This is a genomic window from Burkholderia sp. MR1-5-21, from assembly GCF_053427715.1.
Genome location: NZ_JBSAXD010000004.1, coordinates 398249 through 442970, shown reverse-complemented (window position 1 = coordinate 442970; position 44722 = coordinate 398249). Strand labels below are relative to the sequence as shown.

The window sequence follows — 44722 nt, the reverse complement described above, 5'->3', positions numbered from 1 at the left end:
GGGTTCATCTTCCTCGGCGATGCCAGCGTCCGAAACCAGACACCCACACCGCTTCGCTTCCCCCTTCCGCGCCGCGTTGCCGTTAGCGCGAAAGAGGCGTGATTCTAGGCGCCTCATTCGAGATGCGCAAGGGGTTTCTCGAAAAAATTCATGGCCCCGCACGCTGCCGCGTGCGGGGCCATGAATAGAAGCCGCGGAGCCGTCAGGCCGCGTGCACCTGGCGCGCGACGATCTCCATATAGTGATCGAGATCCGGCGTCGGCTTGCCTTCCACCTTCGCCGTATCGTCCCAGCGGCGCAGACGCAACGCGTCCTCCGCGTACGGCCGCTGCAGGAACGCGTCGGCCTCCGCGTCGCTGAAGATCCCGCCCTGCAGCGCCAGGCTGCGCACCGAATCCGGCGACAGGCTATCGTAGTAGCCGGCATCGATCCGGCACAGGCAGCGTTTCGCGTCCACGTGCAGCCGGATCGGCTCGAGCACCACGTCGGGCAGGATCGGCCGCAGGAACGGCAATACGTAATATTGATGGAGATCGTCGATCCCCCGCGCGCTCGGCGTCTCCCCCTGGCGATTCAGCAGGTGCCCGAGGTCATGCAGGAACGCCGCCGCAACCAGTGCGTCACCGGCTCCCGCCTCCTCCGCCAGCAAGCCGCTCTGCAGCGCATGCTCGAGCTGCGTGACCGGCTCCCCGCTATAGGCCATGTGACCGTGCTCGCGATACAGACCGTGAATCTCTTCCAGCGTCAATGCCATTCCATCACTCCCAAGGCAGCGAGAAGGTCTTCAGGTTCGTGAAGCTCTTCATCGCTTCCTGCACGCCTTCCTTGTATCCCAGCCCCGAATCCTTGATGCCGCCGAACGGCGTCAGCTCGATCCGGTAGCCCGGCACCTCCCACACGTTCACGGTGCCGACGTTCAGTTCGTTCACGAAGCGCACGACCGCCGCGGTGCTGTCGGTGCAGACGCCCGACGACAGCCCGAACGCCGTGTCGTTGCTGATCCGGATCGCGTCGTCGATCGTATCGAACGCGATGACCGGCGACACGGGACCGAAGGTCTCCTCGCGCACCAGCGTCATCGCCGGATCGACGCCGTCGAGCACGGTCGGCGCATACAGCGCGCCGCGGCGCACGTTCCCGGTCAACAGGCGCGCGCCCTGCGCGACCGCCTCGTTGACCCGCGCCTCGAACAGCCGCGCGGCCGCCTCGTCGATCACGGTGCCCATCTCGTTCGCCGGATCGAACGGATCGCCATACGACCACGCACGCGTCTTCTCCACGAGCCGTTCGGTGAACGCCGGCGCAATCGACCGCTGCACCAGGATGCGCTTGACTGCCGTGCAGCGCTGTCCGGAGTTCCGGTACGAGCCCTGCGCCGCCAGCGACGCGGCGCGCTCCAGGTCGGCATCCTCGAGGACGATCAGCGGATCGTTGCCGCCCAGCTCCAGCACGACACGACGGTAGCCGGCCTTCGCGGCAATGTATTTGCCGATCGCCACGCCGCCGGTAAACGTAATCAGCGAAGCATGCGGATGAGTCAGCAGTTCGTCCGCGATCTCGCGCGGATCACCGGTCAGCACCTGAAGCATCGGCTCGGGCAGGCCGGCTTCATAAAGCAGGTCGGCCAGATAGAACGCCGACAGCGGCACCTTCTCCGACGGCTTCACGATCACCCGGTTGTTCGTCGCGATCGCCGGCGCAACCTTGTGCGCGACCTGGTTCATCGGATGATTGAACGGCGTGATCGCGACGATCACCCCGTCGAGCGGCTGGCGCTGCGAGAACACGCGCCTCGCCTTGCCGTGAGGCGTCAGGTCGCACGAGAAGCTCTGCGCGTCGTCGCGCAGCGCCTCGATCGACGCGAACTTCAGCACGTCCGCCACGCGACCGATCTCGTAGCGCGAATCCTGTTTCGACAGCCCCGATTCGAGCGTGATCAGGTCCGACGCCTCCTCGGCGCGCTCGCGCAGCAGCATCGCCGCCCGCTCGAGGATCTGCGAACGCTCGTAGCGCGTGAGGCGCGGCCGGTACGCCATCGCGTAATCGAACGCCGCGCGCACGTCGTCGACGCTCGCGAGCGGCGCCGTGCCGACGCGCTGCGCGGTATACGGATCGACGACGTCGAAGGTCCGCTCGCGCACCGCGCGCTCGCCGCACCAGCGCAGCGCCTCGGCACGAAACGCCCGGTGGTCTTGCCGGTTGCTCGACGTCATGATGCGATCCGGTTCAGCGCGAAATCGAAGACGTCGAAATTGCGCGGGCGTCGCGCAGGATCGTCCCGCTCGATGCGGCGATTGAACAGCAGCGGCACCTCCTGCTCCGACACGCCGCCGTGCGAACGCAGCGGCACGGTCAGGCCCGACAGGTCGTGCTCGCGCTCGCGCGTGCCGAGCGTCATGTCGCGACGGGCAATCACGACGAGATCGCCGATCCGGTCGGCCGGCAGCTCGAAGCGCGCCGCCGCCTCGGCGTTGTCGAGCACGAGCTCGACACCGTCGAGTCCGCCGATACGCCACATCGCGTCCGTCCGGTCGACGTCCGGTGCCAGGTAGACGGTCGCGAACGAGCCGAGCGCGCCATGATGCACGACGTACGGATCGGTGATCGGCAGGATCACACGGGCCGCCTGCGCGCCGAACCAGCCGTCGATCGCGTCCTGCAGATAGACGACGTTCGGCCGCCCCGTCACCGGATCGTGCTTCGCGTTCATCCCGTGATCGGCGGTCAGCCCGATCACCCAGCCGAGCGCATCGAGCTGCGCGAGGTAGCGGTCCATCATCGCGTAGAACGCATTCGCGCCGGCGCTGCCGGGCGCGCACTTGTGCTGCACATAGTCGGTCGTCGACAGATACATCAGGTCGACCTGGCGCGTCTGCGCGAGCCGCACGCCCGCCGCGAACACGAATTCCGACAGCGCTGCGCTATAGACGTCCGGCGACGGCATGCCGACCCAGTCGAGCACGTCGACGATGCCGTTTTCGGCGAGATTCGCCTGCGCGGCCTTCTCCGCCGAGAAGCAGATCCCGCGCATCCGCCAGCCGAGCAGGCGGCGCAGCTTGTCCTTCGCCGTCACGACCGCCACGCGCGCACCCGCGTCGGACGCCGCCGCGAGCAGCGTGTTGGCCCGCAGGTATGCGGGATCGTTCATCATCACCTCGGCGCCGCGGCCGCCGTTCGCGTCCGGGTCCCAGAAGTAGTTGCCGCAGATCCCGTGGACCGACGGCGGCGCGCCACAGACGATCGACAGGTTGTTCGGGTTGGTGAACGTCGGCACGACGCAATCGGCACGCCATGCGGTGCCTTCGGCAATCATCCGCCCGATGAACGGCGCGACGCCGGCTTCCACCGCCCGTTCGAGATAGTCGTATTCGCAGCCGTCGACGCATACGACGACGGTCGGCTCGGTCGGCAGCCGGTAGCGGCGGCCGTTGACGTCGACGAACTTGCCCGTCAGGTCGGCGGACACGCCGGCCGGCGCGGGCGCGCCGGGCAGCCGCATTGCAAACGCGGCGTTCATGGCGTCACCCGCTTGCCGCGCGGCACGCGCGCGGCGATCAGCAGCAGCGCCGCGAGCGACGCGCCGAGCATCAGCAGCGACAGCGCCGAAGCCGGCAGGTAATAGCCGCGCTCCACCTGGCCGATCACGACGATCGGCACGGTCGCGAAGCCGGGCGGATAAACCGTCAGCGTTGCGCCGAGCTCGCCGAGCGACAGCGCGAAGCCGAGCGCGAGGCTCGCGCGCAGCGCCGGCACGAGCTGGGGCACCAGCACACGGCGCAGCACCATCGCCGGCGGTGCGCCGAGGCTCGCCGCGGCTTCGCGCAGCACCGTCAGTTCCGGGCGCAATGCCGCCGCTGCGCAGCGATAGCAGAACGGCAGAATCAGCGCGAGCTGCACGAGCACGACGATCGCCGCCGAACTCGACAGGTCGACCGGCTTCTGGTGATACGCGATCAGCACCGCCAGCCCGAGCACGACGCTCGGCACGCCGTTGGGCACCATCACGAGCGCGTCGACGACCGCGCCGATCCCGCGCCGGTCGCGCCCTTCGAGCGCCAGTGCGAGCCACAAGCCGAGGATCGTGCCGATCACGGCGACGCCGAAACCGATCTCGAGGCTCGTCACGAGCGCGCCGTATTCCTGCGAACCGAGCTGTTCGAACCAGCGCAAGCTGTAGCCGGCCGGCAGGATGGTGCCGGACCACCGGGTCGACACGCTCGACAGCGCGACGACGACCACCGGCAGCACGAACAGCCAGAAGCATGCGAACGCGGCGAGCGCCAGCGCGACACGCGACGCATGCTTGAGCAGCGTATCGGTCCAGCCGATTTCATGTCGGGGCACTGAAGGCCCGATCCGGTATTCAACGGACATCGTTCGTCCCTCCCGTCGCACGCCGGTTCACCCGGCGGTAGACCGAATACAGCGCCAGCGACAGCGCGAGCATCGCGACCGCGCCGGCCGACGCGGTCGGCAGGTCGAGATCGACGGTCGCGCTGCTGTAGATCGCGACCGGCAGCGTGACGAGCCTCGCACTGCCGAGCACGAGCAGGATCCCGAATTCGTTCAGCGTCAGCAGGAAGCACAGCACGGTGCCGGCTGCGATCCCGGGCCACGCGATCGGCAGCACGACGCGCCGCGCGAGCATCCCGCCGGACGCGCCGAGGCTGCGCGCCGCTTCGATCAGCCGCAGGTCGAGCGTCGCGAACGACGCGAGCGTCGGCCGCACGACGAACGGCGTATAGAACACGGTCTGCGCGAGGATCACGCCGCCGAAGCCGAACAGGAAGTCGAGCGGCGGCTGATCGAGATGGAACACCTGCTGCAGCGCGATGCTGACCGAACCTTGCGAGCCGTACAGGAAGATCAGCGTGAAAGCGACCAGAAACGACGGGAACGCGACGTACAGCTCCAGGAAGCGCGTGACGAGCGACGCGCCCGGGAACGGCTTGAAGAACAGCAGCGCGGCCAGCAGCACGCCGAGCACCGACGCGGTGCCGGCGCTCGCGAACAATACGCCGAGCGTCGTCAGCAGCACGCTGCGCGTGTCGGGGTTGCCGAAGAAGTTCCGGTACGCGGCGAGGCTCAGCCCGTGATCGCCGGTCAGGCTCAGCAGCACGAGCCGCACGAGCGGATAGACGACGAGCGGGCCGAGCACGACGGCCGCGAGCAGGATCAGGTGCAAGTCGCCGGCACGCTTGCGGCGCCGCGCGGCGGCGGCATGCGCGGCGGCCGACGCGAGCGCGCGCGGCGACAGCGCGGCGTCAGGGCTCGATAAGGACGACATCGTCTGCCTCGCAATGCAGGGAAACTCGCGCGCCACGCTCGGGCGCCGCACCGCGGCCGCGTTGCATCGTCACGCGCACCGGCTCGTCCGGCGCCGCGTCGATCACGACCGCGATCGACAGCTCGGCGCCTTGCCATTCGACCGACGCAACCGTGCCGTGCAGCCCGCCCGCCGCAAGCGGCTTGACGGTCAGCTGCTCGGGCCGCACGCACGCGACCTTGTCGCGCACTTCGTAGCGCGGATCGCCGAGCGGGAAGACCACGCGCGGCGGCAGCAGGTTCGCCGGGCCCAGGTAGCGCGCGACGTAGCCGTTGCTCGGCGTGTCGTACAGCTGCTGCGGCGTGCCAAGTTGCGCGACGTGGCCGTCGCGCATCAGCAGCGCGCGATCGGACAGCACCAGCGCGTCGTCGCGGTCGTGCGTCACGCACACGACGGTCAGGTTCGGCAGGCGCTCGTGCAGCGCCTTCAGTTCGCTGCGCACCGACGCACGCAGGTTCGCGTCGAGCGCGGACAGCGGCTCGTCGAGCAGCAGCACGTCGGGCTCGATCACGAGCGCGCGCGCGAGCGCGACACGCTGCTGCATCCCGCCCGACAACTGCGCCGGCATGTGGTGACCGGCGTCGCCGAGCTGGACGAGCTTCAGCGCGTCGGCGACGCGGCGCGTCACCTCCGCCGATGGCATCCGCCGCGCACGCAGGCCGAATGCGACGTTCTCGAACACCGACAGGTGCGGGAACAGCGCGTAGTTCTGGAACAGCAGACCGAGATTGCGCTTGTGCGGCGGCGCATAGGTCCGGTCACGCCCGGCAACGGTCAGCGTGCCGGTCAGGCCGTCGGCCTTCACGAACCCGGCGATGAAGCGCAGCAGCGTGGTCTTGCCGCAGCCGCTCTTGCCGAGCACGGTCAAAAATTCGCCGGCGCCGATCGACAGCGTCAGATCGTCCAGCACCTTACGTGCGCCGTAGCGCACGCTCAGGTGCTCGATCTGCACGCCGCCGGGCGCGCCGGACCGCTGCGTGGCATGCGGTCCGGCGGCGCCGAATGCGCCGGGATGGGTCATGGCGGTATCCACCGGTTTCATCCTTTCAATTGCAGGCGGAATTCAGGCGGCGTGCGCCGATCACTTCGGCTTGACGACTTCGAGCTGCTTGCCCGAACTGCCGATCACATCCTTCTTCCAGCGCTCGATCCACACCGGCTTCTTCGCCATCACCTGGTTCCAGTCGACCGGGATCAGCTTGACGCCCGCGATCGCTTTCTTGACCGCTTCGCCGTTCTTGCCGTTCAGCGGCACGTCGGTGCGGCCCGGGATGCCGAACATGTCCGGCACCTTCGATTGCACGTCCGTCGACATCAGGTAGTCGATCAGCTTCTTGCCCACTTCCTGGTTCGGGCCGCCCTTGATCAGGCCGATGCCGTACGGGAGCTGGAACGTCGTCGGCTGGTCGCCGTCCTTCGCCGCGAGGAAGATCGGCTTGACCGACAGCGCGCCGTGTTCGGCGTCGTCGAGATCCATCTGCAGGTCGCCGTTCGCGACGCTGATCTCGTTACGCGACAGCAGCACGTTCAGGTAGCCGGTGCCCTTCGTGTGAAACTTCACGCTCTGCGACAGTTTCGCGAGGTAGTCGAACGCCTTGTCCTCGCCCATCAGCGTGGTCGTCAGGATCAGCACGGCCATCCCGTCGCCGGCCGTGGCCGGGTTCGAGTACGCGACCTTGCCCGCATAGTTCGGCGACAGCAGGTCGGCGAACGTCTTCGGCTGCTGCTTCACGACTTCCGGGTTGATCGCGAACGAGAAATAGTTGTTCACGAACGTCGCCCACATGCCGTCTTCCGCCTTCGCGATCGCCGGCACGTTCTTGTAGTTGACGCTCTGGTACGGCTGCAGCAGGCCCATCTGGCCGGCTTGCTGGATGAACGGCGGCAGCGTGACGATCACGTCGGCCTTCGGCGAATTCTTCTCGACGTTCGCGCGGTTCACGACTTCGCCGCTGCCCGCCGTGACGATGTTGACCTTGACGCCTTCCTTCTTCTCGAACGCCGGCAGCACGTCGCGGTAGAGATTCTCGAGACCGTCCGCCGTATACAGCACGACCGCGTTCGCCGCGTGCGCCGGCAGCGCGGCGCCTTGCAGCAGACCGGCGGCACAGGCGGCCAGCGCGAGCTTGCGGAACGCGCCGGCACCGGCGCGCGAGGAATTCTGCAGTGTCATCTCACTTCTCCGTAGACGGAACACCAAACGGCCGGGGCACGCCGGCTCCTGTTATGCGGGCGAACCGCCAGCCGGCTCGCCTCTTTGCCGCCCGACCGATCCGGTTCCGTGCGGCAACCGAAGGATCACAGCGTTCGATGACAAACCCGTGACGAATGCCACAATTTCCAAAAAATGACACATTTTGCCAATATCATACACATCAATCCGGAGACGTCGACCTGCGTCCCGCCCCATTTCTGTTGGAGAAAACCCGATGTCCACCCCCGATCCGATCCTGCTCACCCCCGGCCCGCTGACCACCTCCGCGGCGACGCGCCACGCGATGCAACACGACTGGGGATCGTGGGATACCGCGTTCAATCATCTGACCGAAAGCGTCTGCGCCGATCTCGTCGGCATCGCGCGCGGCGGCAATGAATATGTGTGCGTGCCGATGCAGGGCAGCGGCACGTTCGCGGTCGAAGCCGCGCTCGGCACGCTGGTGCCGCGCGACGGCGTCGTGCTCGTGCCGGACAACGGCGCGTATTGCACGCGCATCCTGAAGATCCTCGACCGGCTCGGCATCGACGCGATCGCGCTGCCGTTCGGCGAGGACGCGGCCGTCGATCCGGCCGCGATCGAAGCGGCCTTCGCGCGCGACGCGCGCATCACGCACGTCGCGCTCGTGCATCTCGAGACGAGCGCCGGGATCCTGAATCCGCTCGACGAAATCGCCGCACTGTGCGGCCGCCACGGCAAGCGGCTGATCGTCGACGCGATGAGCTCGTTCGGCGCATTGCCGATCACGCTCGACGGCAGCGGCATCGACGCGCTGATCTCCGCGAGCGGCAAATGCCTCGAAGGCGTGCCGGGCATGGGATTCGTGATCGCGCGGCGCGACGCGCTCGAAGCCAGTGAAGGCCGTTCGCCGTCGCTCGCGCTGGATCTGTACGACCAGTACGCGTACCTGCGCAAGACCGGCCAGTGGCGCTTCACGCCGCCGACGCACGTGGTCGCCGCGCTGCGCGCCGCGCTCGACCAGTTCCTCGCCGAAGGCGGCCAGCCCGTGCGCGGTGCGCGATACGCGGCGAACTGCCGGACGCTGATCGACTCGATGCGCGCGCTCGGCTTCGCGCCGTTCCTCGATGCGCGCGTGCAGGCGCCCGTGATCGTGACCTTCCACGCGCCGGCCGATCCTGCTTACGACTTCCGGCGCTTCTACGATGCGGTGCGCGACGCCGGCTTCATCCTGTACCCCGGCAAGCTCACGCAGCTCGAGACGTTCCGGGTCGGGTGCATCGGCGCGATCGATGCCGACGACGTCAGCCGCGCGGTCGCCGCGATCGCGCAAGCGATCGAATCGCTCGGCATTTCGCTGCGCCGCGAGTAAGGGGAAACGAACCGGCGAAAAAAAGCCCGGCGGTTCGATCCGCCGGGCCCAGCTCACTGCACCTGCATGGAATGCGTTACAGCTCGATCCGCTTGATGTCGCCGACGACGAAGATGTAGGACGCCGCGCCGATCAGCGCGATCAAGCCGATGAACACCAGCGCGCCGACGAACGAGCCGGTCGCCGCGACGATGAAGCCGACGACGAGCGGCGTGATGATCCCGGCGAGGTTCGCCGCGAAGTTGAAGATGCCGCCCGTCACGCCGAGCAGGCCCTCCGGCGCGATGTCCGACACGAGCGTCCAGCCGAGCGCAGCCATCCCTTGCGCGAAGAATGCAACGGACATGATCGCGATCACCGCCTCGTTGCTCTTCACGTAGTTCGCGAGAATGATCGTCGACGCGAGCAGCAGGCCGGCGATGATCGGCAGCTTGCGCGCGATGTTCGCGGACTTGCCGCGGCGCAGCAGCCAGTCGGAGAAGATCCCGCCGAACATCACGCCGACCGACGCGGCGATGAACGGCATCACCGCGAAGAAGCCGATCTTCAGCCAGCCCATGTGGCGTTCGGTTGCGAGGTAGGTCGGGAACCAGGTCAGGAAGAACACGAGCGTCGAGTTGCCGGCGAACTGGCCGAGGCAGATGCCCGCGAGCTGGCGCTTCTTCAGCAGCCGGCCGGCCATGCTCCAGCTGAATTTCGCCTGGTCGGGCCGATCGTTCTTCTTCGCGCCGTGCGCGAGGCCGCCGCCCGCCTCGATGTACTCGATCTCCTCCTTGTTCGCGCCCGGATGGTTGTGCGGCTCGTGGTAGAGCTTCCACCAGACGAGACCGAACACGATGCCGACGACGCCGACGACCCAAAACAGCGAACGCCAGCCGAACGCGCCCATCAGCGCGAACAGCACGGGGCTGAAGAACGCGAGGCCGATGTACTCGCCGACCGTGTAGGTGCCGGTCGCCATCGCGCGCTCGTTCTGCGGGAACCACGTCGCGACCACGCGGCTGTTGGTCGGGAAGCACGGCGCTTCCGCGATGCCGAGGCCGAGGCGGCACGCGAGCAGCGATGCGATGCCGGGCACGAAACCCTGTAGCAGCGTGCACAGCGACCACAGCGTCATCGACCAGTAATAGGTGATCTTGCTGCCGAAGCGGTCGAGGAACAGGCCGCCGGGCACCTGCATCGCGACGTACGTCCACGAGAACGCGGAGAACATGATGCCCATCACCGCCGCGTTGATGCCGAGCTCCTTGGTGAGTTGCGGCGCAGCCACCCCCAGCACCGTACGGTCGAGATAGTTGATCATCGTGCCGATCGCGAGCAGCGCGAGGATCTTGTAGCGCGCCGACGTACGTCGGACGGCGCCGGCTGCCTGCACCGGCCGGGCCGGCGCGGTGTTCGTGTGGGTGGTGTGCTGCATGTCGTCTCCTGGTCTCGTCTTTCTCTGAATCTGCAGAGGATCAGCGCGCAACGAGCGATTGAAAGTGGTCGAACATCCGCTCGGCGTCGGGCGTGCGTCCGGTGAAGATCTCGAACGCGTCGACGGCCTGGTAGACGGCCATCCCGCCGCCCGGCAGCGTCGCGCAGCCTGCTGCGCGCGCCGCCCGGATCAGCTCGGTTTCGAGCGGGAAGTACACGATGTCGGCGACCCACATCCCCGGATGCAGCAGCTCGGCCGGCAGCGGCAGGCCCGGGTGCTTCGCCATGCCGGTCGGCGTCGCGTGGATCAGGCCGGTCGCCGCACGCACCGTCGCCGCGAGGTCGTCACCCTGCGTGACCCTTGCGGCCGGGAAGCGCTGCTGCAGCTCGTCGGCGAGCGCGCGGGCGCGCGTCGCGTCGACGTCGAAGATCGCCAGCTCGGCCGCGCCCATCTGCAGCGCCGCATGTGCGACGGCAGCGCCCGCGCCGCCCGCGCCGAGCTGGACGACGCGTTCGAGCGACACGCCCGGCAGCCCGCGCCGGAACGACTTCGCGAACCCCGACCAGTCGGTGTTGTGGCCGATCCGCTTGCCGTCCTTGAGCAGCACGGTGTTGACCGCGCCGAGCGCGCGCGCGTCGTCGGACAGCGCGTCGAGGTGCTCGATCACGCGCTGCTTGCACGGATGCGTGATGTTCAGGCCGTTGAAGCCCATCTGTTCGGCCGCCGCGAGCAATTGCGGCAGTGCTTCGGCAGTCGCGCCGAGCATGTCGAGATCGATGCGCCGGTAGACATAGCCGAATCCCTGCCGGAATCCCTCTTCTTCATGCATCGCGGGCGACAGCGAACCGCCGATGCCCTGGCCGATCAGCCCGATCAGAAACGTCGGGCGGCTCATCGCTTCGCACCTTGCGAAAGAATGGTGGCCATGCGCTGCAGCGCGAACACGTAGCCTTCGGTGCCGCAACCGCAGATCACGGCCTCGGCGACCGCCGACACGTACGAGTGGTGGCGGAACGGTTCGCGGCGGTGTACGTTGGAAATGTGGACTTCGATCACCGGCTTGGCGATCGCGGACAGCGCATCGGCCAGCGCGACCGACGTGTGCGTGTACGCGGCCGGGTTGATCACGATGCCGTCCGTGTCGACGCGCGCCGCGTGCAGCCAGTCGATCAGCTCGTGCTCGGCGTTCGACTGGCGGAAGTCGATCTCCAGCCCGAGCGCGTCCGCCGCCGCGCGGCAGCGTTGCGCCACGTCGGCGAGCGTTTCCGCACCATAGATCTGGGGTTCGCGCGTCCCCAGCAGATTCAGGTTCGGGCCGTTCAGCACCAGCACCTTGGGCTTGCTCATGTCAGTTGCTCCGAAAACGGGGGCGAATCGCTAGCGACTTCGCCCCCTCACGTCAAGATTCGGCGCTAGTGTGCGCTTGCGCAAACGCAATGTCTTTTCGGGTTTTCGCTAATTTGTACCACCTAGTTAGTTTGTATAATTCGTCCCATCACCCCAGTAAATTCGGGATATGGCGCGTTCCCGGGACTCCATGACTGGTTCATTCAGGGTCAAGTCCAGCCGGCGCCGCCCCGCTCATCAGCAGGATTTGCCCATGCAGCGCTCGATCGCCACCGTGTCCCTGTCCGGCACGCTCGCCGAGAAGCTCGCCGCCATCCAGGCCGCGGGTTTCGACGGCGTCGAAATCTTCGAGAACGACCTCGTCTATTTCGACGGGTCGCCCGCCGACGTGCGGAACATGGCCGCCGACCTCGGTCTCGACATCGTGTTGTTCCAGCCGTTTCGCGACTTCGAGGGCGTGAGCCCCGCGCAGCTCGCCCGCAACCTCGACCGCATCCGGCGCAAGTTCGACGTGATGCATGCGCTCGGCACCGACCGCATCCTTGTCTGCAGCAACGTGTCGCCCGACACGATCGCGGACGACGCGCTGCTCGTCGACCAGCTCGGCGCGCTCGCCGAGGCCGCGCAGCAGGCGGGCGTCGTTGCCGCGTACGAAGCGCTCGCATGGGGCCGCGTCGTGAAGACGTACGGTCACGCGTGGCGCCTTGTGAACGCGGTGAACAATCCGCACCTCGGGCTCGCGCTCGACAGCTTCCACACGCTGTCGCTCGACGATTCGCCGGACGCGATCGCCGACATCCCCGGCGACCGGATCGCGTTCGTGCAGATCGCCGATGCGCCGAAGCTCGCGATGGACGTCCTCGAATGGAGCCGCCACTACCGCTCGTTCCCCGGCCAGGGCGACTTCGATCTCGCGCGCTTCACCGCGCGCGTGATCGAAGCCGGCTACACGGGGCCGCTGTCGCTCGAGATCTTCAACGACGGCTTCCGCGCGGCGCCGACCGCGATCACCGCTGCCGACGGGCACCGCTCGCTGCTCTATCTGGAAGAGCAGACGCGCGCGCAGCTCGCGCGGGACAACCGCGCGCCCGGCGCCAACCAGCCGTTGTTCGCGCCGCCCGCGCCGCCCGCGCACGTCGGCTTCCAGTTCATCGAGTTCGCGGTCGACGCGCAGGCGGCCGCCAATGTCGGCGAGTGGCTCGGCAAGATGCGCTTCCGACTCGCGGGCCGCCACCGGTCGAAGGACGTGACGCTGTTCCAGCACGGCGCCGCGTCGATCGTGTTGAACGCCGAGCGCGATTCGTTCGCGGACGCGTTCTTCCAGCAGCACGGGCTGTCGCTGTGCGCGTCGGCGTTCCGCGTCGACGACGCGAACGTCGCGTTCGAACGCGCGGCAGGCTTCGGCTACGCGCCGTTTTCCGGCCGTGTCGGCCCGAACGAACGCGTGGTGCCGAGCGTGAAGGCGCCGGACGGCAGCCTCGAATATTTCGTGGACGAAGCGCCGAACGCACCGACGCTGTATGAATCCGACTTCGTGCTGACCGACATCGACGGCCCGAGCGAGATCGGCCCGCTGACCGGCATCGACCACGTGTGCCTCGCGCTGCCGGGCGACGCGCTCGACACGTGGATCCTGTTCTTCAAGACGGCATTCGGTTTCGAAGCCGAGCGCAGCTGGCTCGTCCCCGACCCGTACGGGCTGATGCGCAGCCGCGCGGTGCGCAGCCCGGACGGCTCGGTGCGGATCGCGCTGAACGCGTCGGTCGACCGCCATACCGCGGTCGCCGAGTCGCTCGACCGCTATCACGGCACCGGGCTGAACCACGTCGCGTTCCGCACGGACGACATCGTGAACACCGTCGCCGAATTCGCGGCCGACGGCGTGCCGTTCCTGCGCATCCCGCGCAACTACTACGACGACCTCGCCGCGCGCTATGCGCTGCCGGACGACCTGATCGAGACGCTGAGCGCCCATCACCTGCTGTACGACCGCGACGAGCACGGCGGCGAGTTCCTGCACGCGTATACGGAACTGGTCGACAACCGCTTCTCGCTGGAAATCGTCGAGCGGCGCGGCGGGTATGACGGCTACGGCGCGGCGAACGCGGCAGTGCGGCTCGCCGCGCAGGCGCAGAGAAAGAAATAAGGGAAAGATGACGTGCGCGGCGTGCGGCGCCGCGCCGTCCGACGAATCGGCGGTCACCGCACCGCCCTTGAGAATCGACCGCCCGACGCCCGCCCGGCATCGCTTCCCGCAATCGGGCCGCGACGGCCGCCGGGATGACGTTACATCTGGTAACCACCAGCCTGTCACGGCGGGATGCCGCCCCGTCCGGTTTTAAGAATCGCTTAAGTCTTCGACGGCACTATCCGCAACCATACCTGAAGAATCTCTCTAATAGGAGGAATGCGATGAGCGCCGTAGAAGCACCCGCGGGCCGCCCGGCCGCGCCCCCTGCCAAACCGAAGACGATGCTGCGCCGCCTGCTCAGCCATCACGAAATCGCGACGCTGCTCGTGCTGCTGCACGCGCCGATCGGCGCGAACGCAAAACCCGAACTGCCGGGGCTGCAGGAAGCAGGCCTCGTCGAAATGGTCCGCACGGACGCGGACACCCCGGCGAGCTTCCGCCTGACCGCAGACGGCACGGCCGTCCTGAAGGGACTCGGCTACCGCTGATCGGGCAGGCGGCCGCCCGCCGGGTCCCGCCCGCCATCCGTTCCGCGCTGCATTCGTCGCGGAGCCGCCGACGCGGAACCGTCTTCGCTCGGCCTCGAGCCCGTATCGCCGCTTTGATCGCGCCCCAGTCAGGCGCACCCCCGCACCTCGCCACGTACCACCCCGATTCGACGCGCTCCCAGAGCGTGCCGCGCCGTTATCGGCAGGCCTTCGCGCGCGAACGATGCCGCGTCGCACCATACAGCACTAGCCGTCGTGTTTCCGAAAGGCGGCCTCCCCGGCGTCCGACACCTCGACCCACTTCGGGTCGGGCGCGGCTTCGGGAACGTAGCTGTCGTGCCAGTTCCACCATTTGTACGGCCGGCACTGCGGATAGCCCTCCGGCGAATCCTCCCACGTCTCCTGACGCCCGAGCGCCGTCATGTCGAGGTAGCTCCAGGTGGTGCCCATCGCCTCGTCGCCGCGGCTGTTGATGAAGTAGGTGCGGAACACGCGCTCGCCGTCGCGGATGAACGCGTTGTGACCGTGCCACTCGTCCACGCCGAAGTCGGCATCGAAGCTGTCGGTGATCGTGTACCAGGGGATCGTCCAGCCCATCCGGGCCTTCAGCCGCACGATGTCGGCCTGCGGCGCACGCGACGCGAACACGAGGGTCGTGTCGCGGGCATTCAGATGCGCCAGGTGGCCAACATGGTCGGCCACCATCGAACAGCCGATGCACGCATGCTCGGGCCAGCCGTGCACGCCGGGTTCGAAGAACGCGCGGTAGACGATCAGCTGGCGGCGGCCGCCGAACAGGTCGAGCAGGCTCACCTTGCCGTCAGGCCCGTCGAACACGTACGCCTTTTCCACGGCAAGCCAGGGCATCCGCCGCCGCTCGGCGGCCAACGCGTCACGGGCGCGGGTCAGCGCCTTCTCCTTGGCGAGCAGTTGAGCGCGCGCCGCCTCCCACTCCTGCGACGACACGATCGGCGGCGCTTTCATCGCCTGCTGTCCGTCCTTCCGTCCGCTGTCCGTTGATGTGTCTCTGGTCATCACAACCTCCGAATCGGAGCGATCTTCCCTGCCGATCGCTCGGTGTTGGTCATGAGACAGTTTTAGTCGCCGGGCATCGAATGGTGGGAGTGACAAATGTGGCGGGATTCGTTGTGCGGCCGCGCCGGGTCACGTCGGCAGCGCCGAGCGCCCGCGCGTGCGTACGGCTATGCGGCCCCGCAGCGGTTTCCTCGATGACGCCCGCTCAACCCGCCCGTTCCTGCAGCATCATCCGGTATTCCGTCGGCGTCACGCCGACCGTCGCCTTGAACTGGCGCGTAAACGCGCTGTGATCCGTGTACCCGCACAGCGCCGCCACGTCGGTCACCTTGTCGTGCGTGACGAGCAGCGCGGTCGCGGCGTCGAGCCGCGTCTTCAGCAACACCTGGCGCGGCGTCAGGTGGAACACCTTGTGGAAGTAGCGCTCGAGCTGCGCGACGGACATCCCCGCCATCACCGCGAGCTGCTTCAGGTTCAGCGGCTGCACGTAATGATCCTGGATGTACTGGACCACGTCCGCGAGCTTGCTGTAGGCCGGATGCGAGCCTTCGTGCGCCTTCAGGTCGCGCGAAATGCCCGCGAGGCCGATCACCTTGCCGGCCGCGTCGCGCAGCGGTTCCTTGCAGGTCAGGCACCAGCCCGGCTGGCGTCCCGGATACAGGTGGAGCTCGAGCTGGTCCATCAACTGGTGGCCCGCGTTGATGGTCGCCATGTCCTGCTCGAAATAGCCGCGGCCGAACCGGCGCGGGAACACTTCGTCCGTCGTCTTGCCGAGCAGGGCGCGCTTGTCCTTGTAGCCGCAGCGCATCGCCAGCGTGCGGTTCACGAGCGCATAGCGGCCGTCCGCGTCCTTCACGAAGAATGCGACGTCGGGCAGCGCATCGAGCACGGGTTCGAGCAGGCGAAAGTGCGCGAGCATCGCACCGAAGTCGGCGTTGTCGGCCTGGTAGTGCAACGTATCGGACAGGCTCATCGGCGGTACGGCTAGAAATGTCGTCATCCCGGCATCCGCGAAGCGAGTGGCTGATGGCGTCGATTATAGGAGCGCACCCCGGCGCGCGTCGGCCGGCATGGGCGCGGGAACGTGCCGGAACACGCGGGGCATGCGCGGCATTCGCGCCACCGAAACCTGCCATCGTAAAAATGCGGCCCCGCCGCGTCTTGGCGCGATTGCGCACGCCGGATGACGATTTCGGCATATATCAGGGTTATCGACGATATGCCGAAATCGTCGCCGGCCGCGCTCCGAACGCGCAAGACGCACGCATTTTCGCTATCTAGACTTCGCTTCACGGTCACGAGACGACCAACGGCGATGCCGGCATGCGACACGCATCGCATGCTGCCATCGCCACGCGGCACGCCGATTTCGGCATAACCACCCTGCCGCGGACGGGCCAACCGATACGCGACGCACGGCATGACCGTGACGCACGCGGCGACGCCCGCCGGCCCCGCAGCCGACACGTCTCGCCCGGTTTACCGCCGCCGGCCCACGGTCCGGCGCGGGCCCAACCACGCCATCAAGGGGAAGTGAAAGTGAAGCTGAAGGTATCGCACGTCGCGCTGGCCGCCGCCTGCGCACTGTCGGGCGCCCACGCCAGCGCCGCCGACGTCGTCAAGATCGGGTTCGCCGCGCCGCTCACCGGCCCGCAATCGAACTACGGCACGGACATGCAGAAAGGCGCGCAACTGGCGATCGCCGATTTCAACGCGACGCATCCGACGATCGGCGGCAAGCCGGTCACGTTCCAGCTCGACTCGCAGGACGACCAGGCCGATCCGCGCACCGGCACCACCGTCGCGCAGCGGCTGATCGACGACAACGTCAGCGGCGTCATCGGCCACTTCAACTCGGGCACCAGCATCCCGGCATCCGACCTGTACGATCGCGCGGGGCTGCCGCAGATCTCGATGGCGACGTCCCCGCAGTACACGGCGCGCGGCTACAAGACCACCTACCGGCTGCTCACGAGCGACGCGCAGGCGGGCCGCATCGTCGGCACGTACGCGGTGAAGACCCTGCACTTCAAGCGCATCGCGATCATCGACGACCGCACCGCGTACGGCCAGGGCATCGCCGACGAATTCGCGAAGGCCGTGCAGGCGGCCGGCGGCACGATCATCAAGCGCGACTTCACGAACGACAAGGCGCTCGATTTCTCCGCGATCCTGACCAACCTGAAGGGCATGAATCCCGATGCGATCTTCTACGGCGGCGGCGATGCGCAATCGTCGCCGATGATCCGCAAGATGCGCCAGCTCGGGATGAAGTCCGCGTTCGTGACGGGCGAGATGTCGCGCTCGCCGACGTTCCTGAAGGTCGGCGGCGACGCGGCCGAGGGCGCGATCGTCTACATGGGCGGGCTGCCGAAGGAGAAGATGCCGGGCTTCGCCGGCTTCGCGGCGCGCTACAAGGCGCGCTTCAACGAAGACGTCGTCACCTATTCGCCGTACTCGTACGACGGCACGATCGCGCTGCTCACCGCGATGAAGAACGCGAACTCGACCGACCCGAAGGTCTATACGCCGTATCTCGGCAAGGTGTCGGTCAAGGGCGTGTCGGCGGACCGCATCGCATACGACGGGAAGGGCGACCTGAAGGATGCACCGGTGACGATCTACAAGGTCGAGCACGGCGCGTTCAAGCCGGTCGATACGATCGCCGGCAACTGACGCAACACGGCAGCCTGCGCGGCGCACGGACGGATCGCCCGACGTGCGCCGCGCCGTTCGCGCGGCCCGAAGGTTTCGTCGACGTGCGCCATCGCCGTACGATCCTCGTGTCGCCGTCCTTGTTCTGCCGCCCTCGTTCTGCTGCTCTCGTTCTGCTGCTCTCGTTCTGCTGCTCTCCTTCTGCTGCCCTCGTTCTGCTGCTCTCGTTCTGCTGCCCTCGTTCTGCTGCCCTCGTTCTGCTGCTCTCGTTCTGCCATCCTCGTTCTGCCATCCTCATCCTGCCGTCCTCGCGCCGCCTGCCTCGCGCATTTCGCGCTCCTGTAGAATCCCCCCACTCGCTTTGACGCTTCGTCCCCGCTGCGCCCCATCCCGGTGCGGCGGCGCGTGTTCCGTGCTCTATCCGGCGCTCAGCACACCTTCCGACGACGCAGGCTGCGCCGCAGCGCCTGTCCACGCCAATAGCGGGCCCTGGAGACGCAGCATCGACAACAACATTCGAAAACCGATCGTCCTGACCATGCAAGCTTCCGAATTGAGCGGCGTCCCGCGCGCCGCCGAGCGCGCGCTGACGCGCAGCGACTACAAGACCCTTGGCCTCGCCGCACTCGGCGGCGCACTCGAGTTCTACGACTTCATCATCTTCGTGTTCTTCGCACCCGCGATCGGGCAGCTGTTCTTCCCGCACGACATTCCCGACTGGCTGCGTGTACTGCAGACCTACGGCATCTTCGCGGCCGGCTATCTCGCGCGCCCGCTCGGTGGCGTGATCATGGCGCACTTCGGCGACCTCGTCGGTCGCAAGCGGATGTTCACGCTGAGCGTGCTGATGATGTCGGTCCCGACGCTGCTGATGGGCCTGCTGCCGACCTACGACACGGTCGGCCTCCTCGCGCCCGTGTTGCTGCTGCTGTTCCGCATCCTGCAGGGCGCGGCCGTCGGCGGCGAGGTGCCCGGCGCGTGGGTGTTCGTGTCCGAGCACGTGCCGTCGCGCCACATCGGCTACGCATGCGGCACGCTGACCGCGGGCCTCACGGCCGGCATCCTGCTCGGCTCGCTCGTCGCGGCCGGCATCAACAGCCGCTACTCGGCGGCCGAAGTCACCGCGTTCGGCTGGCGCATCCCGTTCCTGCTCGGCGGCGTGTTCGGCCTGTTCTCCGTGTACCTGCGCCGCTGGCTGCACGAGACGCCGGTGTTCGCCGAGATGAAGGCGAAGAAGGCGCTGGCCGCCGAGATCCCGCTGAAGGCCGTGCTGCGCGACCACGGCCGCGCGGTGATCGTGTCGATGCTGCTCACGTGGATGCTGTCCGCGGCGATCGTCGTCGTGATCCTGATGACGCCCGCGCTGCTGCAGAAGCAGTTCCACCTGACGCCCGCGACGACGCTGTTCGCGAACAGCATCGCGACGCTGTGCCTGACGGCCGGCTGCATCTGCGCGGGCTCGCTCGCCGGCGCGATCGGCGCGAAGCGCGTGCTCGGCATCGGCGGCCTCGTACTGGCCGCGTGCTACTACCTGCTGTTCGCGCAGGTCGCGGCCGATGCGTCGACGTTGCCGCTGTACTACGGGATCGCCGGCTTCACGGTCGGCACGATCGGCGCGGTGCCGTTCGTGATGGTGAAGAGCTTCCCGGCGGTCGTGCGGTTCTCGGGCATCTCGTTCTCGTACAACGTCGCGTATGCGATCTTCGGCGGCCTCACGCCGGTGATCGTGTCGCTGATGATGAAGTCGAACCCGCTCGCACCGGTCGTGTACGTCGCGACGATCTGCGTGCTCGGCGCGATCGCGGTGCAGTTCTCGAAGGACGCGCGCTGAGCGCGACGAGGCGTAATTGATTCGCAGCCGCCGGCAGCAAGCGGCGAATCGCGCGCGTTGCCGGCTCGACGACTGAACATCTGAACGCCGGGCGCTGACGCGCCGAACGACAAAGGGCCGAATCCCGCAGTGCGCGGGATTCGGCCCTTTCTGTTGATGCATGCGTCGTCCGGGTTCGCGGATTCGCGAACTTCGGCAGGTGCGGCGCATGCACCGATTCGCCACCACGCACCGCAGGTCACGAGACCGGATACTTCCCCGAACACGACAAGGGCGGCTTTCGCCGCCCTGCCTTCAACTCGTGATGCCGGACACCCGGCTCCGTTGCGCGAACGCGTTCAGCGCAGCGAGCCGTACGACGAACTCGGCCGGCGCATGCCGTCGATGCTCGCGCCGCCTGCGCCGGTCACGTACAGCAGCAGGAAACCGCCGGCAATCGCGACGTTCTTCCAGAAATGGATCACCATCTCGTGCTGGACGGCGGAACTCGTCGCGTCCCAGAAATTGTGCCCGATCACGGCGGTCGCGAGCGTATAGAACGCCATCAGCAACGCGAGCGGCTTCACCTTGTAGCCGACGATCAGCAGCAGCCCGCCGAGCCCTTCGATCGCGACGATGGCCGGCGCGACGTATTGCGGCAACGGCACGTTCAGGCCGCGCAGATAGCCGACGAAATCGCCGTAGCCGAGCAGCTTCATCACGCCGCCCCACAGGAACAGCGCCGCCAGCGCCAGGCGCGCAAAGAATATGACGCCGGAATCGACGGGACGCGACATGCCTTTCTCCTCGTTGCAGTTCGGCCGGCTGCACGGGTCGTGCCCGTGCAGCTCGCCGGGCCTGCCCGGCCCGGCAAATGGGCCAGCATAGAGGCTCTTTTCGCCGCGTCCAAGCAAAAGGTTGTAGCAAAACTTTACACGGCGGCGTAAGGCTGCGATTCCCGAGAACGAAGTGAATGCGGGGTCGAAACGGCCTGCGCGCGTACTGAGCGCGCGTACTTGACCCGCGTGTTTAGCCCGCGTCGCTCAACAGCACACCCTTCTTGAACAGAAAGCAGCCATAACCGCGCAGCTCGCCGGTGACGATCACCGCATACGCCTGCTGCGCACGCGCATAGAACGCGAAGCGGTCGACGCCCGCGAGCGGCACCGCGCGCCCTTCCGCGCGATCGACCTCGGCCTGCACTTCGTGCTGCACGGGCGGCAGCGCGGCCGGATTGCCGACGACTTCCATCCGCCACGCGGGCGTGTCGACGAACGTGTCGAGCGGCAGCACGGACAGCACCGCGCGCACGACCCGCGCCGAATCGGCGCCGTCGATCCGCAGCGCGCGGCCGACTGCCGTGTGCCGCGCGACGGATTCCGCCGGGAAATTCGCGTCGCAGATCGCCACTTCATCACCGTGGCCCATCGCGCGCAGCGCATGCAGGATGTCGGCGTTGAGCAGCGGGTCGAGGTTCTTCAGCATGTCGGCAGGTCTCCGGGATCGTGAACGAACCGCATACGTTACAGGATCCCGGCGGCCGCTGCGCCCGGCCCGCGCCGCTCACGACGCGGCGGCCGGCATCTCGTCGATGAAGCCCGTCACCGACTTCAGGCGGCCCGACGCGTCGACGGTCCCGAAGTCCGAGCCCTTCACGAGCGCCGCGCCGTCCGGCGACACGAGCGCCCACGAGAAGCGCAGATGCTGCCCGAACCCGTCGACGTCGGTGGTTCGGCGAAAGCGATGCGACGGAAAGCGTTCCTGCACCGTGGCGATCATCGTGTCGATGCCCGTATGGCCGTCGCCGGTCATCAGCGGATCGCGATACGCAGCGTCGCTCGTGTACGTCGCGTCGATCAGCGCGCGCCGCCGCGCAGCATCGGGCTCGTTCCACGCGTCGAAGTAGCGGTCGATCAGGTCGGTATGGACGGATTGTGCGGTGTTCATGCGAGGCTCCTGGTCTGGATGGCGGGACAACCGTGCCGCGAACGTGTCGAGTTCGCGTGTCTGTATCGTCGTCTGCCTCGCGGCGGCGGTCGATTACGTTCGAGGTAAGGATTTCGACGGCGGCGCCGGGTCGGCGCAGCACATCGCGCGCGCCTCCAGACGAAACCGGGCGCCCCAAAGGCGCCCGCATGCCGATCCCGATCGTCCGATCCGCCCGCCTGTCAGGTCACCGGCGCCGGGTTGAACAGCGTCAGCGCGTTCGCGAGCTTCCACTGCTCGGCCCACGTGTGGCGCTTGCCGCTCGCGACATCGAGCATCAGCCGGAACAGTTCCCAGCCCACATCCTCGATCGTCGCCGCGCCGGTCGCGATCTGTCCGGCGTCGAGATCCATCAGGTCGTGCCAGCGGCGCGCGAGATCGCTGCGCGTCGCGACCTTGATCACCGGCACCTGCGCGAGGCCGTACGGCGTGCCGCGCCCAGTCGTGAACACATGCAGGTTCATCCCCGCGGCGAGCTGCAGCGTGCCGCAGATGAAGTCGCTCGCGGGCGTCGCCGCGTACAGCAGCCCCTTCTGCCGCGCGCGCTCGCCGGGCGGCACGACGCTGGAAATCGGCGCGCTGCCCGACTTCACGATCGAGCCCATCGCCTTCTCGACGATGTTCGACAGGCCGCCCTTCTTGTTGCCGGGTGTCGTGTTCGCGCTGCGATCGACGCGGCCGCGCTGCAGGTAGCGGTCGTACCAGTCCATCTCGCGGATGATCGCGCGCGCGACGTCCTCGTTCGCCGCACGCGACGTGAGTTGCGCAACGCCGTCGCGCACTTCCGTCACCTCGGAGAACATGATCGTCGCGCCTGCGCGCACCAGCAGGTCCGCCGCGAAGCCGACCGCCGGGTTCGCGGTCAGCCCCGAGAACGCGTCGCTGCCGCCGCACTGCACGCCGACCACGAGGTCCGATGCCGGGCAGGTCTCGCGGCGGCGGCGGTTCAGCCGCTCCAGATGCGATTCGGCCATCCGCATGATCGAGTCGATCATCGAGTTGAAGCCGACGTGCGCGGCGTCCTGCAGGCACACGACGCCGCCGTTGTCACCGTTGTTGCCCTGATCGCCGCCGGCCGCAACCGGAATCGTGCCCGGCGGCAGCAGGCGGTCCGGCTGCAGCTTCTCGCAGCCGAGGCTCACCGTCATCACCTCGCCGCCGAAGTTCGGATTCAGGCTGATGTTGCGCAGCGTGCGGATCGGGATGTCCGCGTCCGGCGCGTCGATCGCGACGCCGCAGCCGTACGTGTGCTCGAGCCCGACCACGTCGTCGACGTTCGGATAGCGAGGCAGCAGCTCGGTCTTGATGCGCTTCACCGCGTGCTCGACGACGCCCGACACGCACTGCACGGTCGTCGTGATCGCGAGGATGTTGCGCGTGCCGACCGAGCCGTCGGGATTGCGGAAGCCCTCGAACGTATAGCCTTCGAGCGGCGGCAGCGGCGGCGCGCTGCGGGTCGCGAGCGGCAGGTCGTCGAGCCCCGGCGGCTCGGGCATGCGCATCGTGCGCTCGTTGACCCAGCTGCCGCGCCGCAGGTCGGCCAGTGCGTAGCCGATCACGACGTTGTAGCGGACGATCGGGTCGCCGGCCGCAAGATCGGTCAGCGCGACCTTGTGGCCCTGCGGCACGCCTTCGCGCAGCGTCAGGCCGTCGGCGAACGTCGCGCCTTCGGGCAGGCCACCGTCGTTGACGACGATCGCGACGTTGTCGTCCGGATGCACGCGGATATAAAGAGGAGAAGCAGTCATTGGAATTCCCAGGCTACTGTCTGAATCGTTAGTCATCATACGACATTGAGCACGACCGGGGTATTGTGCGTAAACCCTTATCGGTAAAGACCCTACTCCGACGATGCCAGCAAACAGCTTGCGTCCTACCCACTCACGTTGTACGATGACATACAACGACATCGCCACTCATGGCTCGCATGCCGTTCCCGACGAACCCAGCACTCGCGCTAGACGGACGACCCAACCATGACTTCTCCGCAAGAACTCAAACAGATCATTTCCCACGGCCTGCTGTCGTTTCCGCTGACGGACTTCGACGCCGCGGGCAATTTCCGCCCGACCACGTATGCCGAGCGCCTCGAGTGGCTCGCGCCGTACGGCGCGACCGCGCTGTTCGCCGCCGGCGGCACGGGCGAATTCTTCTCGCTCACGCAGCGCGAATACTCGGACGTGATCCGCGTCGCGACCGAGACCTGCAAGGGCAAGGTGCCGATCCTGGCCGGCGCGGGCGGTGCGACGCGCGTCGCGATCGAATACGCGCAGGAAGCCGAGCGCCTCGGCGCGAGCGGCATCCTGCTGATGCCGCACTACCTGACCGAAGCGAGCCAGGAAGGCATCGCCGATCACGTCGAGCAGGTCTGCCGCGCGCTGAAGATCGGCGTCGTGGTCTACAACCGCGCGAATTCGAAGCTGAACGCGGACATGCTCGAGCGCCTCGCCGACCGCTGCCCGAACCTGATCGGCTTCAAGGACGGCGTCGGCGACATCGAGAGCATGGTGACGATCCGCCGCCGCCTCGGCGACCGCTTCTCGTACCTCGGCGGCCTGCCGACCGCCGAAGTCTATGCGGCGGCCTACAAGGCGCTCGGCGTGCCCGTGTATTCGTCGGCGGTGTTCAACTTCATCCCGAAGACCGCGATGGCGTTCTACGAAGCGATCGCGAAGGACGACCACGCGACGGTCGGTCGGCTGATCGACGAGTTCTTCCTGCCGTACCTGCAGATCCGTAACCGCCGCGCGGGCTACGCGGTCAGCATCGTCAAGGCGGGCGCGAAGCTCGTCGGCCACGATGCGGGCCCGGTGCGCGCGCCGCTCGTCGACCTGAACGACGAGGAAATCGCGCAGCTCGACGCGCTGATCAAGAAGATGGGCCCGCAGTAAACGGTTCGGCATGGCGAAGCGACGACGCGGCCGTGCGCCGCTTCGCGCGCGATGCATCGCATGACAGCCCGGCACTCGCCGGGCTGTTTGCGTTTCGGGCGGTAACGGCCGGCGGCGGCTCTCGCGCTGCCCGACCGTCGTCACATCTTCGAAATGCTCTCGACGATCCCGCGCCGAACGCGCTCCAGCTTCGCGCTGGCGACGCTGAACCGGGTCCGGGCGCTGTTGGTGTTACTGTCGATGCGGTTCGTCCTGTCGCCCAGGATCTGGTCCCGGACGGTGGGATCGACGACCGTATCGAAGAACCTCCGTACGGTCAGCACCGCGTATTGCTTTGCGGTCGCGAGCTGCGCATTGGCCTGCGTCAGCGCGGTGAGGCGGGCGGCCGGATCCCGGTCGTCGATGCTGCGCCGGTACTTCAGCGCGAACACCAGCGCCTCCATGTCCAGCCTGAACCTGCGGACGGCCTCGCCAAATGCGAGCGAGTGCGCGTCGGAGCCCGTGACGGCGCGCCCCTTGTTGGCCACCATGTCGAACTCGCTGGAGGCCAGCTCACGCTGCAGCGTGAACAGCTCGGTGCTGAGGACGCGTCCTTCGCTGTATTCGCCGACCTGGGTGCGGACCAATTCCGCGACATCGCCGATCGCCTTCCACAATCCGGCGGCGAACAGGTGATCGCCACGCTTGCTGATGTTCATTGCGTCTGTCCCTCGTTCTGTTTTCTTGATCTCTCAGGCTCTGCCTGCAGGCCGGTGGGCCCGCGGCTTCGGTACTGTAGGAGAAATTTCGGCGACGGAAAAGCCGGCAATCAACCAAGAAAAAAAACGGAAGCGGCCAATCGGCCGCTTCCGCCTTCACGTTCCTCGGACTAGCCCGGCGCATGCGCCGCCGGGCCATCAAGGTCACTCCGCCTTGCCGTCCCGCAGCCGCGGAATCCCCAGCGGGTTCGCGTCCTGCAGCCCGTCCGGCAGCAGATCGTCCGGGAAGTCCTGGTAGCACACCGGCCGCAGGAAGCGCTCAATCGCGGTCGCGCCGACCGACGTCACCGCCGGGTTCGACGTCGCCGGGAACGGCCCGCCGTGCACCATCGCATCGCACACTTCGACGCCGGTCGGGAAGCCGTTGACCAGCAGGCGCCCCGCCTTGCGCTCCAGGATCGGCAGCAGCCGGCGCGCGAGCGGCTTGTCGGCGGCGTCCATCTGCAGCGTCGCCGTCAGCTGGCCTTCGAGTGCGTCGAGCACGCGCGCCATCTCGTCGAGATCGCGGCAGCGCACGATCAGCGACGACGGGCCGAACACTTCATGGCCGAACGCCGGCTCGGCCAGGAACGCCTGTGCGCCGACTTCGAACAGCGCGCCGCTCACGTCGCACGCGCCCTGCGCCGCGCCGCCCGCGCCGATCGGACGCACGCCCGGCAGCTCGGCGAGCTGGCCGCGGCCGTTGCGGTACGCGTCGGCGATGCCGCGCGTCAGCATCACGCCGGCCGGCTTTGCGGCGAGCGCCTGCGCAGCGACGGCTTCGAAGCGATCGAGATCCGGACCGTCGAGCGCAAGCACGAGCCCCGGGTTCGTGCAGAACTGGCCGACGCCGAGCGTCAGCGAATCGACGAAGCCCGTCGCGAGAGTGTCGGCGCGCGCGGCGAGCGCGGCCGGGAACAGCAGCACCGGGTTGATGCTGCTCATTTCCGCGTAGACCGGAATCGGCTGCGGACGCGCATTCGCGAGCTGCGTCAGCGCGACGCCGCCCTGCCGCGAACCGGTGAAGCCGACCGCCTGGATCGCCGGATGGCTGACGAGCGCCGCGCCGACCACGCGGCCCGGCCCGATCAGCAGCGAAAACACGCCGGCCGGCATCCCGCACTTCTCGGCCGCCGCGCGGATCGCGCGGCCGACCAGCTCGGACGTGCCGAGGTGCGCCTCGTGCGCCTTCACGATCACCGGGCAGCCGGCCGCGAGCGCCGACGCGGTGTCGCCGCCGGCGACCGAGAACGCGAGGGGGAAGTTGCTCGCGCCGAACACGGCGACCGGCCCGAGCGGAATCTTCTGCAGCCGCAGGTCGGCGCGCGGCAGCGGCGTGCGTGCCGGCTGCGCGGGGTCGATCGATGCGGCCAGGAAGCGGCCGTCGCGCACGACGCGCGCGAACTGGCGCAGCTGGCCGACCGTGCGGCCGCGCTCGCCCTGCAGGCGCGCAACGGGCAGGCCCGTCTCGGCGTGCGCGCGCTCGATCAGCGCGTCGCCGAGCGCGACGATCTCGTCGGCGATCGCGTCGAGGAACGCGGCACGCGCGGCCAGCGGCTGCGCGCGGTACGCGTCGAACGCGTCGCGCGCGAGTTCGCAAGCACGCTCGACGTCGGCCAGTTCGCCGACGCCGAACGCCGGCGCATCGATCGGCGCGCCCTGCGCCGGATTGAACGCGCGCAAAGTACCGGCCGAGCCGTAGACCGCGTCGGCGCCGATCAGCATCTCACCTGTCAGTTGCATGGGTGTGCTCCGTGGTTCGGGAATAGGTCGCCCATTGTAGCCCAACAGATACGATGTCTGCCGACTTGATTTTGGCTTGCGGGGTACTCCTCGCGAACTGCTCGATCACCGCTGAGCCTTATACATAGTGGGATTTCGCAGAATTTTGATCCATTTCGGCATCGACGAGAGGGAAAACCCGAGTTACGTCACCGCACTCGTCGTCACTAAACTTCACGCCATGTCATATGACGACGTACATTAAAGTGCCTAATCAAACTCCCTCCCGCGATCTCCCGATCGACCTCGCCCGGGCCGCGCGCCGCAGCGCCGTGCGCTACTGGATCCTCGCGATGCTGTTCGTCGTCACGACGCTCAACTACGCCGACCGCGCGACGCTGTCGATCACCGGCACGCCGATCCGCAAGGCATTCGGCATCGATCCGGTGACGATGGGCTACATCTTCTCGGCGTTCAGCTGGGCATACGTGCTCGCGCAACTGCCAAGCGGCTGGCTGCTCGACCGCTTCGGCGCGCGGCGCGTCTATGCGGCCAGCATCTTCCTGTGGTCGGCGTTCACGCTGCTGCAGAGCACGATCGGGCTCGGCGGCAGCGCCGCGTTCGCGGTCGCCGCGCTGTTCGCGATGCGCTTCGCGGTCGGCATTGCCGAAGCGCCCGCGTTCCCGGCGAACGCGAAGGTCGTCGCGAGCTGGTTCCCGACCGCCGAGCGCGGCACCGCATCGGCGATCTTCAACTCCGCGCAGTATTTCGCTGCGGTCGTGTTCTCGCCGCTGATGGCATGGCTCACGCATGCGTATGGCTGGCACTACGTGTACCTGTTGCTCGGCGTCGCCGGCATCGCGCTTGCGCTGCTGTGGCTGCGCGTCGTGAAGGATCCGGCCGACCATCCGGCGGTGAACCGCGCGGAACTCGAGCATATCGCGCAGGGCGGCGGCCTCGTGCGCACGAGCACCCGGGGCAAGGACGCGCGGGGTTCGCAGTCCGAGAGCAACAAGGTCGCGGGCTGGTACTACGTGCGCCAGCTGCTGTCGAACCGGATGCTGATCGGCGTCTACCTCGGCCAGTACTGCGTGAACGTGCTCACGTACTTCTTCCTCACGTGGTTCCCGATCTATCTCGTGCAGGCGCGCGGGATGTCGCTGCTGAAGGCCGGCTTCATGACGTCGCTGCCCGCGATCTGCGGGTTCCTCGGCGGCGTGCTGGGCGGGATGCTGTCGGACGGGCTGATCCGGCGCGGCGTGTCGCTGACGCTCGCGCGCAAGATCCCGATCGTCGGCGGGATGCTGCTGTCGATGGCCATCATCGGCTGCAACTACGTCGACAGCGAAGCGCTCGTGATTGCGCTGATGGCGCTGTCGTTCTTCGGCAAGGGCATCGGCTCGCTCGGCTGGGCGGTCGTCGCGGACACGGCGCCGAAGGAGGCGATCGGGTTGTCGGGCAGCCTGTTCAACATGTTCGGCAACACGGCGGGCATCGTCGCGCCGATCGCGATCGGCTATCTCGTCAGTGCAAGCGGCTCGTTCAACGGCGCGCTCGTGTTCGTCGGGCTCAACGCGCTCGTCACGGTGCTCAGCTATCTCGTGATCGTGAAGGACATCAAGCGGGTCGAACTGCGGCACCGCGACACGTGAAGGATCGGCGGGGCGGAAGGATCGGCGGCCGCATGTAGCGGCCGCCGTTTGCATCTGCTCGCCGCATGCGCGATGCGCAGCAACTTTGCGGTTTCAGGTCAGGCCGCAGCGCGACGCTTACCTCCAAGGTAATGCCCGTGCCGCGCAGGATTGCCTATCATCCCGAGCATGAACCCGACCGCCGCCCTCCATTCGATCCCTCCATCCGCCGGCCGCGCGTCCGGCATCGGCCCGCTGCTGCGCACCTGGCGTCAACGTCGGCGCCTGAGCCAGATGGCGCTCGCGCTCGACGCCGAAGTCTCCGCGCGCCACCTGAGTTTCGTCGAATCGGGCCGCGCGCAGCCGAGCCGCGAGATGGTGCTGCATCTCGCGGAGCGGCTCGACGTGCCGCTGCGCGAGCGCAACGCACTGCTCGTCGCGGCCGGCTTTGCGCCGCTCTTTCGCGAACGGCCATTCTCCGATCCGCAGCTCGACGCCGCGCGCCATGCGGTCGAAGCCGTGCTGCGCGGTCATGAGCCCTACCCGGCGCTCGCGGTCGACCGCCACTGGACGCTGCTCGCCGCGAACCGGATGCTCGGCGCGCTGGTCGCGCAAGCCGATCCGGCGCTGCTGCAGCCGCCCGTCAACGTGCTGCGGCTCAGCCTGCATCCGGACGGCCTCGCGCCGCAGATCGTCAACTGGCGCGAATGGCGCGCGCACATCCTGCATCGTCTGCAGCGGCAGATCGACGCGAGCGGCGACCGCACGCTGCACGCGCTGCGCGACGAGCTCGCCACGTATCCGGCGCCGGCCGGCCAGCCCGACGACACGCACGCGCGCGCCGACTACGCGGACATCGCGGTGCCGCTGCGGTTGCGCACGGCGGCCGGCGAGCTGACGTTCTTCAGCACGACGACGGTGTTCGGCACGCCGGTCGACGTCACGCTGTCGGAACTCGCGATCGAGGCATTCTTTCCGGCGAATCCGGAGACGGTGGAGGCGATGCGGGCGCTGGCGGACGCGCTGCCGGCGTAGCGCGCCGAATGGCCGTCACCGGCGCTCGAACGCCAGCCTGACGCCCAGCCCCAGCAGGACCACGCCGCTGACCCGATGCATGCGCGTCAGGATGCGCGGATTGCGGCGAATCGACGCCGACAGCAGGCCGGCGAACAGCGCGACCGGCCCTTTGACGACAAACGTCAGCCGGCGCCGAGGAAACCTGACGGACGATCACGCGAAGCTGCGTGGACAGACGGGACGCGGGCAGCCCTGCGCATGGCATGCCGATTGAAAGGTGTGATTGATAAGATTTTCGGCGAGACCGCAGGCCGTCACATATTCACACGATGAAAAAGAAAATACTTGCCGCTTTGTCACTGTGCGCCGCCCTGCCCGGCGTCGCGCTCGCACAATCGACCCCGGCTCCGACGCTGAAACCGGGCGACACCTGGATCTACGTAGATACCGTCGAGATCGGCCCGAATGGCTGGCGCCAGACGCGCGACCAGATTTCCGTGCAACGCACGACCCCGGAGCACATCTACGTCGAAACGCAGCAGAGCGGCGCGACGCAAGCGCCCCGTGAACTGATCGTCGACGCGGACTGGAGCCGTTCGCGCAGCGTGAACGGCACGCAAACCGTGGTGAACCGCCCGCTTGCGTTTCCGCTGACGGTCGGCAAGACGTGGACGATCCGGTACAGCGAGTCGCACCCGAATCCCCAGCATGCATCGGAAGCCTACGACACGCATTACAAGGTCGTCGGCCCAGACACCGTCACCGTGCCCGGCGGCAAGTTCGACGCGATCAAGATCGAGGCCGAAGGCACATGGAACGCGCAGGCTGCACCAGCACAGTCGATCGTGTCCGGTGTGAGCCGCAACACAGGCGGCTCGACGATCGTGATGCAGAGCCGCAACGGCGGGACAGCGGAACTGACCGGCAAGACCTACAAGGCGTTCTGGTACGTGCCGGCGGTCGGCCGATGGGTCAAGTCGGTCGAGGAGTACTACGACGTGAACGGCGTGCGGACGGCGCGCTACACGAACGAACTGGCATCGTACCGGCGGGCGGGAACGGAGACCGGTGCGCCGTTGGTCAGCGAGTCCGCGCCAACGCCGCCGGAAGGCCAACCGCCCGGCGACCAGTGACGGCGCGCACCGCCCTCATTCACGTATACAAGGAAGCCTGCGGCAACTCGCCCGTCAACGCGAACCGCCCGACATCCCTCAACCGATAGTCGAGCGGATCGTGCAGCGTATGCGTGCGCGCGTTCCGCCAGAAGCGGTCGAGCCCGAGCGATGCGGCCGTTGCCCGCGCGCCGCACGCGTCGAACAGCGCTTCGCCGTTGTCGAGCGCCGCGCGCTGCGCAACGATCTTCGCTTCCGACACGGCCAGCGCGACTTCGGCGCGCCCGTCTGCCGTCAGCGCATCGTGCTGCACCCAGGCGCGCTGCAGCACGTCGGCCGCGCGATCGGCGAGCGCCGCGGCGGCCACCGCCTGCACGCGCAGGTCGCCGAAGCGCTGCAGCGTATAGGGATCGTCGGTCGCGCGTTCGACGCCCGCATGAATCCACGGCCGACCGTGCTTCAGCACGTAGTCGCGCGCGGCACCAAGCGCGCCTTCCGCAAGCCCGACGAACAGGTTCGTCAGCACGAGCTGCGACACGAGCGTGCGCAGCGTCGCGCGCGGCGTCGGCGGCGCTTCCGAACGATGCAGCACTTCATCGGGCGCAAGCGTCACGCGGTCGAACGTCACGCTGCCGCTGTCGGTCTGCCGCTGGCCGACCGGATCCCAGTCGTCGTTCACGGTGATGCCCGCGCGGTCGGTCGGCACGACGCCGAACACCGTGCGGCCGATGGCCGGATCGTGCGCGGAGACCGTCATCCGCTGCGAGCCGCGCGTGCCCGAGCAGAAGCCTTTCACGCCGTCGAGCCGGTAGCCGCCGTCGGCCGTCGCGGTCGCGACGAGCCGCGTGTCGAGCGGATTGACCGCATTGCCCCACCACCAGCGATGCTCGACGGTGCCGCGCAGATAGCGTTCTCGTTGCGCCGGATTGCCCCACACGTCGACGCTGACCACCTGCAGGCACTGGAATCCGACCAGATGCGCGAGCGCGCTGTCGACGCGCGCGATCTGCCGGATCGCGTCGTAGATCGAGAGCCACGCGGCCTCCTGTCCGCCGAACGCGCGCGGCACCGCGAGCGTCAGCAGTCCCGCGTCGGCCAGCCACTGCTTTTCCCGCGCGGCATGGCCGCCCGCGCGATCGCGCGCGGCGGCGGTTTCGCGCAGCGCATCGATCACGCGCGCAAGCGCGTCCGGATCGATTGCTGACACATCCGTTGCCGCGGCGAGCGTCGCCGGGCCGCGTGGATCGTTCATGCGATGGCTTCCTGTTCCTGGGCCGAGACAGCTTCCGACAACGGCACGAGTTTCCCGAGTTCGCGCCTGCCGGTCAACTGCGCGAGGATCTCGCGCCGCCAGTCGTCGTAGATCGCGCGATAGTCCGCGATGTCCGCGCCGAACACGTGCGCGGTGTGCGCAAATTCGTCGTGCAGGTAAGCGTCGAGCCGCACCTGCATCTCATCGTCGGCCTCGATCACGCGATCGATCAGCGCTTCGCGCTCCACGGCCGGCAGTGCCGCCAGCCTGTCGAACCACCACTGCACGATCTGCACGCGATGCCATTCCTCGTCGGGACGGATGCGGTTCTCGCCATGCTCGCGCATCGCGCCGTCGGCGACGCGGCCGGTCTTGCGCTGGACCCACAGCTTCGCGAGGATGTGCAGCTCGTAATGCCATTCGAACGCGAGAAAGCCCGCGATGTCGCGCACGGCCAGATCGCCGATGCGTGCCCAGTGCGCGGCGACGAGCCGGTCGACCTCCGGCAGCGGATCCTGCCCGGTCAGCTCGGTCACGCGTTCGCGGCCGATCACCGCATGCGCGCCGTCGTCGCCGAGCTGGCGCGACAGGATCAGCTGGAAATGTGGATCGTTACGGAACAACGTGTCGATCGCCTTCGCGACGACCTGCACGATGAACAGGTCGTGTGACGCCATCTTCGTGTAGTAGTCCGCGACCGCGGCGAACTCGTCCGCGGTGCGCGGCTCGCGCGGCGGCGTCGCAAGCTTCGCGGGGAAATCGGGGCGATGGCGTCGCGCCACGTCGAGAAACAGCGCTTCCTCGAATTGTCCGTTCCACTCGCGCGGCGCGCCGATGGGCAGTGTCATGATGTTTCGGTCTCTCAGGATCGTTGGTTGGGAAAGCGGGCGCTCGTGGCGCCCGCTCATGCACGCCGGGTCAGGTGTCGGACCAGGCGATCGCCCGTGACTTGCACGGCCGAGACGAGCGCGATCAGGATCACGATCACGGTCGCCATTACTGTGGTGTCGAAGCGCTGGTAGCCGTAGCGGATCGCGAGATCGCCGAGCCCGCCCGCGCCGACTGCACCCGCCATCGCGGTCGAGCCGATCAGCGCGACCACGGTGATCGTGAAGCCGCCGAGCATGCCGGGCAGCGACTCCGGCAGCAGCACGTGCCAGACGATGTGGCCGCGTTTCGCGCCCATCGCGAGCGCGGCTTCGATCAGCCCGCGATCCACCTCGCGCAGGCTCACCTCGGCAATCCGCGCGAAGAACGGGATCGCCGCGATCGACAGCGGCACGACAGCCGCCCAGATGCCGATCGTCGTGCCGATCAGCAGGCGCGTGAACGGCAGCAGCGCGACGAGCAGGATGATGAACGGCGTCGAGCGGAACACGTTGACGATCGCGCCGAGCGCTGCGTTCAGCGCGCGCCGCTCGTAGATGCCGCCGGGCGCGGTCGTCACGAGGATCACCGCGAGCGGGATGCCGGCGAGCGCCGCGATGGCCGCCGATGCCGCGACCATCGACAGCGTGTCGCGGATCGCGTCGAGCAGTTCGGGCCACCAGAGCTCAAACATAGCCGAGCACCTCCGCGTGGTTCGCATGACGGCGCGCGCGTTCGAGCAGCGCATCAGCCGCATCGACCACTCGCCCCTCGGCCGCGCCGGGCGCCGCCGCGATCACGAGGCGGCCCTGCGCGCGCCCCTGGATGCGCTCGATGCCGCCGTGCAGGAACCGTACCGATCCGCCGAGCGCCGCCGCGAGCGCGCCGACGTCCGGCTCGCCGCCGCTCTCGCCCGTAAAGCGGACGTCGAGCACGACCTGCGCGCCGTCCGGCAGCGCCGCGTTTTCCGGCAGCGGGTGCACGCGCGCGGCGAGTTCGGCCGGCAGGTCGTGCACGAGCGTGCTGAGCAGCGCGCGCGTCGCGCCGTGTTGCGGATCGCCGAACACGCGCCACACAGGCCCGGTCTCGACGAGTTCACCCTGTTCGATCACGGCGACCGTGTCGCATACCGCGCGGATCACTTCCATCTCGTGCGTGATCAGCACGATCGTCAGGCCGAGCCGGCGGTTGATGTCGGCGAGCAGCGCGAGGATCGACTGCGTCGTCTCCGGATCGAGCGCCGACGTCGCCTCGTCGCACAGCAGCACTTCCGGATCGTGCACGAGCGCGCGCGCGATGCCGACGCGCTGCTTCTGTCCGCCGGACAGGCTCGCCGGATACGCGTCGCGCTTCGCGGTCAGGCCGACGAGTTCGAGCAGCGCGGCGACCTTGCGTGCGCGCTCGGCCTTCGGCACGCCGGCGATCTTCAGCGGCAGCGCGACGTTCTCGGCCACCGTCTTCGCGGACAGCAGGTTGAAATGCTGGAACACCATGCCGGTGCGGCGGCGCAGCGCGACGAGCCCGTTTTCATCGAGCGCGCCGACGTCGACGCCCTGCACGCGCACGCTGCCTGACGTCGGGCGTTCGAGCCCGTTGACGAGCCGCAGCAGCGTCGACTTGCCCGCGCCGCTGCGGCCGATGATCCCGTACACCTCGCCGCACCGCACGTTCAGCGTCACGTCGCGCAGCGCGGCGGCCTGCCCGCGCGGCGATGCAAACACCTTGCCGACGTGTTCGAGCGCGACGGCGATGCCGTCCGCGGCGACGCCGCCGGTCGCGTGCGCGTCAGGCTCGGCGCGTGCCGCCGAGGCCTCGACGAAACCCGGCCTGTCGAAGAATTGCGTCATCGCGTTGCTCCGTCAGGCCGAAACGTGCGCCGGCTCGCGTGCGGCGGCCGGCCGGTGCTGCGCGCCCGCATGCCACGCGGGCAGGCGCGCGCCCGCGCCGAACAGCTTCTCGCGCAGCGTCGGCGCGGCGTCGTAGTCTTCCTTGTAGAGGCCGCGGTTCTGCAGCTCCGGCACGACCCAGTCGACGAAATCCTCGAACGACTCGGGCATCACCGTGCGCGTCAGGTTGAAACCGTCGATGCCGGTTTCGTCGATCCACGACTTCAGCTCGTCCGCGACCTGCGACGGCGATCCGACGATCGGGTGATAGCGGCCGCCGAGCGACATCTGGTCGAGCATCCGGCGCACGGTCCACGTGCCGCTGGTGCTCTTCTTCGAGATCGCGTCGACTGCCGACTGGATCGAGTCGGTCTTCACGTACGAGATCGGCTCGTCGAGCCCGTACTTCGCGAAGTCGATGCCGGTCGAGCTCGCGAAGTGCGCGAGGCCGGCCTCGGCGCTCGCATGACGCCGGTATTCGTCGAACTTCTCGCGTGCCAGCCGCTCGTTCTCGGCGGTGACGACGGTCACGCCCGCGAAGATCTTGATCGACGCCGGATCGCGCCCTTGCCGCGCCGCCGCCGCGCGAATGTCGAGCGCCGCCGCGCGCGCGGCCGCCTTGCTCTGGCCGTTCACGAACACGCATTCCGCGTGCCGGCCCGCGAACTCGACGCCGCGCGCCGACGACCCGGCCTGGTACAGCACCGGCGTGCGCTGCAGTGACGGCTCGCTCAGATGGATCGCGTCGATCGAATAGAACGGCCCGTCGTGCTTCACGCGCCGCACCTTGCCGGGCTGCGCGAACACGCGCGCGTGCGCGTCGCGGATCACCGCGTCGTCATCCCAGCTCTGCTCCCACAGCTTGTAGACGACGTCCATGTAGTCGTCCGCGCGTTCATAGCGGTCGTCGTGGCCGATCTGCTGCGCGAGGCCCATCCCGCGCGCGGCGCTGTCGAGATAGCCGGTGACGATGTTCCAGCCGACGCGGCCCTTCGTCAGGTGATCGAGCGTCGACATGCGCCGCGCGAACAGGTACGGCGGCTCGTAGGTCAGGTTCGCGGTCACGCCGAAGCCGAGATGCTTCGTCACCTGCGCCATCGCGGGCACGATCAGCAGCGGATCGTTGACGGGCACCTGCACCGATTCGCGCAGCGCGGCGTCCGGGCCGCCGCCGAACACGTCGTACACGCCGACGATGTCCGCGAGGAAGATGCCGTCGAACTTGCCGCGCTCGAGCGTCTTCGCGAGATCGGCCCAGTAGTCGAGATCCGTGTAGTGCGCGGAGCGGTCGCGCGGGTGCGTCCACAGACCGTGATTGATGTGTCCGACGCAGTTCATGTTGAACGCGTTGAGCAGGATTTTCTTGTTCGCCATCTGCGCCTCCGTCACCACGCGATCGCGTACAGCGAGCCGAACGCTTCGTCGAGCGCCTTGCGCACCGCGGGCGAATGCTGGTAGATCGCAATGAACTTGCGGATGCGCGGATCGTTCGCGCTCTCCGGCCGCACGACCCACTGCAGTGCGTAGTTCTTGTTCTCGGTGCCGTCGAACAGCAGCGCGCTGTTCGGATCGGTCGTGCCCGCGAGCTTGATGAAGCTCGGGTAGCCCTGCGCGAGATCGACGTCGTCGAGCGCGCGCGCGAGCTGCGACGCTTCGAGCGCAATGATCTTCAGGTGCTTCGGATTGGACACGATGTCGAGCGTCGTCGCGCGGTAGTCGACGCCCGGCTTCAGCGTGATGAGCCCCGCACGCTGCAGCAGCAGCAAGCCGCGGCCGCCGTTGACGGGATCGTTCGCGATCGCGACCTTCGCGCCATCCTTCAGCTCGCCGAAGCTTTTCACCTTCTTCGAATACAGGCCGATCTTCATGATCGTGCCCGGTGCGATCGACACGAAGTCGTAGCCGCGCTGCTTCTTCGCGTTCTCGAGGAACGGGATGTGCTGGAAGTAGTTGACGTCGATGTCCTTGTTCGCGAGCGCCGCGTTCGGCGTATTCCAGTCGGTGAACTCGATGATCTTCACGTCGAGCCCCTGTGCCTTCGCCTCGTTCGCGGCGATCTTCAGCGCGCCGATCTGCGGGGTCGTCGACACGCCGACCTTCAGCGGCGCGGGTTCGGCCCGCGCGCCGGCCACGAGCGCCGCGCCGAGCAATGCGGCCGCCGCCAGTCGCACGAAACGCGCGGCGCGCCGGGCAGAAAAAACGGGATGCAGCATGGAAACCACTCTCCAGACCAGGGACGAAATCAACGCATGAGCGACGCCGCGGCGAACGCGGGAGCGTTCTCCGGACCGGTCGTCATGCCAACGGATATGTCAGACGATGATAGAGAGCGGCCGTGGGGTGGTCTACGAAGCGATTCTGCGAAGAAAATCGCCGCCAGCGATTTGCGAGGGCCGGCGCCGGCGGCCACCCGGATGGCTGAAATCTCGGCCTGCCCAAACCGGGAATTCCGAGGTTTCAGAACACTGCTGTCCCACTGGTTTCGTCAGACAACAAAAACGACATCAAAATCAAAGGGTTGCAAAAATCTCCGGCAACAACGCCGCTGGCACGGACGTTGCGTAATACCCGGCATGCGATGCCGCAACGCGGCGCCGGCATTCCAAATTCAAGGAGACACGTCTTGCAGACCTCGACCCCCACCCCTATCCACGCGGAGCCGATTGCCGAGGCCCGCCCCGTCACCGGCGCACCCGAGCGCACCCGTTTCTGGCCGGAAGGCTGGTGGAAGCTGATGGAAATCCGCATCGGCATCATTCCGCTGCCGGTCTACTTCATCCTGCTCGCGCTGATCGTCGGCTTCGCGGTCACCGGCAAGGTGCCCGGCGAGATCTCGATGGCGATCGCCGTGCTCGCGTTCTTCGGCTTCACCTGCGCGGAACTCGGCAAGCGTCTGCCGCTGTTGCGCAACATCGGCGCCGCGGCGATCTTCGCGACCTTCGTGCCGTCCGCGCTGACCTACTATCACGTGCTGCCGAAGCCCGTGCTGAACCTGACGGTCGAGTTCACGAAGCAGACGAACTTCCTGTACCTGTTCATCGCGTCGATCATCGTCGGCAGCATCCTGAGCATGGACCGGCGCGTGCTGATCCAGGGCTTCGTGAAGATCTTCATCCCGCTCGCGGCCGGCTCGATCGCCGCCGCGATCGTCGGCACCGCGGTCGGCACGCTGCTCGGACTCGGCGCGCGGCACACGCTGCTGTACATCGTCGTGCCGATCATGGCAGGCGGCGTCGGCGAAGGCGCGATCCCGCTGTCGATCGGCTATTCGGAAATCCTGCACCTGCCGCAAGGCGAGATGTTCGCGATGGTGCTGCCGCCGGTGATGCTCGGCAGCCTGACCGCGATCATCCTGTCGGGCGCGCTCGACATGCTCGGCAAGCGCATGCCGCACCTGACCGGCAACGGCCGCCTGCAAGTGGGCGAAAGCGGCGACATGACGCCGGAAAACGAAGAGATCCGCGGCCACGTCGACGTCACGCACATCGCAGGCGCCGGCATCACCGCGATCACGCTGTACCTCGTCGGCCTGATGGCGCACAAGCTGTTCGGCCTGCCCGCGCCGGTCGCGATGCTGTTCCTCGCGGTGCTCGTGAAGCTCGCGCGCGCGGTGTCGCCGCCGCTGCAGGAAGGCGCGTTCGTCGTCTACAAGTTCTTCTCGACCGCCGTCACCTATCCGCTGCTGTTCGCGATCGGCGTCGCGATGACGCCGTGGGACAAGCTGACCGCTGCGTTCACGCTCGTCAACGTGATCACGATCGTCTCGACCGTCGCGACGCTGATGGGCACGGGCTTCGTGGTCGGCCGCCTGCTGAAGATGTACCCTATCGACACGGCCATCGTGAACGCGTGCCACAGCGGGCAGGGCGGCACCGGCGACGTCGCGATCCTGACCGCCGCGAACCGGATGCAGCTGATGCCGTTCGCGCAGATCGCGACGCGTATCGGCGGCGCAATCGTCGTCACGGTCACGCTGATCCTGCTGGCCCATCTCGGGTAACGGGTCGCCGCGCGGCCGCTCGCGACGGCCGTGCAATGCGCCGCGCCGCCGGTTCGTCCGGCGCGCGGCGCGCGCACATCCGGCAGGCCGGCGACGGGCATCGATGAGGGAGAACGTGGGCAAGCGTTTCAAGGGAATTGCGTGGTGGGCCTGGGCAGGCGCGGCCGCGCTGTATGTCGGCGTGACCGCCGCCGCGGTCGAGTTCGCGTGGGACCGCGCGATCGACGGGCTCGAGGAAGTCGGCGCGCACCGGCTCGACCTGTACGCCGCGAGCCTGAAAAGCGAGCTCGGGCGCTACGAGACGATGCCCGCGCTGATCGCGCGCCAGGACAGCGTGCGTGCGCTGCTGAAAACCGCGCCCCACGCGGCGCCCGGCCTGCTGCAGACAGTCAACACCTACCTCGAGGCCGTGAACCGCGATGCCGGCAGCGGCGCCGCCGACGTGATCGACCTGCAGGGCTCGGTGATTGCCGCGAGCAACTGGAACGAGCCGGTCAGCTTCGTCGGCACCAATGTGTCGTACCGCCCTTACTTCAAGGACGCGCTCGCGCGCGGCAGCGGCCGCTTCTTCGGGATCGGCACCAACACGGGCATTCCCGGCCTGTACTTCGCGAGCGCGGTCCGCAACGACGGCGTGACGCTCGGCGCGACGGCCGTCAAGGTCAGCGTCGACGCGCTCGAATCGGCGTGGCGCGCGCCCGGCGTCGCCGCGATGGTGGTCGACGGCAACGGCGTGATCGTGATCTCGACCGAACCCGAATGGAAGTTCACTGCGCTGCGGCCGATCACCGCGCAGCAACAGCGCGAGATCCAGGCATCGCGGCAATACGCGGGACGCACGGTCGAGGTGCTGCCTCATCGCCGCGTCGGCGACTGGAATGCCGCCGCGTGGCTCGGCACCTTCCCCGACCTCCGTCACGCGGGACGCACCGCGCGCTACCTCGTGATGTCGCGGCCCGCGCCGCAGGCCGGCGATTCGCTGATGGTGCTGCTGGACACCGCCGGCGCGCGGCGCCAGCAGCAGATGGCGTTCGCGTTCGTGACGGCCGCATTCCTGATCGCCGCGCTCTATGCCGCGTACGCGATCCAGCGGCGCCGCACGATCGCCGCGCGGCTGAACGCGCAGGACGCGCTGCGCCGCGCGAACGATCAGCTCGAACTCACCGTCGCGCAGCGCACGGCCGCGCTGACGGCCGCGAATGAACGGATGCAGCAGGAGATCGTCGAGCGCGAGCGCACCGAGCAGCGGCTGCGCGATTCGCAGCAGGAAGTCGTGCATGCAGGCAAGCTCGCGGTGCTCGGGCAGATGGCCGCGGGCCTCACGCACGAGCTGAACCAGCCGCTCGTCGCGATCCGCACGCTGTGCGACAACGCGCGCACGTTCTTCGAACGCAACCAGCCCGCGCAGGCGATCGCGAACCTCGAACGCATCGGGCGGCTCGTCGACAGTATGGCCGTGCTGACCGGCGAGCTGAAGACGTTCGCGCGCAAGCCGGATGTCGAGCGCGTCGCGGTGTCGCTCGCCGAAGCGGTCGCGCATGCGCGGCTCATCTACGAAGCACGGATCCGCGACGAAGGCGTGCGGCTCGACGTGCGGATTCCGTCGGGTGCGGCCGTGTATGCCGAATCGAGCCAGCTGCAGCAGGTGATCGTGAACCTGCTCGGCAATGCGCTTGACGCGGTCCACGACGCCGCCACGCGCGTGATCGTCATCGAAGCGGCCGAGCCCGATCCGCACGGCCGCGTGCGGTTCACGATCGCCGACAGCGGCGCCGGCATCGCGCCGGAGGTGCTCGCGCACCTGTTCGAGCCATTCGTCACGACCAAGCCGCGCGGTCAAGGCCTCGGGCTCGGCCTCGCGATCACGTCGCGGATCGTCGAAGGGTTCGGCGCGAAGATCACCGCCGCGAACCGCCACGACGGTGACGGCGGCGGCGCGCAGTTCAGTATCGATTTCGCAGCGGCCACGCTGCAAAGGACAGAGCATGGAAGATGAGATTCGGGTGCTGGTCGTCGAGGACGATGAAAACGTCCGGATCGGCGTCGAGCAGGCCGTCGCGCTCGCCGGGTTTCCGGTGAACGCGTACGCATCGGCGGCCGACGCGCTCGAGAACGTCGCGCCCGGCGCACCGATCGTGATCGTGTCCGACGTGCGGATGCCGGGCATCGACGGGCTGCAGCTGCTCGAGCGCGTGATGGCCGTCGATTCGCAGATCCCGGTCGTGCTGATCAGCGGCCACGCCGACATCTCGACGGCCGTCGGCGCGATGCAGGTCGGCGCATACGACTTCATCGAGAAGCCGTTCTCGTCCGACGTGATCGCAGGGCGCGTCGCGCGCGCGGTCGAGAAGCGGCGCCTCACGCTCGAGGTGCAGGGCCTGCGCGCGGCGCTCAACAACTGGCAGGGCATCGAGGCGTTCGTGCTCGGCAAGTCGCCCGCGATGGCCGACGTCCGCAAGAAGATCCTGCGGCTCGCCGATACGTCGGTGTCGGTGCTGATCACCGGCGAGACGGGCACCGGCAAGGAACTGATCGCGCGCAGCCTGCATGATTTCGGCGGGCGGCGCGACGCGCATTTCGTCGCGCTGAACTGCGGCGGGCTGCCGGAACAGGTGTTCGAAAGCGAACTGTTCGGCCACGAGGCCGGCGCGTTCACGGGTGCAATCAAGAAACGCATCGGCAAGATCGAATGGGCGCACGGCGGCACGCTGTTCCTCGACGAGATCGAAACGATGCCGATCCCGCTGCAGATCAAGATGCTGCGCGTGCTGCAGGAGCGCGTGATCGAGCGGCTCGGCGCGAACGAGCTGATTCCGGTCGATTGCCGCGTGGTCGCCGCGTCGAAGGCGGACCTCGCCGAGCTCGCGGCCGACGGCCGGTTCCGCGCGGACCTGCTGTACCGGCTGAACGTCGCGCAGATCGAGCTGCCGCCGCTGCGCGAGCGGCGCGAGGACGTGCCGCTGCTGTTCGAGCACTTCGTGCTCGCGGCCGCGCGCCGCTTCGGGCAGCCGGCGCCCGTCGTGTCCGCTGCGCAGGTATCCGAACTGATGACGCACCAGTGGCCCGGCAACGTGCGCGAACTGCAGAACGTCGCCGACCGCTTCGTGCTCGGGCTGACCGGCGACAGCCTGCTGTCGGCCGGCGGCGCGCCGGCTGCGGGCGGCACGCTCGCGGAACAGCTCGCGTACTTCGAACGCATGCTGATCGAGGACATGCTGCGCCGGCACAACGGCAACGTCGCGGACGCGAGCGTCGAACTCGGGATGCCGAAGAAGACGCTGTATCACAAGCTGCGCAACCTGCGGATTCCCGCGCGCGGCGACGGCACGGCCGACGGGACCGAGCCTTGACGCTCGCGGCGGGCACACTGCCGGCTGTCGGCGGGCGCGCGGCGCGCACGGCGGTGTCATGCACGCCCCCGCCTTGCGCACGCCGGTCGTGCAGCCGAACCGTCACCGCCGCCGCACACCCAACATCGAAATCGAACACGGCACGCCGCTCGCGGCGCGGCCGCGGATGGAACGCGAACGAGGATCGTACACGGATGGATCGTATCAACATGACCGACGAAGGCCAGGTCGACGGCTTCGTGATCAGGGGCATCACGCATGCGCGCAAGACGTTTCGGCCGAGCGACTGGCCCGAGCGGCTCGCGGGCGTCATTACGCTGTTCGTCGGCGAGAAGCAGCCGAATCGCCCGAGCGCGCTGACGCGGCTCGCGACGCCAGTTGTCGACGGCGGCACCAAGTGCCTGCTCGTGTCGCACGAGTTGCAGGCCGTGTGCCCCGATGCATTCGAATTCGTGATGCAGTTCGCGCGCGACAACGACTTGCCGGTCGACGCACGCTCCGCGCCCGTCATCGCGGTCCGCTGACGGCGGGCCGCCGCCCCATCTCCCCGCCTCCCCGCTTTCGGTAACGTCTGCCGCTTCTCCGCGTCCTCGCTTCCGGCGACGTCTGCCGCCTCTCGGCCGCGCCACGCCGGGCTCACGGGCCCGCCGCATGCGGCCGCTCGCTCTTCTGCAAACCTTCAGACAAATAGCCTGTCGCGCCAAAGGCCCTTGTAATGACGTGGGTTTGCGGCGCTGGTATCAAAAAAATTGAACGATACGATGAGAATTATGCGTTTTCCTTACCCACTGCCGTCGGGCATAGTTGCGGCGTGATGACGCACCTGTGAGTTTTTTCAGTCATGAACATGCGAATCGAGCCTTCGGTGCTCGCGAACCCCGACCTGCAATTTGCGACGCTGTCTTCAGGCATCAGCCTGCCTTACGTCGAGAAGGGCACGGGCGCACCGATGGTGTTCGTTCATGGATCGCTCTGCGATTACCGCTACTGGGACGCGCAGCTTGCGTCGCTGTCCGCGCACTACCGCTGCATCGCGCCGAGTCTCAGCCATTACTGGCCGGCCGTCGAAGCAGGCATCCAGGATGAGTTCGGCTGGCAGACCCACGTCGACGAGCTCGCCGAATTCATCGACGCGCTCGACCTCGGCCCCGTGCACCTCGTCGGCCATTCGCGCGGCGGCAGCATTGCGTTCAACGTCGCACGCAACCGTCCCGATCTCGTCGCGACGCTGACGCTCGCCGATCCGGGCGGTCCGCTGCAGCGCGAAGGCGTGACCGAGGAAGCCAAGCTCCCGCCGGCCGCGCTCGCGCTGCGCACGAAGGCCGTGAACCTCGTCGAGAACGGCGACGTCGATGCGGGGCTCGAGATGTTCGTCGATTCCGTCAGCATCCCCGGCGCGTGGAAGAAGAGCACGACGCGCTTCCGCACGATGGCGATCGACAACGCGAGCACGCTGCCGAAGCAGCTGCGCGATCCGCTGCCCGCGTATTCGCGCGACACGGCCGCGCAGATCCGCTGCCGCACGCTGCTGATCGACGGCCAGCGCAGCCCGAAGATGTTCCGCAACAACGTCGAGACGCTCGCGCAGTGGATCGGCAACGCGCAACGCGAGACCGTCGCTGGGGCGTCGCACGGGATGAACGCGGCCAACCCCGGTGCATTCAACCGGTACGTCCACGAATTCATCGCGAAGTAATCGCGACGTGATTCCGTAACGCACACATCGCTGCGAAGGTGGTAACGAACGGCCAGCACGCACTTGCGTGCCGGCCGTTTCGCGTTCGTGGCGATGGAACCGCCACACGGATCTTCATCCGTTCCGCATCTTCCGATAACGATGTGGAATCCTGCCTATTTCAGGATTGCGTCATGGAAGCAATGACGGAAGCCGGTTCCGGATGTCATGCAATCACGTCGATATAGAATCGTTCGGCCGCGCTGCACGTGTCGCGCCGGGTCGTACCCTCGGCGCGCGGCTGCGCTGCATTCGTCTGTCGTTTTTTTGCTTCCGCCCGATGATCAGACAGGAGAACCGCATGAGCTTGAGCATCGACGCAACAGCCTCGTCGCGCCCGTGCGCATCGAATCGCCCCGCCCTCGAATCCGGACGCATACAGCAGCACTCGCACTACACCGCGCGCACCCTGCGCGCGCTGATTGCCGCGGCGGCCAGCATCGGCTGCCTTGCGCACGCCGGCACCGCGTCGGCCGAGGATCTCGTGATCCCCGCCTATTTCTATCCGTCCGGCTCCGGCGCAAGCGCGTGGAATACGCTGGCCACGAACGCCGCCACGGTCCCGATCACTGCAATCCTCAATCCCGACAGCGGCCCGGGCGCCGCCGCCGATCCGCTCTACACGCAGGCCATCGCGAAGGTCCGCGCGGCAGGCGGCAAGGTCATCGCCTACGTGCATACATCGTACGGGAGCCGTCCGCTGACGAGCGTCACCGCCGACA

The 44722-nt window shown here is 67.9% G+C and carries 39 protein-coding genes and 1 pseudogene (1 of these 40 only partly in view); 15 read left to right on the top strand and 25 right to left on the bottom strand.

Translation table 11 applies throughout. From position 1 onward, the window contains the following. Positions 1-202: 202 nt before the first annotated feature. The 7 genes from ACV229_RS08585 to phnS are packed head-to-tail and all read right to left on the bottom strand — an operon-like array spanning position 203 to position 7499. Positions 203-754 (bottom strand): phosphonate degradation HD-domain oxygenase, encoded by a 552-nt coding sequence (locus ACV229_RS08585; protein WP_448082684.1) that lies wholly within the window; start codon positions 752-754, stop codon positions 203-205. 4 nt (positions 755-758) lie between these two features. After that, positions 759-2213, bottom strand: coding sequence for a phosphonoacetaldehyde dehydrogenase (gene phnY, locus ACV229_RS08580; protein ID WP_448082683.1), 1455 nt, complete (start codon positions 2211-2213; stop codon positions 759-761). Next, complete coding sequence (gene phnA, locus ACV229_RS08575) at positions 2210-3517, bottom strand: phosphonoacetate hydrolase (protein ID WP_448082682.1); 1308 nt, start codon at positions 3515-3517, stop codon at positions 2210-2212. Before phnA ends, phnY begins: the two co-directional genes overlap by 4 nt. Next, positions 3514-4374 (bottom strand): 2-aminoethylphosphonate ABC transport system, membrane component PhnV, encoded by an 861-nt coding sequence (gene phnV, locus ACV229_RS08570; RefSeq protein ID WP_448082681.1) that lies wholly within the window; start codon positions 4372-4374, stop codon positions 3514-3516. Before phnV ends, phnA begins: the two co-directional genes overlap by 4 nt. Further along, complete coding sequence (gene phnU / locus ACV229_RS08565) at positions 4364-5287, bottom strand: 2-aminoethylphosphonate ABC transporter permease subunit (RefSeq protein ID WP_448082680.1); 924 nt, start codon at positions 5285-5287, stop codon at positions 4364-4366. Before phnU ends, phnV begins: the two co-directional genes overlap by 11 nt. Continuing rightward, complete coding sequence (gene phnT, locus ACV229_RS08560) at positions 5265-6368, bottom strand: 2-aminoethylphosphonate ABC transport system ATP-binding subunit PhnT (RefSeq protein ID WP_448082679.1); 1104 nt, start codon at positions 6366-6368, stop codon at positions 5265-5267. The genes phnU and phnT overlap by 23 nt, the downstream gene beginning before the upstream one ends. 39 nt (positions 6369-6407) lie before the next feature. Then, positions 6408-7499, bottom strand: a complete 1092-nt coding sequence (gene phnS, locus ACV229_RS08555) for a 2-aminoethylphosphonate ABC transporter substrate-binding protein (RefSeq protein ID WP_448082678.1) — start codon at positions 7497-7499, stop codon at positions 6408-6410. Positions 7500-7755: 256 nt separating this feature from the next. Between phnS and ACV229_RS08550 the strand changes: the two genes are divergently transcribed. After that, entirely contained in the window at positions 7756-8871 is a 1116-nt protein-coding gene (locus tag ACV229_RS08550) for a 2-aminoethylphosphonate--pyruvate transaminase (protein ID WP_448082677.1), read from the top strand. A gap of 76 nt (positions 8872-8947) precedes the next feature. Here ACV229_RS08550 and ACV229_RS08545 read toward each other — a convergent pair whose 3' ends face one another. Genes ACV229_RS08545 through aroQ form a run of 3 tightly spaced genes read right to left on the bottom strand, consistent with a single transcriptional unit; the run spans position 8948 to position 11635 of the window. Next, positions 8948-10288, bottom strand: coding sequence for an MFS transporter (locus tag ACV229_RS08545; RefSeq protein WP_448082676.1), 1341 nt, complete (start codon positions 10286-10288; stop codon positions 8948-8950). A gap of 40 nt (positions 10289-10328) precedes the next feature. After that, positions 10329-11183, bottom strand: a complete 855-nt coding sequence (locus ACV229_RS08540; protein WP_448082675.1) for a shikimate dehydrogenase — start codon at positions 11181-11183, stop codon at positions 10329-10331. Beyond that, entirely contained in the window at positions 11180-11635 is a 456-nt protein-coding gene (gene aroQ / locus ACV229_RS08535) for a type II 3-dehydroquinate dehydratase (RefSeq protein WP_448082674.1), read from the bottom strand. Before aroQ ends, ACV229_RS08540 begins: the two co-directional genes overlap by 4 nt. A gap of 253 nt (positions 11636-11888) precedes the next feature. On the opposite strand from aroQ, the gene ACV229_RS08530 reads away from it, so the two are divergent. Continuing rightward, positions 11889-13781, top strand: coding sequence for a bifunctional sugar phosphate isomerase/epimerase/4-hydroxyphenylpyruvate dioxygenase family protein (locus ACV229_RS08530; protein WP_448082673.1), 1893 nt, complete (start codon positions 11889-11891; stop codon positions 13779-13781). A 266-nt stretch (positions 13782-14047) separates the two neighbouring features. Further along, positions 14048-14314 carry a hypothetical protein gene (locus tag ACV229_RS08525; protein WP_448082672.1) on the top strand — a complete coding sequence of 89 codons (267 nt, stop codon included), beginning with the start codon at positions 14048-14050 and terminating at the stop codon, positions 14312-14314. Positions 14315-14560: 246 nt separating this feature from the next. On the opposite strand, the gene ACV229_RS08520 is transcribed toward ACV229_RS08525, so the two are convergent. Further along, complete coding sequence (locus ACV229_RS08520) at positions 14561-15349, bottom strand: DUF899 domain-containing protein (RefSeq protein WP_448082671.1); 789 nt, start codon at positions 15347-15349, stop codon at positions 14561-14563. Positions 15350-15554: 205 nt separating this feature from the next. Further along, positions 15555-16349, bottom strand: a complete 795-nt coding sequence (locus tag ACV229_RS08515; RefSeq protein WP_448082670.1) for a helix-turn-helix domain-containing protein — start codon at positions 16347-16349, stop codon at positions 15555-15557. A 539-nt stretch (positions 16350-16888) separates the two neighbouring features. Between ACV229_RS08515 and ACV229_RS08510 the strand changes: the two genes are divergently transcribed. Then, positions 16889-18025: a branched-chain amino acid ABC transporter substrate-binding protein gene (locus tag ACV229_RS08510; protein WP_448082669.1), complete on the top strand. Its 1137-nt coding sequence runs from the start codon at positions 16889-16891 to the stop codon at positions 18023-18025. A 517-nt stretch (positions 18026-18542) separates the two neighbouring features. Then, positions 18543-19835, top strand: coding sequence for an MFS transporter (locus ACV229_RS08505; RefSeq protein ID WP_448082668.1), 1293 nt, complete (start codon positions 18543-18545; stop codon positions 19833-19835). A gap of 338 nt (positions 19836-20173) precedes the next feature. Here ACV229_RS08505 and ACV229_RS08500 read toward each other — a convergent pair whose 3' ends face one another. From ACV229_RS08500 to garD, 4 genes are all read right to left on the bottom strand, one after another. Then, entirely contained in the window at positions 20174-20611 is a 438-nt protein-coding gene (locus ACV229_RS08500; RefSeq protein WP_448082667.1) for a DoxX family protein, read from the bottom strand. 232 nt (positions 20612-20843) lie between these two features. After that, complete coding sequence (locus ACV229_RS08495; protein ID WP_448082666.1) at positions 20844-21299, bottom strand: RbsD/FucU family protein; 456 nt, start codon at positions 21297-21299, stop codon at positions 20844-20846. Between the two features lie 78 nt (positions 21300-21377). Next, entirely contained in the window at positions 21378-21761 is a 384-nt protein-coding gene (locus tag ACV229_RS08490; protein WP_448082665.1) for a nuclear transport factor 2 family protein, read from the bottom strand. Positions 21762-21982: 221 nt separating this feature from the next. Next, positions 21983-23548, bottom strand: coding sequence for a galactarate dehydratase (garD, locus tag ACV229_RS08485; RefSeq protein ID WP_448082664.1), 1566 nt, complete (start codon positions 23546-23548; stop codon positions 21983-21985). 228 nt (positions 23549-23776) lie between these two features. Here garD and kdgD point away from each other — a divergent pair, with 228 nt between their 5' ends. Then, positions 23777-24691 carry a 5-dehydro-4-deoxyglucarate dehydratase gene (kdgD, locus tag ACV229_RS08480; protein ID WP_448082663.1) on the top strand — a complete coding sequence of 305 codons (915 nt, stop codon included), beginning with the start codon at positions 23777-23779 and terminating at the stop codon, positions 24689-24691. 140 nt (positions 24692-24831) lie between these two features. On the opposite strand, the gene ACV229_RS08475 is transcribed toward kdgD, so the two are convergent. Then, a complete protein-coding gene (locus ACV229_RS08475; protein ID WP_448082662.1) occupies positions 24832-25389 on the bottom strand; it encodes a hypothetical protein in 558 nt (185 codons plus the stop codon). Between the two features lie 204 nt (positions 25390-25593). Beyond that, positions 25594-27171 carry an aldehyde dehydrogenase (NADP(+)) gene (locus ACV229_RS08470; protein ID WP_448082661.1) on the bottom strand — a complete coding sequence of 526 codons (1578 nt, stop codon included), beginning with the start codon at positions 27169-27171 and terminating at the stop codon, positions 25594-25596. 227 nt (positions 27172-27398) lie between these two features. On the opposite strand from ACV229_RS08470, the gene ACV229_RS08465 reads away from it, so the two are divergent. Both ACV229_RS08465 and ACV229_RS08460 read left to right on the top strand, forming a co-directional pair. Continuing rightward, complete coding sequence (locus tag ACV229_RS08465; RefSeq protein WP_448082660.1) at positions 27399-28802, top strand: MFS transporter; 1404 nt, start codon at positions 27399-27401, stop codon at positions 28800-28802. Between the two features lie 168 nt (positions 28803-28970). Continuing rightward, complete coding sequence (locus tag ACV229_RS08460; RefSeq protein WP_448082659.1) at positions 28971-29816, top strand: helix-turn-helix domain-containing protein; 846 nt, start codon at positions 28971-28973, stop codon at positions 29814-29816. A 15-nt stretch (positions 29817-29831) separates the two neighbouring features. Here the strand turns inward: ACV229_RS08460 and ACV229_RS08455 are convergent. Beyond that, a pseudogene (locus tag ACV229_RS08455) lies at positions 29832-29984 on the bottom strand (LysE family translocator); the annotation flags it as partial. A 143-nt stretch (positions 29985-30127) separates the two neighbouring features. Here ACV229_RS08455 and ACV229_RS08450 point away from each other — a divergent pair. Continuing rightward, positions 30128-30931, top strand: coding sequence for a hypothetical protein (locus tag ACV229_RS08450; RefSeq protein WP_448082658.1), 804 nt, complete (start codon positions 30128-30130; stop codon positions 30929-30931). Between the two features lie 19 nt (positions 30932-30950). On the opposite strand, the gene ACV229_RS08445 is transcribed toward ACV229_RS08450, so the two are convergent. From ACV229_RS08445 to ACV229_RS08420, 6 genes are read right to left on the bottom strand one after another with little or no spacing between them, the layout of a single operon-like run. Further along, entirely contained in the window at positions 30951-32162 is a 1212-nt protein-coding gene (locus ACV229_RS08445) for an acyl-CoA dehydrogenase family protein (RefSeq protein WP_448082657.1), read from the bottom strand. Continuing rightward, on the bottom strand, positions 32159-33010 hold the full coding sequence (locus ACV229_RS08440; protein WP_448082656.1) for a hypothetical protein: 852 nt from the start codon (positions 33008-33010) through the stop codon (positions 32159-32161). Before ACV229_RS08440 ends, ACV229_RS08445 begins: the two co-directional genes overlap by 4 nt. Positions 33011-33066: 56 nt before the next feature. Further along, on the bottom strand, positions 33067-33723 hold the full coding sequence (locus ACV229_RS08435) for a methionine ABC transporter permease (RefSeq protein WP_448082655.1): 657 nt from the start codon (positions 33721-33723) through the stop codon (positions 33067-33069). Then, complete coding sequence (locus tag ACV229_RS08430) at positions 33716-34876, bottom strand: methionine ABC transporter ATP-binding protein (protein WP_448082654.1); 1161 nt, start codon at positions 34874-34876, stop codon at positions 33716-33718. The genes ACV229_RS08435 and ACV229_RS08430 overlap by 8 nt, the downstream gene beginning before the upstream one ends. A 12-nt stretch (positions 34877-34888) precedes the next feature. Beyond that, positions 34889-36289 (bottom strand): LLM class flavin-dependent oxidoreductase, encoded by a 1401-nt coding sequence (locus ACV229_RS08425; RefSeq protein WP_448082653.1) that lies wholly within the window; start codon positions 36287-36289, stop codon positions 34889-34891. Positions 36290-36300: 11 nt separating this feature from the next. Further along, the gene (locus tag ACV229_RS08420; protein WP_448082652.1) at positions 36301-37128 is read right to left on the bottom strand and encodes a MetQ/NlpA family ABC transporter substrate-binding protein; all 828 of its coding nucleotides are present in this window, start codon (positions 37126-37128) and stop codon (positions 36301-36303) included. A gap of 410 nt (positions 37129-37538) precedes the next feature. On the opposite strand from ACV229_RS08420, the gene ACV229_RS08415 reads away from it, so the two are divergent. The 6 genes from ACV229_RS08415 to ACV229_RS08390 form a co-directional block, all read left to right on the top strand. After that, on the top strand, positions 37539-38915 hold the full coding sequence (locus ACV229_RS08415) for a 2-hydroxycarboxylate transporter family protein (RefSeq protein WP_448082651.1): 1377 nt from the start codon (positions 37539-37541) through the stop codon (positions 38913-38915). Between the two features lie 103 nt (positions 38916-39018). Next, on the top strand, positions 39019-40911 hold the full coding sequence (locus tag ACV229_RS08410) for a sensor histidine kinase (protein ID WP_448082650.1): 1893 nt from the start codon (positions 39019-39021) through the stop codon (positions 40909-40911). Then, a complete protein-coding gene (locus tag ACV229_RS08405) occupies positions 40901-42265 on the top strand; it encodes a sigma-54-dependent transcriptional regulator (protein ID WP_448082649.1) in 1365 nt (454 codons plus the stop codon). The genes ACV229_RS08410 and ACV229_RS08405 overlap by 11 nt, the downstream gene beginning before the upstream one ends. Before the next feature lie 194 nt (positions 42266-42459). Continuing rightward, the gene (locus tag ACV229_RS08400; protein ID WP_448082648.1) at positions 42460-42789 is read left to right on the top strand and encodes a DUF3579 domain-containing protein; all 330 of its coding nucleotides are present in this window, start codon (positions 42460-42462) and stop codon (positions 42787-42789) included. A 317-nt stretch (positions 42790-43106) separates the two neighbouring features. Continuing rightward, a complete protein-coding gene (locus tag ACV229_RS08395; RefSeq protein WP_448082647.1) occupies positions 43107-43961 on the top strand; it encodes an alpha/beta fold hydrolase in 855 nt (284 codons plus the stop codon). Positions 43962-44301: 340 nt separating this feature from the next. Continuing rightward, positions 44302-44722, top strand: the beginning of a protein-coding gene (locus ACV229_RS08390) for a spherulation-specific family 4 protein (protein ID WP_448082646.1). 476 nt of this gene lie beyond the right edge of the window; 421 of the gene's 897 nt are visible here — the first part of the coding sequence; its start codon is at positions 44302-44304; the stop codon falls past the right edge of the window.

Excerpts from the sequence above, each read along its gene's own strand:
- ACV229_RS08585 (WP_448082684.1), bottom strand. The coding sequence starts at position 754 with ATGGCATTGACGCTGGAAGAGATTCACGGTCTGTATCGCGAGCACGGT.
- phnY (WP_448082683.1), bottom strand. The coding sequence starts at position 2,213 with ATGACGTCGAGCAACCGGCAAGACCACCGGGCGTTTCGTGCCGAGGCG.
- phnA (WP_448082682.1), bottom strand. The coding sequence starts at position 3,517 with ATGAACGCCGCGTTTGCAATGCGGCTGCCCGGCGCGCCCGCGCCGGCC.
- phnV (WP_448082681.1), bottom strand. The coding sequence starts at position 4,374 with ATGTCCGTTGAATACCGGATCGGGCCTTCAGTGCCCCGACATGAAATC.
- phnU (WP_448082680.1), bottom strand. The coding sequence starts at position 5,287 with ATGTCGTCCTTATCGAGCCCTGACGCCGCGCTGTCGCCGCGCGCGCTC.
- phnT (WP_448082679.1), bottom strand. The coding sequence starts at position 6,368 with ATGAAACCGGTGGATACCGCCATGACCCATCCCGGCGCATTCGGCGCC.
- phnS (WP_448082678.1), bottom strand. The coding sequence starts at position 7,499 with ATGACACTGCAGAATTCCTCGCGCGCCGGTGCCGGCGCGTTCCGCAAG.
- ACV229_RS08550 (WP_448082677.1), top strand. The coding sequence starts at position 7,756 with ATGTCCACCCCCGATCCGATCCTGCTCACCCCCGGCCCGCTGACCACC.
- ACV229_RS08545 (WP_448082676.1), bottom strand. The coding sequence starts at position 10,288 with ATGCAGCACACCACCCACACGAACACCGCGCCGGCCCGGCCGGTGCAG.
- ACV229_RS08540 (WP_448082675.1), bottom strand. The coding sequence starts at position 11,183 with ATGAGCCGCCCGACGTTTCTGATCGGGCTGATCGGCCAGGGCATCGGC.
- aroQ (WP_448082674.1), bottom strand. The coding sequence starts at position 11,635 with ATGAGCAAGCCCAAGGTGCTGGTGCTGAACGGCCCGAACCTGAATCTG.
- ACV229_RS08530 (WP_448082673.1), top strand. The coding sequence starts at position 11,889 with ATGCAGCGCTCGATCGCCACCGTGTCCCTGTCCGGCACGCTCGCCGAG.
- ACV229_RS08525 (WP_448082672.1), top strand. The coding sequence starts at position 14,048 with ATGAGCGCCGTAGAAGCACCCGCGGGCCGCCCGGCCGCGCCCCCTGCC.
- ACV229_RS08520 (WP_448082671.1), bottom strand. The coding sequence starts at position 15,349 with ATGACCAGAGACACATCAACGGACAGCGGACGGAAGGACGGACAGCAG.
- ACV229_RS08515 (WP_448082670.1), bottom strand. The coding sequence starts at position 16,349 with ATGACGACATTTCTAGCCGTACCGCCGATGAGCCTGTCCGATACGTTG.
- ACV229_RS08505 (WP_448082668.1), top strand. The coding sequence starts at position 18,543 with ATGCAAGCTTCCGAATTGAGCGGCGTCCCGCGCGCCGCCGAGCGCGCG.
- ACV229_RS08500 (WP_448082667.1), bottom strand. The coding sequence starts at position 20,611 with ATGTCGCGTCCCGTCGATTCCGGCGTCATATTCTTTGCGCGCCTGGCG.
- ACV229_RS08495 (WP_448082666.1), bottom strand. The coding sequence starts at position 21,299 with ATGCTGAAGAACCTCGACCCGCTGCTCAACGCCGACATCCTGCATGCG.
- ACV229_RS08490 (WP_448082665.1), bottom strand. The coding sequence starts at position 21,761 with ATGAACACCGCACAATCCGTCCATACCGACCTGATCGACCGCTACTTC.
- garD (WP_448082664.1), bottom strand. The coding sequence starts at position 23,548 with ATGACTGCTTCTCCTCTTTATATCCGCGTGCATCCGGACGACAACGTC.
- kdgD (WP_448082663.1), top strand. The coding sequence starts at position 23,777 with ATGACTTCTCCGCAAGAACTCAAACAGATCATTTCCCACGGCCTGCTG.
- ACV229_RS08475 (WP_448082662.1), bottom strand. The coding sequence starts at position 25,389 with ATGAACATCAGCAAGCGTGGCGATCACCTGTTCGCCGCCGGATTGTGG.
- ACV229_RS08470 (WP_448082661.1), bottom strand. The coding sequence starts at position 27,171 with ATGCAACTGACAGGTGAGATGCTGATCGGCGCCGACGCGGTCTACGGC.
- ACV229_RS08465 (WP_448082660.1), top strand. The coding sequence starts at position 27,399 with ATGACGACGTACATTAAAGTGCCTAATCAAACTCCCTCCCGCGATCTC.
- ACV229_RS08460 (WP_448082659.1), top strand. The coding sequence starts at position 28,971 with ATGAACCCGACCGCCGCCCTCCATTCGATCCCTCCATCCGCCGGCCGC.
- ACV229_RS08450 (WP_448082658.1), top strand. The coding sequence starts at position 30,128 with ATGAAAAAGAAAATACTTGCCGCTTTGTCACTGTGCGCCGCCCTGCCC.
- ACV229_RS08445 (WP_448082657.1), bottom strand. The coding sequence starts at position 32,162 with ATGAACGATCCACGCGGCCCGGCGACGCTCGCCGCGGCAACGGATGTG.
- ACV229_RS08440 (WP_448082656.1), bottom strand. The coding sequence starts at position 33,010 with ATGACACTGCCCATCGGCGCGCCGCGCGAGTGGAACGGACAATTCGAG.
- ACV229_RS08435 (WP_448082655.1), bottom strand. The coding sequence starts at position 33,723 with ATGTTTGAGCTCTGGTGGCCCGAACTGCTCGACGCGATCCGCGACACG.
- ACV229_RS08430 (WP_448082654.1), bottom strand. The coding sequence starts at position 34,876 with ATGACGCAATTCTTCGACAGGCCGGGTTTCGTCGAGGCCTCGGCGGCA.
- ACV229_RS08425 (WP_448082653.1), bottom strand. The coding sequence starts at position 36,289 with ATGGCGAACAAGAAAATCCTGCTCAACGCGTTCAACATGAACTGCGTC.
- ACV229_RS08420 (WP_448082652.1), bottom strand. The coding sequence starts at position 37,128 with ATGCTGCATCCCGTTTTTTCTGCCCGGCGCGCCGCGCGTTTCGTGCGA.
- ACV229_RS08410 (WP_448082650.1), top strand. The coding sequence starts at position 39,019 with ATGAGGGAGAACGTGGGCAAGCGTTTCAAGGGAATTGCGTGGTGGGCC.
- ACV229_RS08405 (WP_448082649.1), top strand. The coding sequence starts at position 40,901 with ATGGAAGATGAGATTCGGGTGCTGGTCGTCGAGGACGATGAAAACGTC.
- ACV229_RS08400 (WP_448082648.1), top strand. The coding sequence starts at position 42,460 with ATGGATCGTATCAACATGACCGACGAAGGCCAGGTCGACGGCTTCGTG.
- ACV229_RS08395 (WP_448082647.1), top strand. The coding sequence starts at position 43,107 with ATGAACATGCGAATCGAGCCTTCGGTGCTCGCGAACCCCGACCTGCAA.